At 33.5% G+C, this 57671-nt stretch carries 48 protein-coding genes, 1 tRNA gene and 1 pseudogene (2 of these 50 cut by a window edge); 12 read left to right on the top strand and 38 right to left on the bottom strand.

The annotated features are described in order from the left end of the window. The 13 genes from ACIQ2L_RS10075 to ACIQ2L_RS10015 form a co-directional block, all read right to left on the bottom strand. Positions 1-579, bottom strand: the 5' portion of a protein-coding gene (locus tag ACIQ2L_RS10075) for a BamA/TamA family outer membrane protein (RefSeq protein WP_396158357.1). Its footprint begins 540 nt before the window's first position; 579 of the gene's 1119 nt are visible here — the first part of the coding sequence; the start codon lies at positions 577-579; its stop codon lies off the left edge, out of view. Between the two features lie 229 nt (positions 580-808). Next, on the bottom strand, positions 809-2806 hold the full coding sequence (locus ACIQ2L_RS10070; protein ID WP_396158355.1) for a hypothetical protein: 1998 nt from the start codon (positions 2804-2806) through the stop codon (positions 809-811). A 52-nt stretch (positions 2807-2858) separates the two neighbouring features. Further along, positions 2859-3887 (bottom strand): HAD family hydrolase, encoded by a 1029-nt coding sequence (locus ACIQ2L_RS10065; RefSeq protein ID WP_396158353.1) that lies wholly within the window; start codon positions 3885-3887, stop codon positions 2859-2861. A 95-nt stretch (positions 3888-3982) separates the two neighbouring features. Further along, entirely contained in the window at positions 3983-5542 is a 1560-nt protein-coding gene (locus ACIQ2L_RS10060; RefSeq protein WP_396158351.1) for an arylsulfatase, read from the bottom strand. Positions 5543-5747: 205 nt separating this feature from the next. Continuing rightward, positions 5748-6326 carry a Crp/Fnr family transcriptional regulator gene (locus ACIQ2L_RS10055; protein WP_396158349.1) on the bottom strand — a complete coding sequence of 193 codons (579 nt, stop codon included), beginning with the start codon at positions 6324-6326 and terminating at the stop codon, positions 5748-5750. A gap of 188 nt (positions 6327-6514) precedes the next feature. Further along, positions 6515-7042 (bottom strand): hypothetical protein, encoded by a 528-nt coding sequence (locus tag ACIQ2L_RS10050; protein ID WP_396158347.1) that lies wholly within the window; start codon positions 7040-7042, stop codon positions 6515-6517. Between the two features lie 26 nt (positions 7043-7068). After that, positions 7069-8232 (bottom strand): formylglycine-generating enzyme family protein, encoded by a 1164-nt coding sequence (locus ACIQ2L_RS10045; protein WP_396158345.1) that lies wholly within the window; start codon positions 8230-8232, stop codon positions 7069-7071. A gap of 110 nt (positions 8233-8342) precedes the next feature. After that, complete coding sequence (locus ACIQ2L_RS10040; RefSeq protein WP_396158343.1) at positions 8343-8507, bottom strand: hypothetical protein; 165 nt, start codon at positions 8505-8507, stop codon at positions 8343-8345. 12 nt (positions 8508-8519) lie between these two features. After that, positions 8520-9188, bottom strand: coding sequence for a hypothetical protein (locus ACIQ2L_RS10035; RefSeq protein WP_396158341.1), 669 nt, complete (start codon positions 9186-9188; stop codon positions 8520-8522). A 422-nt stretch (positions 9189-9610) separates the two neighbouring features. Beyond that, entirely contained in the window at positions 9611-10360 is a 750-nt protein-coding gene (locus ACIQ2L_RS10030) for a hypothetical protein (RefSeq protein WP_396158339.1), read from the bottom strand. A gap of 131 nt (positions 10361-10491) precedes the next feature. Further along, positions 10492-11217, bottom strand: coding sequence for a DUF3575 domain-containing protein (locus ACIQ2L_RS10025; protein WP_396158337.1), 726 nt, complete (start codon positions 11215-11217; stop codon positions 10492-10494). Positions 11218-12212: 995 nt separating this feature from the next. Then, positions 12213-12638: a hypothetical protein gene (locus tag ACIQ2L_RS10020; protein WP_396158335.1), complete on the bottom strand. Its 426-nt coding sequence runs from the start codon at positions 12636-12638 to the stop codon at positions 12213-12215. 11 nt (positions 12639-12649) lie between these two features. Continuing rightward, positions 12650-14605 carry an endonuclease gene (locus tag ACIQ2L_RS10015; protein WP_396158333.1) on the bottom strand — a complete coding sequence of 652 codons (1956 nt, stop codon included), beginning with the start codon at positions 14603-14605 and terminating at the stop codon, positions 12650-12652. A 190-nt stretch (positions 14606-14795) separates the two neighbouring features. Here ACIQ2L_RS10015 and ACIQ2L_RS10010 point away from each other — a divergent pair, with 190 nt between their 5' ends. From ACIQ2L_RS10010 to ACIQ2L_RS09990, 5 genes are all read left to right on the top strand, one after another. Continuing rightward, positions 14796-15587 (top strand): sulfite exporter TauE/SafE family protein, encoded by a 792-nt coding sequence (locus ACIQ2L_RS10010; protein ID WP_396158331.1) that lies wholly within the window; start codon positions 14796-14798, stop codon positions 15585-15587. A gap of 97 nt (positions 15588-15684) precedes the next feature. After that, the gene (locus ACIQ2L_RS10005) at positions 15685-17097 is read left to right on the top strand and encodes a rhodanese-like domain-containing protein (protein ID WP_396158329.1); all 1413 of its coding nucleotides are present in this window, start codon (positions 15685-15687) and stop codon (positions 17095-17097) included. 81 nt (positions 17098-17178) lie between these two features. Further along, positions 17179-17907, top strand: a complete 729-nt coding sequence (locus ACIQ2L_RS10000) for a DUF4369 domain-containing protein (protein WP_396158327.1) — start codon at positions 17179-17181, stop codon at positions 17905-17907. Further along, positions 17904-18332 (top strand): TlpA family protein disulfide reductase, encoded by a 429-nt coding sequence (locus ACIQ2L_RS09995; protein ID WP_396158396.1) that lies wholly within the window; start codon positions 17904-17906, stop codon positions 18330-18332. The genes ACIQ2L_RS10000 and ACIQ2L_RS09995 overlap by 4 nt, the downstream gene beginning before the upstream one ends. Before the next feature lie 150 nt (positions 18333-18482). After that, positions 18483-18563: transfer RNA gene (locus tag ACIQ2L_RS09990), tRNA-Tyr, on the top strand. A 280-nt stretch (positions 18564-18843) separates the two neighbouring features. Here the strand turns inward: ACIQ2L_RS09990 and ACIQ2L_RS09985 are convergent. Together ACIQ2L_RS09985 and ACIQ2L_RS09980 are read right to left on the bottom strand one after the other, a co-directional pair. Next, complete coding sequence (locus ACIQ2L_RS09985) at positions 18844-19536, bottom strand: SIMPL domain-containing protein (RefSeq protein ID WP_396158325.1); 693 nt, start codon at positions 19534-19536, stop codon at positions 18844-18846. A 51-nt stretch (positions 19537-19587) separates the two neighbouring features. Continuing rightward, entirely contained in the window at positions 19588-20217 is a 630-nt protein-coding gene (locus ACIQ2L_RS09980) for a rhomboid family intramembrane serine protease (RefSeq protein WP_396158323.1), read from the bottom strand. Positions 20218-20319: 102 nt separating this feature from the next. Here ACIQ2L_RS09980 and ACIQ2L_RS09975 point away from each other — a divergent pair, with 102 nt between their 5' ends. After that, positions 20320-21192, top strand: coding sequence for a lysophospholipid acyltransferase family protein (locus ACIQ2L_RS09975; protein WP_396158321.1), 873 nt, complete (start codon positions 20320-20322; stop codon positions 21190-21192). A gap of 32 nt (positions 21193-21224) precedes the next feature. Here ACIQ2L_RS09975 and ACIQ2L_RS09970 read toward each other — a convergent pair whose 3' ends face one another. Both ACIQ2L_RS09970 and secDF read right to left on the bottom strand, forming a co-directional pair. Further along, positions 21225-22709 carry an aminotransferase class V-fold PLP-dependent enzyme gene (locus tag ACIQ2L_RS09970; RefSeq protein WP_396158319.1) on the bottom strand — a complete coding sequence of 495 codons (1485 nt, stop codon included), beginning with the start codon at positions 22707-22709 and terminating at the stop codon, positions 21225-21227. Positions 22710-22844: 135 nt separating this feature from the next. Continuing rightward, complete coding sequence (gene secDF, locus ACIQ2L_RS09965) at positions 22845-25805, bottom strand: protein translocase subunit SecDF (RefSeq protein ID WP_396158317.1); 2961 nt, start codon at positions 25803-25805, stop codon at positions 22845-22847. Positions 25806-26116: 311 nt separating this feature from the next. Here secDF and ACIQ2L_RS09960 point away from each other — a divergent pair, with 311 nt between their 5' ends. After that, positions 26117-27532 carry a T9SS type A sorting domain-containing protein gene (locus ACIQ2L_RS09960; RefSeq protein WP_396158315.1) on the top strand — a complete coding sequence of 472 codons (1416 nt, stop codon included), beginning with the start codon at positions 26117-26119 and terminating at the stop codon, positions 27530-27532. 454 nt (positions 27533-27986) lie between these two features. Here the strand turns inward: ACIQ2L_RS09960 and ACIQ2L_RS09955 are convergent, their stop codons facing one another. From ACIQ2L_RS09955 to ACIQ2L_RS09910, 10 genes and pseudogenes are all read right to left on the bottom strand, one after another. Beyond that, positions 27987-28922 (bottom strand): malate dehydrogenase, encoded by a 936-nt coding sequence (locus ACIQ2L_RS09955; protein WP_396158313.1) that lies wholly within the window; start codon positions 28920-28922, stop codon positions 27987-27989. An 81-nt stretch (positions 28923-29003) separates the two neighbouring features. Then, positions 29004-29126: pseudogene (locus tag ACIQ2L_RS09950) on the bottom strand (hypothetical protein); the annotation flags it as partial. Between the two features lie 5 nt (positions 29127-29131). Further along, entirely contained in the window at positions 29132-29299 is a 168-nt protein-coding gene (locus tag ACIQ2L_RS09945; RefSeq protein ID WP_396158311.1) for a hypothetical protein, read from the bottom strand. A gap of 4 nt (positions 29300-29303) precedes the next feature. Further along, entirely contained in the window at positions 29304-29828 is a 525-nt protein-coding gene (locus ACIQ2L_RS09940; RefSeq protein WP_396158309.1) for a hypothetical protein, read from the bottom strand. 98 nt (positions 29829-29926) lie between these two features. Further along, a complete protein-coding gene (gene gyrB, locus ACIQ2L_RS09935) occupies positions 29927-31867 on the bottom strand; it encodes a DNA topoisomerase (ATP-hydrolyzing) subunit B (RefSeq protein WP_396158307.1) in 1941 nt (646 codons plus the stop codon). A gap of 364 nt (positions 31868-32231) precedes the next feature. Further along, a complete protein-coding gene (asnB, locus tag ACIQ2L_RS09930; RefSeq protein ID WP_396158305.1) occupies positions 32232-33905 on the bottom strand; it encodes an asparagine synthase B in 1674 nt (557 codons plus the stop codon). A gap of 223 nt (positions 33906-34128) precedes the next feature. Beyond that, complete coding sequence (locus ACIQ2L_RS09925; RefSeq protein WP_396158303.1) at positions 34129-35700, bottom strand: hypothetical protein; 1572 nt, start codon at positions 35698-35700, stop codon at positions 34129-34131. 23 nt (positions 35701-35723) lie between these two features. Next, complete coding sequence (locus tag ACIQ2L_RS09920) at positions 35724-36173, bottom strand: hypothetical protein (RefSeq protein WP_396158301.1); 450 nt, start codon at positions 36171-36173, stop codon at positions 35724-35726. 324 nt (positions 36174-36497) lie between these two features. Further along, complete coding sequence (locus ACIQ2L_RS09915; RefSeq protein ID WP_396158299.1) at positions 36498-38219, bottom strand: TonB-dependent receptor; 1722 nt, start codon at positions 38217-38219, stop codon at positions 36498-36500. A gap of 55 nt (positions 38220-38274) precedes the next feature. After that, on the bottom strand, positions 38275-41289 hold the full coding sequence (locus ACIQ2L_RS09910) for a tetratricopeptide repeat protein (RefSeq protein ID WP_396158297.1): 3015 nt from the start codon (positions 41287-41289) through the stop codon (positions 38275-38277). A gap of 210 nt (positions 41290-41499) precedes the next feature. Here ACIQ2L_RS09910 and ACIQ2L_RS09905 point away from each other — a divergent pair, with 210 nt between their 5' ends. Next, a complete protein-coding gene (locus ACIQ2L_RS09905; RefSeq protein ID WP_396158295.1) occupies positions 41500-42183 on the top strand; it encodes a cell division ATP-binding protein FtsE in 684 nt (227 codons plus the stop codon). Here the strand turns inward: ACIQ2L_RS09905 and ACIQ2L_RS09900 are convergent. Then, complete coding sequence (locus ACIQ2L_RS09900; RefSeq protein WP_396158293.1) at positions 42152-43402, bottom strand: hypothetical protein; 1251 nt, start codon at positions 43400-43402, stop codon at positions 42152-42154. The two genes, ACIQ2L_RS09905 and ACIQ2L_RS09900, sit on opposite strands and share 32 nt — an antisense overlap. Further along, positions 43395-44213 carry a 2OG-Fe(II) oxygenase gene (locus ACIQ2L_RS09895; RefSeq protein ID WP_396158291.1) on the bottom strand — a complete coding sequence of 273 codons (819 nt, stop codon included), beginning with the start codon at positions 44211-44213 and terminating at the stop codon, positions 43395-43397. Before ACIQ2L_RS09895 ends, ACIQ2L_RS09900 begins: the two co-directional genes overlap by 8 nt. A 62-nt stretch (positions 44214-44275) precedes the next feature. Between ACIQ2L_RS09895 and ACIQ2L_RS09890 the strand changes: the two genes are divergently transcribed. After that, positions 44276-45172 (top strand): glycosyltransferase family 2 protein, encoded by an 897-nt coding sequence (locus ACIQ2L_RS09890; RefSeq protein ID WP_396158289.1) that lies wholly within the window; start codon positions 44276-44278, stop codon positions 45170-45172. Then, the gene (locus ACIQ2L_RS09885) at positions 45172-46098 is read left to right on the top strand and encodes a glycosyltransferase family 2 protein (protein ID WP_396158287.1); all 927 of its coding nucleotides are present in this window, start codon (positions 45172-45174) and stop codon (positions 46096-46098) included. The genes ACIQ2L_RS09890 and ACIQ2L_RS09885 overlap by 1 nt, the downstream gene beginning before the upstream one ends. On the opposite strand, the gene ACIQ2L_RS09880 is transcribed toward ACIQ2L_RS09885, so the two are convergent. Together ACIQ2L_RS09880 and ACIQ2L_RS09875 are read right to left on the bottom strand one after the other, a co-directional pair. Further along, positions 46075-46488, bottom strand: a complete 414-nt coding sequence (locus tag ACIQ2L_RS09880) for a sugar 3,4-ketoisomerase (protein ID WP_396158285.1) — start codon at positions 46486-46488, stop codon at positions 46075-46077. The genes ACIQ2L_RS09885 and ACIQ2L_RS09880 overlap by 24 nt on opposite strands. Next, positions 46485-47570: a glycosyltransferase gene (locus ACIQ2L_RS09875; protein WP_396158283.1), complete on the bottom strand. Its 1086-nt coding sequence runs from the start codon at positions 47568-47570 to the stop codon at positions 46485-46487. The genes ACIQ2L_RS09880 and ACIQ2L_RS09875 overlap by 4 nt, the downstream gene beginning before the upstream one ends. Positions 47571-47734: 164 nt before the next feature. On the opposite strand from ACIQ2L_RS09875, the gene ACIQ2L_RS09870 reads away from it, so the two are divergent. Beyond that, positions 47735-48883: a glycosyltransferase gene (locus tag ACIQ2L_RS09870; RefSeq protein WP_396158281.1), complete on the top strand. Its 1149-nt coding sequence runs from the start codon at positions 47735-47737 to the stop codon at positions 48881-48883. A gap of 32 nt (positions 48884-48915) precedes the next feature. Here the strand turns inward: ACIQ2L_RS09870 and ACIQ2L_RS09865 are convergent, their stop codons facing one another. From ACIQ2L_RS09865 to ACIQ2L_RS09835, 7 genes are all read right to left on the bottom strand, one after another. Then, on the bottom strand, positions 48916-50985 hold the full coding sequence (locus ACIQ2L_RS09865; RefSeq protein WP_396158279.1) for a S8 family serine peptidase: 2070 nt from the start codon (positions 50983-50985) through the stop codon (positions 48916-48918). A gap of 5 nt (positions 50986-50990) precedes the next feature. Further along, positions 50991-51194 carry a hypothetical protein gene (locus ACIQ2L_RS09860; protein WP_396158277.1) on the bottom strand — a complete coding sequence of 68 codons (204 nt, stop codon included), beginning with the start codon at positions 51192-51194 and terminating at the stop codon, positions 50991-50993. A gap of 72 nt (positions 51195-51266) precedes the next feature. Continuing rightward, positions 51267-52145, bottom strand: coding sequence for a hypothetical protein (locus ACIQ2L_RS09855; protein ID WP_396158275.1), 879 nt, complete (start codon positions 52143-52145; stop codon positions 51267-51269). A gap of 159 nt (positions 52146-52304) precedes the next feature. Next, positions 52305-53798 (bottom strand): oligosaccharide flippase family protein, encoded by a 1494-nt coding sequence (locus tag ACIQ2L_RS09850; RefSeq protein ID WP_396158273.1) that lies wholly within the window; start codon positions 53796-53798, stop codon positions 52305-52307. Positions 53799-53805: 7 nt separating this feature from the next. After that, positions 53806-54825: a hypothetical protein gene (locus tag ACIQ2L_RS09845; protein ID WP_396158271.1), complete on the bottom strand. Its 1020-nt coding sequence runs from the start codon at positions 54823-54825 to the stop codon at positions 53806-53808. A 6-nt stretch (positions 54826-54831) separates the two neighbouring features. Then, positions 54832-55392: an acyltransferase gene (locus tag ACIQ2L_RS09840; protein ID WP_396158269.1), complete on the bottom strand. Its 561-nt coding sequence runs from the start codon at positions 55390-55392 to the stop codon at positions 54832-54834. 5 nt (positions 55393-55397) lie between these two features. Next, entirely contained in the window at positions 55398-56375 is a 978-nt protein-coding gene (locus ACIQ2L_RS09835) for a GNAT family N-acetyltransferase (protein ID WP_396158267.1), read from the bottom strand. 113 nt (positions 56376-56488) lie between these two features. Here ACIQ2L_RS09835 and ACIQ2L_RS09830 point away from each other — a divergent pair, with 113 nt between their 5' ends. After that, positions 56489-57671, top strand: the 5' portion of a protein-coding gene (locus ACIQ2L_RS09830) for a gliding motility-associated C-terminal domain-containing protein (protein ID WP_396158265.1). 635 nt of this gene lie beyond the right edge of the window; only the first 1183 of its 1818 coding nucleotides appear in the window; the start codon lies at positions 56489-56491; its stop codon lies off the right edge, out of view.

Raw genomic sequence — 57671 nt, 5'->3', positions numbered from 1 at the left:
CCCCCCATTAAATCCTATCACTTCCTCATTATTCAAGTATTCATTCTCTTGTGCATCTAAGATATCCGTTTTATTATACTCTAGAATAAATCCGGTCCTGTCTGCAAAAAAAAGTAAAGGAGGTACTTGTAACTCAATCTGTGCTTTAAAATCCTCTCTGAAATATGTTTCCGTACCGGTATCGCTCGTTCGATTTCCGACTCCCCAAAACTTATCTTCTGTATATCCAAAACTTAATGGCGCTTGTATAACAATTTTATTTTCTTTGAAATAAATACTATTATTCAATGTAAATTTATACTGTTTATTGGTTGTATAATGTGCTCCAAAACCCACTTTTGATGGTCGCAATTTTTCATTTTTCTTTGTGTAAAATAATAAGATTCCACCACCACCAAATGCAGCTTGCGTCTCTGGAGTATAAAACACATACGGATAACCGTTAAAAGTGATCTTCTTTATAGCTATGGTATCCGTAGAGCTCATCAATATTGAATCTAAAGCTACACTTGTTGGCTGTCCAAAAGACTGTTGCACAAGAAGGCATCCAAAGAAAACTTTGTATAATTTATCGTTCAAAATTGCTGATTTGCGGTGAATGCTTTATTTGAAATTAATATCATAACCATTGATCTGATCCATTATAAACCTTGAAAACCACTCAAATTTGTCATGCAACGTAACACTTGAACCTGAGTTATTCGAAGTAAATATAGCAACATGAATCGAAATACTGTGCTTTTCAAACTAAGTCATTTTAATTTTATTTAATTAATCAAACTACTATTTACAAAAGTACGCCAAGCTATCATCTACCTCTACCTCCTCCGCTTAACGAAGAACCAGAAGGTCTAGCTGCAGGTCGGCTTGTCGGCCTTGGCGCTGGACTATAACTTGGTGTACTCGGACTTGTTGCCGGGCGTGTATTAGGCGAATAGTTTGGCCTCGTTGCAGGCCTAGTAACACCAGTTTCAGGGCGTGTTGCAGGCACATTTGTTGCAGGCCTGGTGACACCAATTTCAGGACGTGTTGAAGGTCTGCTTCCATTTGAAGGTCTTGTTGCTGGCCTAGTTGTTGGCCTAGTTGATGGCCTATCAAAATGACTTACACCTGGTCTTCCGTTATAACTAGGTCGCGAGGGTCTGCCGTAATACCCACCGTGATAATAAGGCGGTCTGTAATACGGAGGTCCCCAATAATGGTAGCCATGACCCCAATAAGAATGCCCATACCAATAATAAGGAGATCCATAACCAAAACCAAAACTCCAACCATAATAAGGATTATAAATTACTGCATAACCATAGGAATAGTGGTGGTGATAATAAAACCCGCCATACCATGGATTATAATAAAATCCGGTTCCATAAACGATTGTCGGCCCGTAAACATAGGTACCGTAATAACCAGGCGTGTAGCCCACATAAACAACTGTTGGCGAGGTTTCATAAATATAAACGTACTTCGTATTATATTGGGGATTAGTGGCCGGAATTTTATCAACGTCATTTGGACGCACATCGGCTACTTGCCAAGGACCATTTGGCGTATTTGATTTGAACCAAATGGCATTATCACACAAAAAATAAGTACTATTGTCTTTAAATACAGCGCTTTCTGTATTGACTGCATATTGTAATTTTAAACCTTCAACGTCCTTAAATTCAGGATTTCCATTGTACACTACTTCAGTTGCCTTAGTATCCCTTTTAACGGCTGCCGTTTGTGGAATTTGAGCATCATAAACGGCATCTTTAGCTTCTTTTGTTCCAGAAACATTACTTAATACATTTGCCTTTTTACTGTCGCTTGGGATGTTTTTAAAATCCTCCGGAAGTGCTGCAGAAGCTACATAAGTCCAGTCGCCTTTTATGTCTTTTGTTGTGAACCAACGACCCGAAAGTAACACATAATAGGTCTGAGATAGCACATCCATAAAAATATTGCTTTCTGTATTTTCAACAAAAAGCAGGTTGGTTTTTTGAATCGGGCTGTACTTAGGCTCCCCATCAAAAACAATTAATTCTGATGGTTCTTTAACCATTATTATTTTTGGTGCAGCTCCAGTATAATCTTCGGTTTCGCCTTCATCGTCTTGCTTTTCTGGTGCTGCTTTTTTTGAAATACTTTTAACTTTAGAGGGTACTTTTTTTACTGTTTCCCAAGGTCCGACTGCGGTTTGTGATTGGTACCAAAATTCACCACCTTTTAAATAAAAATTATTCTTTTTAACATCCTTAATAATAAAAGCACCGGTATTTTCAACTAATTCATATCCCTTTTCTGCCGATTTCAATTTAGGTTCACCATCAATTAAAATAAGCGCTGTTGGCTCATTCGCATAAATAATTTTTGGGGGAGTATTATTCAATTCAGATGTGGTTACGCTCACTTCTTTCAAACTTGCTATTAAATCATCTAAGGAAAACTCAATATTCCATTTAGGAATTTCGGTATTAATTAAATTTTGAAATTGGGATCTCTGCTCGTCTTTAACTTCATCAGGAAACCGTATTTCATCAATGTTCACCGAAGCCAAAGAAGCCTGCCTACTTGTTCTGTCAACATCAAGAATAGCCGTAGTCCACAACATGCCGAAAACGGGTTCCTCTCCTTGCTTTTTAACACCAAGCGCTAAACTTGAGGTTAATTTGTTATCTATATATGAGGTGTTTTCAGGTTGATATAATGTGATGGTATATTCACCTGCAATAATATCTTTTGGCCAATCTTGCGCCTGTTGCTCTTGTGCTACTAATCCCATTGGGATCAAAACAAAAGTTAATAAAAAAATAATACGTTTCATTCTTAAAGTATTTCAATATTAGTAGTTCCTTTTTTTTCTACATATTCCCTTGTTAATTTTTTAATTCGAATGGGTAAATTAGTTTCCAATCATTTTTCATATCAATTACGGTCCAACCTTTTTTGGTTGCTTCATCTAAGCCCTTGTCCAATTTGCCGATATGAGAATTTCTGTCATAAGCCCATTCCCTGATGGAATCGGTATGATGTAAATACAATTGAAAAGAAATGTAATTGTTTGAATCGGTCCATTGTAACATTTGCAAATCGCCATCAGAATTACCCGAAGCGAACACTGGTTTTTTACCAATAATTTTTTCAATATTCAATGGCTTTCCTTCTTTATCATCAATAAAATCAATGGATGGCAATCTTTTTATCACCGGATTTCCATTGTTATAATCGAATTCGGTTTTGATGCGACTTCCTATAATTTGTTCTTTTGGAATGCCATAAATTTCGGGAATAAAAGCACGCATAAAATCGACTCCGCCACCCGAAACGACATAGGTTTTAAATTCGTTTGCTCGCAAATACTGGAGTAATTCAAGCATAGGTTGGTACACCAATTGATCGTACCTTACTTTTTTTGTAGGATGCAATGCTGTTTTTACCCAAGATTGAACATCTGCTTCAAATTCTTCAGTTGTGTTGCCTGAATGTGTTGCCATTACTAATTGAAGCAAACCAAGTTCGCCCTGTTTTCCCAATTCATTCATGTCATTTTCCAAAACCGCCTTAAATGGCTGCTTGCTTTTCCATTCTGGATGCTTTGATGCCATCGCTTTAACTCTGTCTATTGCGAAAAATAATTGAAAATAAGCTGGCTGTTCCGACCATAAGTTCCCATCATTGTCAAAAGTAGCAATACGATCTCCTACTGGGATGAAATTAGCACTTTCGGAATTGGTTACGTCTTGCACGTAGGCCGTGATATTTTTTTTACTTTCTACATCATTCCAAGATGGTAACGGGTCAACGTCGCTTTGAGTAGCTGCTGCAACTGCTTTTTTAGTATCACTATTGTCTTTACAAGCAACCAATGAAAATAAAACGAATAAAATAAATACTGATTTTTTCATAATTTTTGTTTTAAAAAAAGAATGGCAACCTTTGGCTGCCATTCTTCAAATATTTAATAAATAGCTACTATTTAATAGTTATTTAATTTTACAATTTAATGGTTTTTAGATGTCATTTGTTCAATTTGCTTTTCTACTTTACTCAAACTCCAATCACCAGCGGTTTGACTCGGTGGATAATCTTTAAAAGTGGAAAGGAAATTAAATGCATAACCTTGAATAGCAATTAAAATATAAGCTCTGTCTATATACCAATCATAATAGGTATTAGAACCTTCATATGCTTTCTCAAAAGGATCACGACGAAGATTTGTTAATAGCGGTGCTCTCAATTCAACAAAAGGTTCCAACCATATTTGCAATTGTTTTGCTCTATTTTCTAAAAAAGTAGCTTTCCAATCACCATAACGCAATGCGGCAATTGACCCAGCATCATTGACATAAATAAATCCTTCTCTTGGAGATTCTTTTGCTTTACCCGTAAGGTAATCTAATTGATTATAACCATCTATATGATTTTTATAAGTTCTTCCATTGATTGTTGTTCCTTTAAGTAACCGTTCTTTTACCGTAGTGTCGCCAGCAATAGCCGCAAACGTTGGCAACCAATCTTCATGAGAAACAATCCCATTTAACGTTACATTTTTTGGAAAATGACCTGGCCATTTTATAAAAGCAGGTACTCGGTAAGCCCCTTCCCAGTTCGAATTTTTTTCACCGTGAAATGGAGTCGTACCAGCATCTGGCCAAGTATTATAATGAGGTCCGTTATCTGTAGAATACATTACAACTGTATTATCAGCAATGCCTAACTCGTCTAAAAGGTCCAATAACTGACCTACATGCATATCGTGCTCAATCATACCATCAGTATATTCATCATTACCAGGATGACGTCTATCTGCTTTGACATGGGTTCTAAAATGCATCCGTGTACCGTTCCACCAAGTAAAAAATGGTTTTCCATCTGCTACTTGCTTTTTAATAAACGCTTTAGTTGCGGCAATACTTTCGTCATCAATAGTTTCCATTCGTTTTTTTGTCAATAGTCCTGTATCTTCAATACGTTGCCCACCTTTACCGTCAGCATAACTGTGAATTACACCTCGTGGCCCATACTTTTCAGCGAAAGTTTTACCATCTTTTAATTTCAAGTTTGTAGGATAGTCAAAATTTTCAGGTTCTTCTTCCGCGTTTAAATGGTATAAATTTCCAAAAAACTCGTCAAAACCGTGCATTGTCGGAAGATGGACATCACGATCTCCTTGATGATTTTTACCAAATTGTCCAGTCATATACCCTTGTCCTTTTAGCACCGTTGCCATAGTAACATCTGATTGTTGCCAACCTTCCGAAGCACCTGGCATTCCAACTTTGGTCATCCCTGAACGCACAGGAACGGAGCCACCAATAAAAGCAGCGCGACCCGCGGTACACGATTGTTGTGCATAATAATCAGTGAAACCTACTCCTTCATCAGCAATCCTATCAATATTTGGTGTTTTATACCCCATCATACCACGGTTGTTATGGCTGATATTCCAAGTACCAATATCGTCACCCCAAATCACTAAAATGTTTGGTTTTTTTGTTTTTTGTGCATGAGAGGACACAAAACATGCAACTAAAAGTAATGTGAAAACTGTTTTTTTCATAGTTTAATTATTTATAATGGATTAATTGATAAAAGCTAGTGAAGAGATTATAGTAAAGTATCTTTAAATTTAAATTCTAAAAAATTATCCAATAGTCTACAACATTAATTCTTTTTTGAGTAATTTTAAATGAATTTCATTAATCAAGAACTTATTACAAATTACGCACATACTTAAATAAAAAAAAATATCATTTGATAGGTCTTTACTTAGATTTCTTTATTCTATGTATTGTAAGCGGAGTAACTCCTAAAAAACCTGCAATGTGTTTGTCGAATGTAGATTCTAAGTATTTGGGATTCCATTTAATCAAATCTAAATAGCGTTCCTTTGGGGTCATTGCAACAAACGAATTGATGCGATGCGAAAATACTAAAATGGTATCTTTCAGAAAACCAAGGTAGAACTTCATAAGTTCATCATTTTTATAACAAAGTTGTTCCAATTCACCAACGTCGAACTTAAGATAATGAACCTCGCCAATCGCTTCAATATCTAACATTTGTAATTGGTCACTAAAGACTAAAGCTTCACCAAAAATATGCCCTTCGGATCTGATGTGGTTTGTTATTTCCTTTCCTTCTTTGCTAATTTGATAGGCTCTAGCAGATCCTATTAAAATTAATAACAAAGTTTTATCAGACCTTCCACTTTTAAAAATAATTTCTTTGTTTTTTGCTTTACCATAAGTGCTTATAGCTAAAAAAACATCAATTCCTTTAGGTTCAAAATTAGGAAAATATAATGTTACTAATTCTTTGATATGTACTTCCGAGAGCCTCATCAATTATTTTTTTAATGTTTATAAATTAAGCGTTATGAGAAAAGCAATTGCATACTACTTTAAAAATTGTAATTCATTGCAATTTTGAGAGCTACAACCGCTCAAAAAGGTAATTGACTATAACTTCATTTAAATTGACAACATAGATATAAAAAAAAACTACAAATATCAAATTTTAAATGTTATTGTTATATTCGTTTGCATAAACCGATATTAATAGACCAAGTGTTGTATTCTTGCTTAAAATCATAATTTATTGAAGGAAAAAGACCCCAATTTTGTCCGAGATCAAATTCGTATTCTACACCAGAACGAATAATGAACAAATTCTTATTTTTTTCAAATTCTATACCTGGTCCTAAAAGAACTCCCCATCGAGGTGCAATTTCATACCCAACCAAAGCAGCCGTTACAAGTGCATTTTCTCTATCTAAATCTTGACGATTATACCTAACCAAATAATTTCCTAATTCTAAATCTAAGGCAAAACCAAAGCTCCATTTTTCGTTTAATTGATACATATAATCAAGGCCAATGGTCGGAACATAAATATCTTTTTTTGATTGCCCTTCTTCAAAAGCGGATGGAATATGAGTGTATCCGAAAACAAAGGCTATCTTATGCTTCTTACCCTCCGCTTCTGCTTCTGTTTCTTGAGCATAAATGGCATTTGAGAGAAAAAAAACAATTAAAATTGCACCAATAATTTTTTTCATGAGACTTGATTTTTAATAAAAAAATATTACTTAATTGCATCTCTTACACATCTAAAACCAAGATGCTCCATGGATGTGTCGGGTGTATTTCGCATTCTTCTGGCATTCCTATATCCGGAGCACCAATTGTCATGGCATAAAAAAGAACCTCCTCTTATAGATTTATTTTTTACGAAATTATTATATACTTCAAAACCTTCACTTGGACCTTTTGGATTTATGGTGATTTTTCCAGTTTGATCTAATTCATAATAATATTTTGCGCTGTACCAATCGTTAGTCCACTCCCATACATTTCCTGCAATATCATATAGTCCATAACCATTAGGAGGAAACGATTTTATTGGTGCTAAATATTCAAACCCGTCCTCTTTTGTATTGCGATAGGGAAAATCACCTTGTAGAAAATTGGCATAAAAAACACCTGTATTTATTTTTTTATTACCCCATGGATACATTTTGTTAGCCGATTTACCACGCATAGCATATTCATATTCAGCTTCGGTTGGCAAACGTTTTCCAGCCCATTTTGCATAAGCAACGGCATCAAACCAACTTACATGTACAACAGGATAATTGTCTAAGCCCTTAATAGAACTTCCTGGCCCTTTTGGATGCCGCCAGTTAGCTCCTTTTACAAAGGACCACCAATTTTCTATGTTATCTTTTGTTGCATTTTTATCTGCATAATGAAATACTAATGACCCTGGCAAAAGATCTTCCGCAGCAGGTTTTGGTGTTCCGTCTGGCACTTGCTTTTTTAGCTCTTCCCAATTTATGGGCTGTTCTGCAACTGTAATATAACCAGTAGCATCGACAAACTTTTTAAACTGGGCGTTGGTCACTTCGTGTTCGTCCATCCAAAAATCACTTATTTTAACTTTGTGTTTTGGTAGTTCATCTCCTTGCGGCAATGCTGTTTTAGGCATCCCTTCAAAACCAGAAGGCAAGTCTCCTCCCATGTCAAAAATACCACCGGAAATTCTTATCATACCTTCATAATCTTTTGCTAATTCAATGTTTGTGGCAAGAGATTTATTTGAAACAATTGCTGAGACTCTGCTAACTGAACTACAACAGGGAACATCTTTACTTTTTAATGACTGTTTGGTGTCTTTTTCGTTATTTTTACAAGCAATGGCAATACATAATGCAAAGGCATAAATAATAATTAGTTTTGTTTTTTTCATATTTAATTTTAGTTTTTCAAAAAACTATTTATTTGGGGAAAAGAAAAACGCTACGAACTCTTATTCCCAGATCTGCTTTTGCACTATTTGGTCCTATACTAAAATCGGTATTATTTTGAAAAGTGACATTCATTAAGTTGGAAATAGGGTTTGCCAATTTTGGTCAATGCTTCAGTGCTTTCTTGTGGCTTTTCTTTGGTCAAATCTTGCACTGTAACAAGTTGAGAAAAGCAAATGACACTCAAAAGGAATATTTTTAAAAGACCCTTTTTCATACTATTTGTTATTTAATTGTCAAAACTTTTTGAAATTGCTCTGACATATTGTTTGGCTGCTTTCGCAGCATTTTCTGGTTCTTCTATTTTTGAAGTAACCACAGCTACTAACTGTTTTTCTTCGGGTTCATCAAGATTATAAACTACAGTTTCTAAAATGTAATTTTTTGATGTGTACGTTGTAGAAGTTTGCTCAACGTAATTACCCAAAGTAGAATAAGACATAGGATTGTAATAATAACCATAAAAACCACCATAATATCTAGGATAATATCCGTAATAAGTACCTCCAGCATAGCCACCACCTTCGGTAACTGTTTTCGAAAGCTCTTGAGTTTCTTTTATTACTGTTAAAACAACACCGTTAAATCCGGCATCCTTTAACATTGATTTTATCATATCTGCTTTCTCGTCAGTAATTTTTTTATCTGGATTTAATTTTGGATATTTTGTAAAACTAGCGGTTGCTTTTATTCCTTTAGCGGTTAACTGATTAACAATTTCATTTTCAAAAGCGATTCGTGCAGTGTTGTTATCGGTTCTTGCAATTACAAGAAGATTTTTTTCTTTTACAGTACTCGCGTTATCTGCTTTCCAAGAATTTAAGACTGTTACACTTGAGCAAGCATTTAACAAAATAATGACTGATACAATTGCTATTAAGCTGATAGACTTTTTCATTTTTTTAATTATTTATAGATGGATTAAAGTTATTTGATAGGAAAATTTCATAATCAGGTTTTAAATTTCGGTTTAAAGTGCTTGTTCAAATTGAAAAAAAAGCATTGTAAATTGAAGCGCTTTTACTTTTCTATATAATTTATTATAGTTCTTTTTTAACATAAGTCTACTTACCTTTCGATCTCATGCGTTTAATAAATACGCCGAAAAGCTTCGCTTTCTTTTGGAAAAAAAAATCATAAACTCCACTACTACATCCATTTTTTCTTTATTAAACTGACCTTTAAAATATTCTATTTCTATGCGGTTATACACTTGAAGCAAAACTAAAAAAAAATAGTTTAAAATGTAATAATCGTTTTCATGTGTTTACATTTACTATTTTAAATGTTTATTGTTATTAAAAATGGTTTAACAAGGATTTAAAAATTAAAATTTAAACCCGTGGCAAATCCTGAACTAATAAGATTTAACCCAAAACTATCTTTTTCATAATCTATACCATAGGCTTGATAGCCGGCGGAAACAGATAATAATTCGGAAAATTGGTAACCAACAAGAAGATTTGCTTTCCAACTAATTTTAGAGCCAATACCAAAGCCTCCTACATCTATTCGAGCGCCATTAATCCATTGATCAGAAACGGTTCTAAAACGTATACCAACAAAAGGGTCTGTAACATTAATAGTTTTATCCAGATTGAGTTGCTGCCCATCGTTTACAAAATTATCAATTTCAAAGTAACGAAGACCTGCTAGGGCATCAATAAGTAACCAATTGTCCAAAGTGGCAAAAAGGTTATAACCGCTTCCAATTTCTGCAAGAGTTTGCTTTAATTCAATCGTAGTATTGGTATTGGTTGATTCTATTTTTCCCGTTTTCTCTGCTGCGATATAAACTAGATCCCCAAAAACAATCCATTTTCCTTTTTTAGCTTCTCCGTGCATAAACATTCCAAATTTTAAGTTGCTTAATACATCTTTAAACTTGGCATCTACATTGGCACTTTCGTCTAAAAACGAAATTGTACCTCTTGAACCAGCTAACCACGCGTATGGTGTAACTTCAAATTTCCATGCCGAAATGGTTTTTTCAACTTTAACAGAGTCGTTTTGGGAATAGGTTACTGCGGAGATACAATACACTACTATTAAAACAATTATCTTTTTCATGTATAAAATCTATAATTTTAAAAAAACGTAACCAATTACTATTTTGCTGTTTTTTGACTAAATTTCTAAAGCTAAATGACTGTCAACTTTTTAGAATGAATATCATTTATGGCTGAATAAACTCGATTCGATTAAAATGAATACGCCAATGTGATGCCCCACCTAAATGATGGCATAATAAAATCTGAACTTTTATTTGTGGAGTTGAATCTAAAATCTCCACTTAACAAATCGAATATGCTATAATTATCTAACGCCGCATTAAAATCCTCATAGAATTCTTCTGGCAAATCCTCCTTATTTACAAAAGAAAATTTATAAAAACCTGCTCCTGGACCTGCAATTAAAAAATCTAAAAAGAATTTTTTGGATAAAGGCAATTTATAACCAACCATGAATCCAGTAGATATCACTTGAAAATCAGAGTCAAACTCTAGAGTAAAAGTCTCTTGAGCATCATTAATATATGTACCATTAAGATCGGATTGAAACTTAGTATATTTTAAATAAGCACCAAAATAAAATCCATCCAGTTTATTTGTTTGCGTTTTATTGATATAATAGCGCACTTCTGGAATTATTTTAAAGCCCGAATAGGTAATGTCATTGGTCTTTAATTGTTCCGTATCCAATCCGGATAAACGAACTAAACCTTCTTGCCCTTTAAAACCAATTCCTAAGTTTACAGAAATATGCTTTCCCAGCAAGCGTTCGTAATTTAATTGAAGTGTCCCGTTAGCTACATCGGTTACTTTTAAACCTATTTGGTTTTTTGACCCCATCAAATCACTTTGGTTTTGACTTTGTGTTATGAGGACATTAAATACGATAATTGTTGCAAAAAATAGTTTTTTCATGTGATTAGTCCGTTTAGTTTTGGAGAATAACAAATAGATTATAGTACTTAAGGTGTTAAAATGTTTTTTCCGCTATTATAACAAATCTAAAAAAAAATAATCAAACTGATACAAAATTTTCAATTATTACTATTGGGTTCCAAAATTGATTTTTTGACATTTCTTTTCTTTTGTTCGTCTGTTAATAGACCATTCCTTAATTATTTAGGTGAACTTTGTTTATCAGTTTTATAAAAAAGTTGCTTTACAGCCACCTAAGCCCAATACAACAATGAATTCGAAATCATTTCGACAAATAAACCTTCTCTTTGACACTCTTTTTACTTTACTTGTAAGATAATCTAATTGATTATTACGCATCTATACGGTTCTTAAAAGTCTTTCATTACGTGATATTTGCTAACTAAGTAATACAATATTGTATCTTTAGATTATCATTAATAAAATACCTCGGTAATAAAAAGAATCATTAATGCGTCTTATGATAAGCTGCAATAAATTTGAAGATCCAGTAACACACGTACAAATCTAACAGATAACTATTCCCAAAAAAATATCATTTGATGTTTTTTTGTTTAGTGTTCTTTATTCTTTTTATGGAGAGAAGTGTGACACGTAAAAAATCTGCAATATGTTTGTCTAATGTATATTGTAAGTATTTTGAAGACCAATTAACTAAATCTAAATTGCATTACGTTGCGACATTGCAATAAAAGTATTACTGCAATGTTTTGATACAATAAATATAATTTATTGAACTACTCTCTACTAAAACAAAATACTTTCTATTTTTTGACACCAATTTTAAAGTTTATGTTGCTTATTTGTTGTTCAACCTACATAGCTAAAAAATTAATCCATTTAAGTTATGCTTTGTACCAGCAAATAAATGTGTCGAAAAGAATAATGCTTACACGTCTTGATCCTGATCATCCAAATCCAGATCTTCAAAAAAATCTTTTAGATTGATTGGAATATCATCTTCGGGATCTTTATCATGTGCAGAGACTCCAGGCGGATTGAATAAACCCCAATGAATCAATTATGTAGTTCCATGCATCGAATCCGGCTACCCAATCAATAAATAGTAATCGAAACTCATCAATTTCATTGCGAAGTAACTCAATGTATTCTTTGTTCTCTACTTTTTCTTCAAACCGCAAACTTCCAACGTTAACATATAATTCTCTTGCAGCTTTACGAATAATTGCCGCATTTTCCATTTTTAAATCGTACAATTCTACAGCTTCTGCATTTGAAATTTTAGCTAGAATAATCATGGCGTCTTCCAACAGGAATTTTATCGTAGTTTCTTGTAGAAACTCATCAACTGCAGGGAATGTTTTTATAAGTGCATCGGTAAGTTGAAAAATCTCTTCAGCTTTGGTATATACAGGAAGATTTTTTAAACTGTCTCTCACCGTTTGAATAATTAATGTATTATTAGCTTTTTGACTTCAGATTTACCATTCGAAGTTATTTTCGCCATATAAATTCCAGAGGCAAGATTTAGATTAATATTGGTTTCTCCCGTAAAATTTTGCTCAAAAACTTTTTGTCCCAGAGTAGAAAACACTTCGATTGTTGCATCAGTAGTAGAACCAAAAATAGTAATAGTTCCTTGGGTTGGATTAGGATACAAAACAACATTAGAAACTTCATAATCAGTATTTGATAAAGAGGCAAACCAAGGTTGACCAAAATTGGCTCCAAAAACATAATTTGCTAAAAGCGGATAATCTATAAATGGATTTCGGTTCACCTGCCAAGTATAGATATAATTGTTTCTATTCATTTCAAAATCATCAGCACGATCTTGAGTATTCCATTGCAATAAAGAAGCTAAATCACCCATTTGTCCAACGGTAGTATCGGATGGATTTCCATTTACAACACTCAAGGCATTGTAGCGTACAGCCATATAAAACAATGCTCTGGCAACATCTCCTTTCCAAGAACCCAAATTTCCAACGGGTCCGTTATAGTCAAGACCATAATCACGATTACTTCTTGTAGTGTTTTGAGGTCCATCTTCAGCTCTAACATGATGGGCATCGGCGTGACCTGCAAGAATATCATCAGCGTTAGTAGGTAACCAAATATTTAATCCATCAGGCGTGTCTTCAGTGCCATCGGCAAAACCACCACGCGATTGCGGATAAATATGTTCTCTATTCCATTTTCCGGTGCTTATGCTTCCTGTTTGATAATCTAATTTTGCTCTTGGTTGCTCAACATACATCAACCATACCTGATTACTATTTAAAGGATTTTGGTCTGCTATTTTTAAAATATCGATGATATCTCCATAATTGTGTGCACGAACTACAGCTGGATTTGCAATTATATTTTGAAGCGCTTGTTTTAATACAGTTCCAGACAATCCCTCGATACTGTCATAATATCCGATTGGAGCCGTACTTTGCACGGTGCTATAAGTTGGGTTTAACGGTGTTCCAAATGAGGCAACAGTAAAATCATTATCTACAATTCTACATTCGACAGCATCATTAATTCTGTTGTAATTAGAAGGTAATGACCCAAATTTAACAATAGCTATTTCATCACCTTCGTTTAAAGAGTCATCTGTAAAAGTAACAACTGTAGTAAAAGTTGAACTTCCTACTGGAATCAAAACAGAAGTTGAACCCGAAAAGTCTGAATTATTTATAGAACCTGAATTCAAAGTAAATGTAAAATTCAAATTTGATATAACTGGAGTTTGCGTAGTAAATGTTATACTTAAATTCTGGCTTTCTGAAATTTGAGTAGCTGAAATGGATATAGTAATTCCATTAAAAATAAATCCGCTCCCATCATTATTGGCAGAAATAGTAGGCAATTTTGTTTCATAGGTTCCATCATAATTACGCTGAATAGATTGTATAGTTTGAGCACCATTTGCATTTTCATCTATCTGAGTAGTTACTCCTAAAGAAGTCATTAAAGTAGTAGCATCAGCATCGTTAGTATCATATACCAAAGCATCAATTAAATTTATGGTAGTTGCCATTGACAAATTAGGAAAATCAGAAGCTGATCCGAGATACAAGCCAACGCCGTCAGGACCATTCTGAAAAATACTATCGGTAATTATTTTATTAGGAACAGGTGAAACCAATTGATTACCTATTACTACATTTCCATTTGTATCCGTTGTTAATCCATCTAAATCAATAACATAGTAACTTAAATTAGCTTGACTTCCTGATCCATTAAAAAATACAAGAACATATCCATCTAGAGGGAAATTAGGGGTAACCGATTTTAACTCTATGAATTCTTTGTCATCTGAACCGGGTGTATCAGAATCAAATTCATTAATAACAACTTGGGCTTGTACTGAAAAAGAAATCAGTACTATAAGCCATAGTATTTTTTTTAGCATTATTCATTAAATTGTGGACTGCAAATATATTCAGAAGAAATAGGAAAATGATAATTAGCAAGAGGAATTAACTATTTATGTAGTACTTGAAACAATTAGTAAGGAAAAAACTTAATATTAATACGAACGAATAAATTAAACGCCTATTTTATCACACAATTAGATTATTTTTACAATTTAATAAATAGTAGTGTTAGAATTTTTAGGATATCTCGGAGCGTTATTAATCGGAATAGTATTGGGAATTACCGGCGGCGGTGGTTCTATTCTTACGGTTCCTATTTTGGTTTATATTCTTAATTATAATCCAATCATTGCAACAGCCTATTCTTTATTTATTGTTGGAACAACTTCCGGATTCGGAACCATACAGAATTTTAGAAAAGGACTTGTAGTTCCAAAAACAGCACTATTATTTGCTATTCCTTCTGTTATTGGAGTCTACGTAACTCGTAAATTTATTGTTCCAAAAATACCGGAAACTGTTTTTTATTTTGGCTCGTTCCAATTGTCTAAAACGACTTTTTTAATGATTCTTTTTGCAGTTGTGATGTTTATGGCAGCTTATTCGATGTTAAAAACAAAAAAAGAAACGGAAGCAATTGTTGTTAAAACAAAACCCTTAGTTTTTGTTAGTATTCAACTTTTATTTGTTGGGGTTTTAATTGGATTGATTGGCGCTGGTGGTGGATTTTTAATTATTCCTGCCTTATTGAAATTTGCAAATTTACCAATGAAAAAAGCCATAGGAACATCATTATTAATTATCACGATCAACTCCTTAATAGGATTTCTTGGCGATGTTCAAAATACGGTAATTGATTGGTGGTTTCTGTGCACTTTCACGACTATTTCTGTAATTGGAATTTTTATTGGTCTCTACATTCAACACTTTATCAACGAAAAACTTTTGAAAAAAATATTTGGTATTTTTGTTTTATTAATGTCACTATTCATTTTTTATAAAGAGATTTTTTCATAAACTATTCTAAATTCTTCACTCATTTTGTTTACTAATCTCTAATTTTGCAACCTCAAACATTTTGGTTGATTGGTTATAAATTAAAACTTTTTTTATCATGAAAATAGAACAAATATATACTGGATGTATTGCCCAAGCTGCTTATTATCTTGAAAATAACGGAGAAGCTGCCATTTTTGACCCACTACGTGAAGTACAACCCTATCTAGATAGAGCTCAAAAAGATAATGCCAAAATAAACTATATTTTTGAAACACATTTTCATGCCGATTTTGTTTCGGGACATATCGATTTAGCAAAGAAAAGTGGTGGTGAAATTGTCTTTGGACCAACTGCAAATCCCGAATTTAAGGCTATAATTGCAACCGACAATCAAGAATTTAAAGTTGGAAATTATACCATAAAAGCAATACACACTCCAGGTCATACACTAGAAAGTACCTGCTATCTTCTGATTGATGAAAACGGAAAACATTACGGAATCATCACAGGTGATACGCTGTTTATTGGAGATGTTGGCAGACCCGATTTGGCTCAAGCCTTAGTTGAAGATTTAACTCAAGAAAAATTAGCCGGGTACTTATTTGATTCCTTGCGTAATAAAATCATGCCATTAGCTGACGATTTAATCGTTTTTCCAAGTCATGGTGCCGGCAGTGCCTGCGGTAAAAATATGAGTAAAGAAACTACCGATACGTTGGGCAATCAAAAAAGAACTAATTATGCCTTACGAGCTGACATGACCAAAGAAGAGTTTACCAAAGAATTATTAGATGGTTTGGGACTTCCGCCCGCCTATTTTCCTCAAAATGTACTATTGAACATCAAAGGATACGATAGTTTAGACAGTATAATCAACAAGAGTTACATTGGTCTTTTTCCAAGAGAGTTTGAAGCGGTAGCGAATCAAGGTGATGCTATTGTTTTGGATGTTCGACATGAAAATGATTTTGTAAAAGCCCACATTCCAAATTCGATATTTATCGGAATACAAGGAAATTTTGCTCCTTGGGTTGGCTCATTATTAAGAGATGTAAATCAAAAATTACTTTTGGTTACTCCCGAAGGAAAAGAAGAAGAAACCATTACAAGATTGTCACGCGTTGGATTTGATCATGTTTTAGGATATCTTAAAGGTGGAATTGACGCATGGAAAGCAGCAGGATTTGAAACCGACAGTATCCATTCTATTACACCCGAAGATTTTGCAAATCAATTAGACGCAAAGAGTATAATTATTGATGCACGAAAACCAGGGGAATATGATGCCGAACATGTTACTAATGCCATAAACATTCCGTTAGATACTCTAAATGAAAACTTTCAAAGTGTCCCAAAAGACAACGATTTCTTTTTGCATTGTTTAGGTGGTTATCGTTCGGTTATCATGGCATCGATTTTAAAATCGAGAGGAATTCACAATATCATAAATGTTGAAAAAGGAATGAGTGGCATTAAACAAACAAACGCGAGTTGCACTCAATTTCAATGTCCATCAAGTAAAAAATAAATTGTAAAAAAAGTAAAATTAGTACGTATAAAATACCCAAATTAAATACATTTGCATTCATTAAAAATTTAAAACAAAAAAATGAAAAAAATAATTCTTTTAGTAGCCGTTGCTGTAGCACTTTATTCCTGTAAAAACTTAGCAGAAGGTGAATATGAAATTACTGGAACTGTAAAGGGAATGAAAACTGGATTGGTTTATCTAGAAAAACAAAGTCCAATGGGTATGGGTTCACAGGCAATTGATACAGTAAAAATTGTTGATGGAAAATTTGAAATTAAAGGAAAAACTACGGAACCAGAAATTCACTTCTTACAAATTGAAAAAGTAAGTGGCAAAGTTCCTTTCATCCTTGAAGGTGGAGAAATTCGAATCACCGTTGACAAAGACAGTCTTTTCAAATCAAAATTAGCGGGTACGTACAGTAATGAAGAATTCAGCAAATTCAATGAAGAGTCAAATAAACTTCAAAAGAAAATTCAAAAGCCTGCTATGGCTTTTCAAATGAAAAACATGGCGGTAATGAATGAGGCACAACAAAAGAATGATACGGCAACTATGAATAGAATCAGAAAGGAATATGATGAAATTCAAAAACCAATCTCTGATTATACTTTTGGGTATCCAAAATCTCATCCAAAATCATACATCAGTGTTTTGATTACACAAATGATGCTTAACAACCCAAAATATTCAAAAGATATCGAAGGTATATATAATTCATTTGATCCGTCTTTGAAAAAAACAAAACCTGGAAAAGCGGTTAAAGAAAGTATCGACGCTTCAAAAAAAAAGCCAGCAGTAAAATAATAACTGTTGGTCAAGTAGCTCCAGATTTTAAAGCACCAACTCCAGATGGAAAATTGGTTTCTTTACAACAAAGTCTTGGAAAAGTTACTTTAATCGATTTTTGGGCATCGTGGTGCGCGCCTTGCAGAGAAGAAAATCCTAATGTTGTAGCGATTTATAACGAGTTGCATAACAAAGGATTAAACATCATTAGCGTTTCATTAGATGAAGATGCTGCCAAATGGAAAGAAGCCATAGCGAAAGATAAGTTAACTTGGACGCAGGTTTCTAATTTAAAAGAAATGAAAGACCCCATTGCTTTGCAATACAATGTCACCCAAATTCCGACAACCTATTTGTTGGATGCTAGCGGAAAAATTGTTGCTATTGATTTGTACGGCGATCGCTTGAAAAGTAAAATCAAAGAACTTTTGGGAATAAAATAAGTAGCGTGAACAATAATAAATAAAGTCTCTTTCGGGAGATTTTTTTATTTCACTAAAAACCAATTGATTAAAAAAAGGAGTGTGAAATACTTATTTATTTATTTGCCAAGCTAAAAAGTGTTTTTATATTTGCAACTGTGTTAAAGCAATGGGGAGATACTCAAGCGGCCAACGAGGGCAGACTGTAAATCTGCTGTGAGAACTTCGCAGGTTCGAATCCTGCTCTCCCCACGAATAAATACATCAATAAGGAAAAACGCCAAGTTCACTTGAGCGTTTTTTTGTTTGATGTATTTTCAGAGCGTAGCTCTGAAGGATGGCGAAGCAATCCTGCTCTCCCCACGAATAAATACATCAATAAGGAAAAACGCCAAGTTCACTTGAGCGTTTTTTTGTTTGATATATTTTCAAAGCGTAGCTTTCAGGATGGCGAAGCAATCCTGCTCTCCCCATAAAATTAAAAACTCCTCAATTTCTTATAGAGTTTTTTTATTTATTATAGTTACAATTTTTATTCCAATGCAAAAGTAACACTTACATTTGTAATCACTTCCAACTCACCAACCGCTAAAGTTTCTTTAGTTTCGGCGCTATCAGCAGCCATCGCCATCATTCCGCCTTTGTACATGGGTTGCGGAAAATAGGTTTGAGAATTATCAGTGATAAGCAATGCTTTACCTACTTTTTGTCCCAAAACAGAAACATAATCCTGTGCTTTTTGTTTGGCATGTAGCATGGCTTTTTTTCGTGCATCTCTTTCGTAATCCTCCATTTTAGATGATTTGAATTCAACTCCATTAATGGTATTTACACCTGCATCATTAAGTCCCATCATTATGTCATCGTATTTTGACAAATCTTTTAGAGTAATACTTAAGGTTTGACTGGCTTGAAAATTTTGTTTCTTTTTTTCATAATCATAACTTTTATATAAGGTTACATTATTTGTCTTATAATCAGTAGCAGGTATACCCGATTTTTTTAAATACTTAATTACCTTATCTACCACTTCGTCATTAAGAGTTTTTACTTCTTTAGAATCTTTACCCGAGTTTTGAAATCCAACATTTATTACTGCTTGGTCAGGAATTACTTTTACCTTTCCTTCGCCAGTAACAGCGATTTGAGGAACTTGAGGTTTTTGGTCTTGTGCCTTAATTGTAATAGCTAAAAATAATGCTACTACTAAAATTACATTTTTCATAATTTTTTATTATTTATTGTTTTGATTCTTCCTTTTTCAAAAGTTATGCCACTATAGTTTCCCCATTCTTGCCATTACAAAAAGAATGATAATGGGAATTGCTAATAAGATCACTTCAAAAGTATTCTCTTGAATTAATGCAGGATCTTTTATCAAAGTAATCGCATATCCTCCAATGGCCCCTCCGAAGTGAGCGGTATGCCCAATATTATCTGTTCTTGATTTCATTCCATAGATAGAATAAAGCAAATAAAGAATCCCAAAAAGATAACCTGGTATAAATCTGTAAATCATTATTCTTGGCTCTAAAAGTATAGCTGAATATACGATTCCTGTAACCGCTCCCGAAGCTCCAACAGCTCTGTAACTGTATTCGTTTCCGTGAAAAACCATTGTCAGAAGGCTTCCGAAAATCAAACTTGCAAAATATACCAACAGAAACGAAAAATTGTTTAAATACTCATAAACATAGGGTGCAAAGAAAAATAACGTAATCATATTGAAAGCCAAATGCAACTCGTCTGCATGAAGAAAACCCGAACTAACCATTCTTAATTGTTCTCCGGCACGAATACTGCCTACATGAAATTGGTATTTTCTAAAAAATAATTGATCTTTAAAACCTTTAAAACTTATAAGAACATTGGCTATAATGATACCTAATAGAAATATGTTGAACATAATTAAAATATTTCCGTAAAAATAACAATACTTCGTTAGCAATTGTTAAATAGAATACGTTAAAATAACTATAAACTTTATATTTGCATAAAATATCTATTGATGCAATTTATTCTTTTCATTTTTATCTATCCAATAATTTGGTTGATTTCTATACTTCCATTTCGATTGCTTTATCTATTTTCTGATTGCGTTTGTTTTTTGGTTTACAATATTATTGGCTACCGCAAAAAAGTGGTTCGACAAAATATTGCTATGGCATTACCGCATTTATCTGAAAAAGAACGATTCATTATCGAAAAAAAATTCTACCATCATTTGTGTGATATGTTTTTAGAAATGATAAAAACAATGAGTATCACAAGAAAAGAAATGGAAAAGCGTTACGTATTTACCAATTTAGACGTTTATTTAGATTTGGAAAAAAAAGGAAAAAGCATTGCATTACTTTGCGCGCATTATGCATCCTATGAATGGACAGTTTCAATGAACTATTATATTACTTTTGAAGGGTATGGTATCTATAAAAAAATCAACAATAGGTATTTTGATAAATTAGTCAAAGACATTCGTTCCAAGTTTAAAGCTACTTTAATTACTACACGGGAAACTATTCCAATTATAGAAAAAAATAGTAAAACTAATCATTTAGGGGTTTATGGTTTTGCAAGTGATCAATCTCCTCAAGCCTCCAAAACTTTTCATTGGGGACCATTTATGGGAATTGAAACTCCCGTTCATACCGGGGCAGAAATGATTGCTAAACGATTTGATCTCAATGTTCTTTTTTTGAGAACTAAAAAAGTAAAACGGGGTTATTATGAAGCAACTTTTGAGCTTATGGCTGATAATCCGAAAGAAGTGCCTAACTATGAAATCTCAGATGACTTTTTGAGAAGAGTAGAAAAACAAATACTGGAAGCACCCGAATTTTATTTATGGACGCACAAACGCTGGAAACACAAGAAAAAATAGTGTTCAGTTTTCAGAAAGCAGTATTCAGCATTTTAAATTGAGAACCAATCTTTAACCATTGCTTTTTCCGAATGGTTGTCGTTTTTATGAACAAACTCATTGGTTTTTATGTTATAATCATAATCCTTTGACCAATCTTTATGATTTGTTGCTAAATCTTTTATACTATCACAAACCATTGTTATTTCTTCATTTGTAGTAGTTGGATGTACGGACATTCTAATCCATCCTGGTTTTTTGATTAAATCACCAGAAGTAATTTGACATATCAAATCATGTGAAGTCTGTTGGTCAACGTGCAAAAGATAATGTCCATATGTTCCGGCACAACTGCAACCTCCACGCGTTTGAATACCAAATTTATCATTCAATAATTTCACTCCTAGATTAAAATGTAAATCATCAATATAAAACGAAATCACTCCTAACCTATCTTGATGTTGGTTAGCTAAAATGTGGATATTGTCGATTGCATCTAATTCCGAAAAAACATACTCAACGATTTCGTGTTCTCTATCCAAAATGTTTTTAACACCCATTTGCTCTTTCAACTGAATGGCCAGCGCGGTTTTTATAACTTGTAAAAAGCCGGGAGTTCCGCCATCTTCACGGTCTTCTATATTGTCGATGTATTTGTGTTCACCCCATGGATTTGTCCACGAAACCGTTCCGCCACCTGGACAATCAGGCACATTATTATTGTATAAATTCTCATTAAAAATCAAAACACCCGAAGTTCCTGGTCCACCAAGAAACTTATGAGGTGAAAAGAAAATAGCATCTAAATAATGTTCATCATCAGGATGCATATCAATCGAAACATAAGGACCCGAACAAGCAAAATCTACAAAACAAACGCCATTATTTTGGTGCATCAGCTTTGCCACTTCATGATAGGGCGTTCGAATTCCTGTCACATTAGAGCAGGAGGTTATTGATGCAATCTTAAAACTTCTGTCTTTGTGTTTTTCAAGTAAAATTTTTAATTCATCTAAACAAAATAATCCCTCTTCATTGGCCGGAATAACCACAACATCCGCAATCGTTTCTAACCAAGAAGTTTGATTCGAGTGATGCTCCATGTGTGAAATAAAAACTATGGGTTTCAACTCTTTAGGAATAGAAACAAAATCTTTAAGGTTTTCTGGAATTTTCAAACCCAAAATACGTTGAAATTTATTCACGACGCCTGTCATTCCTGTTCCTGTATTTATAAGAACATCATTGTCATTAGCATTTACATGCCGCTTAATTATATGTTTTGCTTCATGATACGCCATGGTCATAGCGGTTCCAGAAATCGTAGTTTCAGTATGCGTATTGGCTACAAAAGGACCAAAATCATTCATCAGTTTTTCTTCAATCGGGCGGTACAATCTTCCACTTGCTGTCCAATCAGTATACACTATTTTCTTTTTCCCAAAAGGTGTTTCAAACTCTTGGTCAATCCCAATAATATTCTTTCGAAATTGCTGAAAATAATGTTCTAATTTGGTTTCCGTCGCTATGGTAATCATTCTGTAATAATTTGTTTTGCTTCGCCTATTAAGCAACAGCTTCGCGTCAAAGATACATTTTTTTTAATTTTAGATAAATAAAAAAGGGTTGCCAAATTTTTGTACAACCCTTTTTTATTATAGTAACTCTATTCCTTAGTTCCCATGTCTTTTTTCGATATCCTCAATCGCTTTTTTATTCATTGTATCCACTAAAACTGGTGTTGCAATGAATAACGAAGAATAAGTTCCGATAATAATACCAATCAACATAGCGAAGATAAATCCTCTGATTGATTCTCCACCAAAGATGAACATGATTAATAATACCATAATCATCGTTAACGAGGTATTCAACGTTCTAGATAAAGTAGTATTGATAGAGGCATTAACCACATCTTTAAAATTACCTTTTCTATTACCTGCTAAGAACTCTCTAATTCTGTCAAATACAATTACGGTATCATTCATAGAATATCCAATTACCGTCAGAATTGCTGCAATAAAGTGCTGATCCATTTCCATGTGGAACGGCATGTATTTGTATAAAAGAGAATATACTCCTAATACAAAAATTACGTCGTGCACAACCGCAGCTAAAGCTCCAAGTGAATATTGCCATTTACGGAACGATATCACAAGATACAACCCAACTACTAACATAGCCCCAATTACAGCCCAGAAAGAGTTTGTCTTAATATCTGCAGATATTGCTGCTCCAACTTTAGAGGATTGTAAAACTCCAACTTTTTTACCATCATAAGAATTGATAAACTTTTCATAAGTTACATCCGCTCCATAATATTTTTTTAAGCTACTGTATAACTTTTCATTTACTTCTTTATCAACATCAACACCTTCTTCTTTAATTTTGTATTTTGTAGTCAATTTTAATTGATCGTCACTTCCAAATACTTTGGCTTCAACGGTTGTGCCGAAAGCAGCCGATAATTCTTCTGAAACTTTAGTAGACTCTACTGGTTTTTCAAATTTTACTTGGAATGTTCTTCCTCCCACAAAATCAACACCTTCATCCAATCCATTAAAATAGAAAGAAATACAACTCACGATTACCACTAAAGAAGAAAATAAATAAGACCATTTTTTAATTCCGATGAAATCAAAATGGAAACCTGTAAACCAGTTCTTTGTCAAGTTGGTACTAAACGTCAATTTTCTGTTGTGCGCGATGTCTTTATCGATGAAAATTCTAGCAATAAATATAGAAGTAAACAACGAAGTGAAAATACCAATCAATAAGGTTAAAGCAAAACCTTGAATTAATCCTGTTCCGAATACAAATAATATGGTTCCCGTTAATACGTGAGTAACGTTAGCATCAATAATAGAACGCATCGCACCTTTCCATCCGTATGAAGTTACAACAGCATCCGCCAAAGTTTTACCATCACGTAACTCCTCTTTTGCCCTTTCATAAATAATGATGTTTGCATCTACCGCAGTTCCTAATGTTAACACGATTCCGGCAATACCTGGTAATGTTAGTACAAAACCAAAACTTGCCATTATTCCAAATAAGAAAAGTAAATTTAAAATCAAAGCAGCATTAGCATACCAACCTGCTCTTCCGTAATAGAAAACCATCCAGAAACAAACCAATAAGAAACCTACGATAGAAGATATTAAACCTGCGTGAATTGCAATTTCTCCCAATGATGGTCCAACTACTTCTGATTGAATAATTTCAGCACTAGCCGGCAATTTACCCGCTCTTAAAACGTTCGCTAAATCTTTAGTTTCAGCTACATCAAAGCTTCCTGTAATTTCAGAACGTCCACCAGAAATGGGTCCCGAAGAAACACCTGGAGCCGAATACACCACATCATCTAACGCAATAGCGATACACGTTTTTTGAGTGAATGCTCTTCCGGTCATTTCTTCCCAAACTCTTGATCCTTGACCATTCATTTGCATAGAAACTGCTGGTTTACCCATTTGGTCAAACGTATCTCTGGCATCTACAATAACGCCGCCGCTCATCGGAGCGATATCATCTCTGTTCCCTTTTAATACATATAAATCAACTGTTTCCGATTCTTTTTTAGTTTTTTCGTCTACATTTACCACGGGTTTACCCCATACAAATTTTGCAAAACGTTTGTCAGCTGGTAATAAGTTACGAATTTCTGGCCTTTTTAAATAACCATTAATTGTAGCTGTATCCTTTGGCTCAGCTGCAGCTATAATTGGCCCAGCATTACGAATCATTAACTTGTCTATCAAAGGATTATTTCCTTTTTTAGTAGCCGTTTCTTCTTTGTCTTTATCCGTCAATAACTTAGTGATGGAATCGGTAGGTTTTTCAGCTTCAACTTTTACATCTGGTTTGATTGAAGCTTTTAACGAATTATTAGCAGCTTCTAAAAAAGGCAAGAATTCTTGCGAATTGTAGGCTTCCCAAAATTCCAATTCCGCTTTGCTCGATACTAATTTTTTAATACGATCTACATCTTTCGCGCCTGGCAATTCGATTAAGATTCTGCCGGTTTGCCCTAGTTTAGCAATATTAGGTTGTGTTACACCAAACTTATCAATACGACTTCTTAGTACTTCAAATGCCGATTCTACTGATTCATCAATTTTTTTAATCAAGACTTTTTTCACTTGATCATCAGTCATATTAAAGTCGATTTGACCTTGTAAATTTCGGTTCGCAAAAATATCTGGAGAAGCTAACTTTGTAGTTCCTTTATTCGCTTCAAAGGCTTCAAAAAACGCATCCAAATACGATTGATTTCCTCTCTGATTTCTCGTTGCATCTTCTAGAGACTTATTGAAAGCTGGGTTTTTAGAAAAATTAGATAATTGTTTCAATACATCTTTTACCGATATTTGAAGAATTACGTTGATACCCCCTTCAAGATCAAGCCCTTTGTTAATTTGCTTGTCTTTTACTTCATTGTAGGTAAAAAAGTCAAGGAAGACTTTTTGTTTCCCAATAGAGTCAAGATATTTAACTTCCTTTTGAGGATTTCCTTTTGCGAAAGCTTTAGCATCATCTTTTATCTGGTTCGCTTTAAATGTGAATGAAAGCTGGTAGATACTTACCAAGGCAAATAGTATTGCGAAAAATTTAACGAGTCCTTTATTCTGCATTATTACTAAAAATTAATTAATTCTTTGTTTTACTATTATAGGTTTTAAAAAGCAAAAAACTCTTAAAATACAAGGGTTTAGAATACAATCCTTTGTATTTACAAGGTTTCTTCTTTTTTTGAAACGTGCAAATATAGAAATAAATATCTTTGTTAGATATTTAATAATTAACAAAAAAGATAATTATCGTTTATTACGTCTTTTTTAGGTATTTTTGTAATGTTCGTTCAAAATTAAAATCAATGAGTGTAGCCGATAGTTACACAAGGAAATACTAAAGAAGTATTAAAAATAATTAAGCGATAAATACGATGAAACTCGATAAGAAAAACTTCAGAACTAACTATTTGTATTACTTATTTACACTTATTTTATTCAATTGTAGTACTCTTTTCGCTCAGTGCTGGTTGCAAATAGCTTCTGCTTCCTATAACCAAGGTTTTTATAGTGCTGGCATTCAAGTAGATGGTACCCTATGGTGCTGGGGACAAAATAATTTTGGACAACTAGGCGATGGCACCACTACCGATAAACTGGTGCCAACCCAAGTAGGAACTGATACCGATTGGGCTACGGTAGCGCTGGGTATTAACTCTACCTATGCTATTAAACAAAACGGAACACTTTGGGCTTGGGGTAGTAATAGCGATGGTCAACTGGGTGATGGCACAAACACAGGGCGTTTACTACCAGCACAAGTATTGCCAGGCACAACTTGGCTACGAATTTCTGCAGGCGAACAATTTATGATTGCTCAAAAAAGCGATGGTACCCTTTGGTCGTGTGGTAATGATGATTTAGATCAATTAGGAAGAGGTACTTTACCGGGAGATACAAGAATATTACTCCAAATCAGCTCAGCTACTGATTGGTCAGCAATAAAATGCCAGTTAGCCCACACCCTTTTAGAAAAACCCAATCAAACGGTTTGGGGTTTTGGACATGGAGATCTAGGTAAACTAGCTACAGGTACTAACGGGGGATATTCTGTTCCTAGCCAACTACTCCCTGGCACTGGCTGGGTGCAAGCCACACCTGGTTCACAAAGTTCTTTTTTTAAAAATTCTAACGGCACCATTTGGGGCTGTGGTCAAAATGGCAATGGCAATCTCGGTATTGGTAACAATACACTGGGTATTTATACACTAACTCAAATAGGCACTGCTACCGACTGGCGCAGTGTAGAACCCAGCTCAGTGCATACCATGGCATTAAGAAACAATGGCTCGTTGTGGGCTGCAGGATTTAATACTACAGGGCAACTGGGTATCGGCACGCTTACCAACACCAATGTTTTTGTGCAAGTGGGTACTGCCACCAACTGGGCAAAAGTGCGGTGTGGCCGCCAGCATACCCTAGCCCTAGACAGCAATGGTACGTTGTGGGCATGGGGTTTAAATAGTTCTGGGCAACTGGGTGATGGCACCACGGTAAACAAGAGCGTACCCACCCAAATAGGAACGGTGTGCACTTTGAGTGTGAACGAGGTTGAGAAAAAAGTGATGCAGTTGTTAACTAATCCTGTTGAAAACCAAGTGCAACTGTCGTTTGCCTATGATGGTGTAAAACAAGTTACAATCTATAACACTCAAGGTCAGGCAGTACGCACCCAAACCGTGAGCCAAGATTTTACAAGTTTTGACGTATCGGGGTTTGCGGCTGGGGTATATTTTATACAATGTATTTCGGATATGGGCAATCAAACGGTGAAGATGGTGAAAAAATAAACTATTAAAAATAGTATTTTTTATTGGTTTTGTCTGGTCCTGAAATAGGTTTACACTAAAGTATAAAAATATGAAAAGATACTCAAAAACATCTTCATCATAGTGACAATCTAGATATTCAGAATAATTGAAACATTTTTTGTTTCTAATATTAGTGGACAAATTGTTTTCCAATACTGGTGGAGAAACTTTCTACCAATATTGGCGGAGAAAAAAAAGATGCACGGTTTTGGTTTTGATTACCGTGCATCTTTATCTTGATCATGCACGATGATTGTTTTGTTCACAGTGTATGATTTTTTTTTTACCAAACATAGCAAGATATTCTAGTTGAAGTATATCCAGTAGTATTGTCAATTGCAACATTTGCAGCAACAATAGTAAAAGTATAAGCAAAAAAAAAGATTACACGCAGTAGCACAATCTTTTTTATAAAAATCAATAAAAATAGTTCTTATCCCAAATGAGATTTCAAATCATTATTCATATTACGAACGGCATCCGCACTTTTGGCAAAAGCCGCTTTTTCAGTATCGTTTAATGAAATGGTAACAATTTCTTCAAGACCTTTTTTACCTATGATACAAGGAACGCCAATACAAATATCGGTTTGTCCATATTCGCCTTCTAAAAATACCGAACACGCAATCATTTTCTTTTGGTCATTCAAAATACTATCTACTAAATACGCCACCGATGCACCTGGAGCATACCAAGCTGATGTTCCTAAAAGTCCGGTTAAAGTAGCTCCACCAACCATAGTATCGGCAGCCACTTTATCTAATTGTTCTTGAGATAAAAACTCAGAAACTGGAATTCCGTTATAAGAAGCCAAACGTGTCAAAGGAATCATAGTAGTATCACCATGACCACCAATAACCATAGCCGAAACATCATTGGCAGGTTTGCCTAAAGCTTTAGACAAATAATACCTAAAACGAGAACTGTCCAAAGCACCACCCATTCCGATGATTCTATTCTTTGGCAATCCCAAAGACTTAAATGCTAAATACGTCATCGTATCCATAGGATTAGACACAATCACAAACGTTGCCTTGGGCGAATGTTGCAATAAGTTTTCTGCCACCGATTTTACAATTCCAGCATTAATCCCAATCAATTCCTCACGAGTCATTCCTGGTTTTCTTGGAATACCCGAAGTAATTACGACAACTTCGCTATTAGCCGTTTTTGAATAATCATTGGTCACTCCAGTGATTTGGGTATTAAATCCAGTATTGGTCGCACATTGCATCAAATCCATGGCTTTACCTTCGGCAAAACCTTCTTTAATGTCTAATATCACTACTTCACTCGCAATTCCTCTATAAGAGATAACATCTGCGCAAGAAGCTCCAACGTTTCCTGCTCCTACTATTGTAACTTTCATTTTTATACTATTTTTTGTTTATGGTTTATGGTTTGTCGTTTGTGGTTACTAAAAACTATTAACCACAAGCTAAAAACTTTTTTACGCGTCAATTTTAGCATAGACAGCATTCTTCTCGATAAATTCTCTACGTGGTGGCACTTCATCGCCCATCAGCATTGAGAACACTCTATCGGCTTCAGCAAGACTATTAAACATAACTTTTATTTTTATGTCTTTCTGACTTTTTGTTTTGTCACTATATTACTTAATTTCTTACTTTTGGTTTTTGATCTAATTTCTTCCATTAGCTTTCTAAAATCAGCAAGTTCATTTTCATTCCAAGGTTCTGACTTTGTAGATAAGTCGATGTTTTTAGGTTCTTTAATTATTGCCATAATTTTATGTTTTAAAATAGTTTGCTATTAGTTTCATTGCCGCTTTAGTATCTATAAACATTCTTTGACCTCTAAAATAAGTGGCGCCCAATGTTACCTGATAATGCTTTATTAAAGATGTTTTTGCGTCGAATGCAACAAAACCATCATAACCATTTTCGACTGAAACTTTACAAGCATAAGCAACTAAATTGGCAGGAACGCCCAAATATACTTTCCCTTTTCCTTTGTTAAACTTTGAACTTTCAATCAAATGCATAAAAATGTGATCCTTTTTATCTTCTATACTAACTAGACCTTGAATAATTGTGTCATTATTTACAGTAGTAAGTTTATAAACTGCTTTAGATTTATCCTTTAGCTCATTAATCCACTCAAATTGCCAATCCTCTTTCACTATTTGATTTCTGTCAGTTTCATGCAAAAGTACAATTTCAGTATCAAAAACTTCACCTGTTGCAATGTTTTCAATTGAGTTAGTCAATTTATCTACTTCAAAATCAAGACCTTTTTCTTTATCCTTTTTCACCTTCTACATCTATAACATATTAATAAATCTTACAAACGTCGATTGCTATAATCTACTCGGTTTATTTAACTATTGCATATAAAAGCTACAACTTAAGTTTACGCATCAATATTGGCATACACCGCATTCTTCTCGATGAATTCTCTACGTGGTGGCACTTCATCGCCCATCAACATAGAGAACACTCTATCCGCTTCGGCAAGACTATCAATGGTAACTTGACGCAATGTTCTGAAATTTGGATCCATTGTAGTTTCCCACAATTGCTCCGCGTTCATCTCTCCAAGACCTTTATAACGTTGAATCGCTGCGCTTCCGCCCATCTTTTCGTTAGCGATATCGCGTTGATCATCGTTCCATGCGTATTCTTTTTTGTTTCCTTTTTTCACTAAATACAAAGGTGGTGCTGCAATATAAACGTGTCCACCTTCGATTAATTCTTTCATAAAACGGAAGAAGAAGGTTAATATTAAGGTAGAAATATGACTCCCATCAACATCGGCATCACACATAATGATTACTTTATGATAACGCAGTTTTTCTAAGTTTAACGCTTTAGAATCTTCTTCAGTTCCAATCGTAACACCAAGAGCCGTGAAAATATTTCGAATCTCTTCGTTTTCAAAAACTTTGTGATGCATCGCTTTTTCCACATTCAAAATTTTACCTCTTAAAGGCAAAATCGCTTGAAAATTTCGATCACGACCTTGTTTTGCGGTTCCACCCGCCGAATCTCCCTCAACTAAGTAAACCTCGCATTTTGCTGGATCTTGTTCCGAACAGTCAGACAGTTTTCCTGGTAAACCACCACCACCTAAGACGGTTTTACGTTGCACCATTTCACGTGCTTTCTTAGCAGCATGACGAGCTTGAGCAGCCAGAATTACTTTTTGTACAATAATCTTAGCATCATTTGGATTTTCTTCCAGATAATTCTCTAACATTTCAGCTACCGCTTGGGATACTGGTGAAACTACTTCTCTATTTCCTAATTTGGTTTTGGTTTGCCCTTCAAACTGTGGCTCTTGAACTTTTACCGAAATAATAGCGGTTAATCCCTCACGGAAATCGTCTCCTGTGATTTCAAATTTTAATTTATCCAATAAACCCGAAGAGTCAGCATACTTTTTCAACGTACGCGTTAATCCCATACGGAAACCTTGCAAATGCGTTCCACCTTCGTGTGTATTGATATTGTTTACATAGGAAAAAATATTTTCTGAGTAACTCGTGTTATAAACCAAAGCCACCTCAACAGGAACTTCTCCTTTTTCGTGCTCCATGCTAATTACATGCGAAATAATGGATTCACGACCTTTATCCAAAAAGCGAACGAATTCTTTTAATCCTTCTTTTGAATGGAAAACTTCTGAAGCAAATTCGCCTTTATCATCTACATCTCTTCTATCCGTAAGTGTAATGGTAATTCCTTTATTCAAAAAAGACAATTCACGCATACGACCCGCAATGGTATCATAAGAATATTCAATTGTCTGAGTAAATATGGTTCTGTCGGGATGAAAAGTAACCATGGTGCCACGTTTGGTAGTTTCACCAATTTGTTTCACAGGATACATTGCCTTTCCTTTTTCGTATTCTTGCTCGTAAACTTTTCCGTCTCTATAAACAGTAGCTCTTAAATTATCCGACAAGGCATTTACACAAGATACTCCAACACCATGCAAACCTCCAGAAACTTTATACGAATCTTTATCAAATTTACCTCCAGCACCAATTTTGGTCATTACAACCTCAAGTGCCGAAACACCTTCTTTTTTATGCATATCAACTGGAATACCTCTACCGTTATCTTCAACGGTAATTGAATTGTCTTCATTAATTATTACACCAATAGTGTCGCAATGTCCAGCTAATGCCTCATCGATAGAGTTGTCAACTACTTCATAAACCAAGTGGTGCAAACCTCTAACTCCGGTATCTCCAATGTACATGGAAGGACGCATCCTTACATGCTCCATTCCCTCTAATGCCTGAATACTATCGGCTGAATAACTGTTCTTTTTAATCTCGTCGCTCATATTATTTTAGGGTAAAAAATCTATTTTTTGTCTAACACGCAAATATAACAAAACACATAGGATTTCCTATTCCAAATCGAGTTTAAAACCTTTAAGTTATTAACAAAAAAGTGTCGATTACAATGTCAAAAATCAATGTCAAAAATCAATGTCAATGACAATTTCAACTAAGAACAATTAAAAAGGATAGAAAAAACAAATTTTCAAAACAAACAATTTCATGTAGTCCTGAAAATTTGATAAGGAATAACTTTAGCTAAAAAATTTATTGATTAACTATTGACATTGATTTTTGAAATTGAATTTGATTTTTGAAATTGAATTTGATTTTTGAAATTGATATTGATTTTTGAAATTGATATTGTTATTTCACATAAGCATCATCATGCACATTGGCTACTGCTCTACCTGATGGATCGTTCATGTTTTTAAACGCTTCATCCCACTCTAAAGCAATTTTAGTACTACATGCTACACTTGCTTCCTGAGGAACGCTCAAAGCAGCTGCATCACTTGGAAAGTGCTCGTGAAAAATAGAGCGATAATAGTACTCTTCTTTAGATATTGGCGTTTGTATTGGAAACTTGTATTTAGCATTGGCTAATTGTTCATCCGAAACCGCTTCGGCTACCACTTCTTTCAACGTATCAATCCAACTATACCCTACACCATCACTAAACTGTTCTTTTTGTCTCCAGGCCACACTTTCGGGAAGCATGTCCTCAAATGCTTTACGAAGCACCCATTTTTCCATAGGATGCTCGGCATTAATCATCTTGTCTTGTGGATTAATTCGCATAGCAACATCCATAAATTCTTTATCTAAAAACGGCACACGTCCTTCAATTCCCCATGCGGCTAAACTTTTATTAGCACGCAAGCAATCGTACATGTGTAATTTGCTTAATTTACGAACCGTTTCTTCATGAAATTCTCGAGCATTTGGCGCTTTATGGAAATACAAATAACCACCAAATAACTCATCCGAACCTTCGCCAGATAACACCATTTTGATACCCATTGATTTGATAACACGTGCCATCAAATACATTGGAGTCGACGCTCTAATAGTGGTGACATCATAGGTTTCTATATTGTAAATCACATCGCGAACGGCGTCTAATCCTTCCTGAATTGTGAATTTGATTTCGTGGTGAATGGTTCCCAAATGATTAGCTACCTTTTGGGCTGCAGCCAAATCGGGCGATCCTTCAAGACCCACAGCAAAAGAGTGTAATTGCGGATACCAGGCATCTACAGTATCACCAGATTCAATTCGTTTTTGCGCATATTTTTTTGCAATTGCTGAAGTAATCGAAGAATCTAATCCACCTGAAAGCAACACACCATAAGGCACGTCACTCATCAATTGACGGTGAACAGCAGCTTCTAAAGCAGTTTTTATTTCTTGAATGCTTGTGGCATTCTCTTTCACGGCATCAAATTCGGTCCATTCTCTTTTGTACCATTGCACAAATTCGCCGTCTTTGCTTGACATATAATGTCCAGGAGGAAACAATTGTATTTTGGTACAATAGCCTTCCAACGCTTTTAATTCGGATGCCACGTAAAAAGTCCCGTTTTGATCCCAACCAATGTAAAGCGGAATAATTCCCATGTGATCTCGAGCAATGAAATATTCGTCTTTGGCAACATCATAAATCGCAAATCCAAAAATACCGTTCATTTCATCTAAAAAATGAACGCCTTTTTCTTTGTATAAGGCCAAAATAACTTCGCAGTCGCTTTCGGTTTGAAATTGGTATTTCCCTTCAAATTGTTTGCGTAATGATCTATGATTGTAGATTTCGCCGTTGGCAGCCAAGACTAGTTTCCCGTCCTGACTGAACAAGGGTTGTTTACCAGAAGCTGGGTCAACAATAGCCAAGCGTTCGTGAGCCATAATGGCTTTATCATTACTGAAAATTCCACTCCAATCGGGTCCGCGATGACGAATGATTTTGGCCATTTCCAAAACTTTTGGTCTTAACGTTTCTGCTTTTTGTTTTAAATCAAAAGCGCATACAATTCCGCACATATTTTTTTAGTATATTTTCCCTTCGACTGCGCTCAGGGTGACATTAATTTAATAGGGCAAAGATGGAATAATAGTTATAAATTAAAAATATAATCACTAAATTAATTATAATTTATAACTAAAAAATAAAATAATATTAATTTATGAAATTTAAAAAATAGGAAAACAAAGTTTTGAGTTAGAAAGTGTAAAAAAGGCTATCCGAAGACAGCCCTTTACTATTTTAATTTAAAACTATTTTAGAAGCAACATAATCGGGTAATTTGGAAATTGAAATTTTGAGTCTTTCTATATTTTGTTTTTGCTGAAATTCATTTGGCAGGTAATTGTTGTAATTCCTGAATAAGAAGTAAATCAGTAATCTATTGTAGATATCCAAGTCGTTATCTTCAATCATTGCCAAAGATTTATTTTCAAAGTCAATTTGATTCTTGCTTTCTGACAAAGCTCTTCCCAAACGACTTATGCTTCCGTAATAATGATTTTCAGCTGCGTTATTTACCCTTAAAGAAATTCCAAAAAGCAAATCGAGCACATTGATATTCAAATCTTCTATTTCTCTAATGTAAGTGCTTCTTCCTTGTTGCGCCCAACCACCGTCACTAACCCTGTCAAAGCGATCATTCATAATGTTAAGATGAGATTGCAAAAAGATTTCCCATTTCGTAGTTTCAGCAGAAAGCAAAGCAATATTCAAGGCATGTATTCGCGGGCTATCGTCCATACTGCAACCACCAACAACCCTTCTATTTCTTTTCAACTCGAGCTCGGCATCCTTTGAAATATATAATCCAACATATTCTTCAAACTGATCATCAGAAGACTTATTTTCTTTAGATTCAGTATAAGCTTCCATTAGTTTGGTCATAAAACTTGAATCATTATTCTTTAGTGAGTCTATACGGCTAAGTCGTTTCTCTTGCCAAGCATTCATTTTATCCTGAAAAACTTCGAATTCTTTTTCAATAATAACCCTTTTTCTGTTACTTTCTTCTCTTTTCTTTTTACTCAATTTTTTATTGGGTTTATCAAAATCGATAGTATCCATACCTATCAAAACATCAAACTTCTCGGGCTCAAATTCTGGTCGCTTCAATACCTGATCAACATATTGAATAAATACTCTGGCTTTTGTTAATGTATCACTATAATAACGAACACCAGAATTTTTAGCTTTATTAGTAAATACTGTAGCAGTTGTATCAATTAAACAATCAGAATATTGAATTAAACGGGAATATTTCTTAGGCAATTCAAGCGATTCGAAAGGTTTTAAAATATAGTAAGCTTGAATATCTTCATCAGAATATTTAGTTTTTTCATTATAATTATAAATCCAATTGCCATGAATTACCTCAGATTCGTTTTTATTTTCAAATGAAAGACTGAAGTTACTGTTTTCAGATAATTCCATATTGAAAAATTCCAGTTCGTTTTCATCGCGGTAATTTTTATAAGTAGTGGCGATTAGAACTAATTTTTCAACAACTTTGGCCTTAGGATATTTTTTAACGAATTCATCAAAACTGATATTCATATCAATATCTGCTTTAGCTTCCTTTACTTGCTTTACTTCTAATGAAATGTGATGCGCAATTGTCTGTCGATTTGAATAAAATTTTTTATTCACATCACAAACCTTAAACTTCAAATTGAGGGAATCTACAATGTGCTTTAACTTGCCCATCGCAACATCGGAATAAATTAATCCGTTATCATACTGTTTAAACTCAGGATTCTGTGCTTTTATCTGGCCAACAACCAGCATAAAAACGAGGATTAGATTGGTTTTCATAATATACTATTTTAGGGTTAGACTTACTCAACAAAGGCAATCTTATAGTTCTTACCCTGGAGTTCAAATTCAAACCCAACTTCTTTCCCCATCAGCTTGCTTCCCAAAGGCGATTGTGGTGAAACAGCAAAAATGGTTTTGTCGTTAAGATTGATTTTTGGTAATGCTGTTGAAATAAAAAGCATCATTTCATTTACAGTAACCAAACTTCCTAAGGCAATAACTTTGTGAGTAATAGTTTCATCAATAGTATTTAGTATTTTTTTTTGTTCTAATACTTCTTTAAGCTTATAATTCAATTTTTCTTGCTCGATATGCATCATCGATAAAGCCGTTTCGTGCTTATCACCTGCGGAACCTTTGGCATCGTTTTGTGCATCTTCTGTCAATCCTGAAATCATGTCTTGAAAAACATCAATTCGGTCTTGAAGCATTTCTTTGTAACGAAGAAGGATTTGTTGTTTTATAGTCATATTGTAGTTTAACCACTAAGTTCACTAAGAAGGCACAAGGTTCACAAAGAAATAGTGCGCTTGGTGCAAAACTTCGTGTGCTTCGTGGTTAGAAAATTAAAAATCAAATTCATGTTGTAGTTTAACCACTAAGCGCACTAAGAAGCCACAAGGTTCACTAAGAAATAGTGAGCTTAGTGCAAAAACTTTTTGACCTTAGTGGTTTTACAATTAAAAATCAAATTCATGTTATAGTTTAACCACTAAGTGCACTAAGAAGCCACAAGGTTTACTAAGAAATAGTGAGCTTAGTGCAAAAACTTTGTGACCTTAGTGGTTTTAAAATTAAAAATCAAATTTATAACTCGCGCCACCTAAAACCTGTATTCCTTGCACTGGATAACTCAACCAACGCTGGTACTCTTGATTGGCTAAATTGTTTCCCTTTAAGAAAAAAGTCATACGCTCGCTGAATTTATATCCGACATGCGCATTCAAATCGAAATAACTTTTTAAGGTGATATTCTCTATTGGAAAAGGGGTAACTAACGAACTGGTAATAAACTGGTCTTTTCTTTCTCCAACAAAATACAAACTAGTTCCCGCATACCATTTTGGGGTTATCGATACATCTAAAGTGGTAGCCAATTGTATCGCGGGCAAATTCCATGCTTCTTTCTCAGCATCAGTAGAAAAACTACTAAAGGTTCCGTTAATCCCAAAAGAAATGTTTTTAGAAAAATCGGCTTTCAATTCCCCAAAGAAGCTAACCGTTTTCACATTATCATAGACTACATCAAATGAGTTTCCAAAAGCAAATCCATCGGTATTCGCATTACTATCGTCGTAACCGTTACTTTTAAAAAGTGCTTTACCTTCTTCGTTTTTATATGACCCGCGAATGTTATAACTTATGTTACTCGCTAATTTTCCTTTCAAACCAGCATATACATCATATTTTTGATCTGTTGGTGCCACTCCAAGTGTTGGCGACACAAAGAAGTTTTGTTGCACAAAATCATGATAGGAATTCTGTTGTAACGTTCCTTCTAAACCCGCATAAAAAATCATTAAATCTCCGACAACTTTATATGATCCTGTGACTTGTGGATAGATAAAAAATTTACTTTCTCCAGCCTCTTGGGCTGCGCTATAAAAAAATGCTGCACCAACAGTCATCGACAAGTCGCCTTTATTGATTTTGATGCTTGGTTGAAATCCAACATTGGTAAATCCATATTTATAAGAGCTCCCGCCACTATAGGTTTGGTCGAAAGAACCACTAATGTAATCGAGGACAAAATCGGTTCTTATTTTTTGCTCAACAATGTCAAACTCTAACGATGGTTTGGCTACAAAACGATTTTCTGCTGATCCAAAAGCATCCCAAAAACGGCTGAATCTAACCGAGCTTTCTTTTAAAATAGTATCCAAACCCAATCTGCCGCCAAGATACAAGGTGTGGTAGGTTTGTTGCTCGTCTATAGTGTTAATTGTAGCATCATCAAAAAATGATGGATGAAGTCCGTACCAATTATAAACTTGATTTTGATACCCTAAATCGGCATTCCATGTCATTCCTCTTTTTCTACTTCCATAAGTCAGATCCAAAGCAGTATTAAACATTTTATCATCTAAAACTACATCACTAATTCCACCTTGAGTAGAATTATGACGTAACATACCTCCAAAATAATCGGTGTTACTAATGTTTTCCGTAATAAAAAGTTCCGCGTTTATGGTACCGAAATTTCCAGCTCCTAAAGTCAGATAGTTACTGAATATTTTTTCTTCAGCACTTTTGTCAACATTGGCTGCTTTCCCTTTGGAAGGTGCAAAAGTCGACGCTACTGGAAATGAAAAAATAGTGTACTGGATGTTTTCTTTTTTAGATGTGTTTTCATCATCTAAGGTTGGCGTTTCTTTGACTTTAAATGCATCCGAAATTGAAGGTGAATATGGCTTCACAACATTTACTACTTCTGTGCCAATGTTTTCGTCTTTTTTTTGGGCAAGAGAAAGTTGGGTGAAACAAAGGATTGCAATTATATATTTTAATTTTTTCATATCTATTTAAAATTACACAGAGTTTCACAAAGAAACTCGGAGATTCACAGAGATTTTAGTTTGTTATTGACGAATTTGTTTTAGAAATTTCTCCTTTGATGATGTCTAATTCTGTTTGAGCTTCAGTAATAACATCTTCGAATTCTTTGAAATTTTTAATCACGCTTTCTAAAATGGATGTTGCACTGAAATTGTCTTTCAATTGATAATAATTTTTAGCCATAACAATCAAACCTTTGGCTCCAAAATATTGATACCCTGAATAGTCTTTGGCCAATTTTTGAACGGTTTTATTAGAATCTTCATACTTGCCCTCTTTGTTTTTGAAATAGGCATCATAATACAGCGCTTCGGCTGCTAATTCTCCTTTTGCAATAGTTAGTAGTTTAGCGTAAGCGGTTCGAGCTTTTGGTTCATCATTCACTTTTATTGCAGCACGTGCCACAATAATCTGTGCATCACTTTTTATTTTATTGTCTGTTTTTGGGTTTGCCAAAACTTTATCAGCATAAACTACTGCATTGGCATAGTCTTTTTGATCAAAGTAAGCGCGCATCAAATTGGCTTGCGCAAAGGTTACATTTTGAGGAAAATCAGCTTCTGTTTCTATACGTTGTAATACCGGAAGTGCTTTAGTATAATCATCTTTTTTCAAATGAATTTCTGCTAATCGTGCTAAAGATTGCTCTGTAAATTCGTTTCTCGATTTACTAATTACAAATTCATAATTCGGAACTGCGTTGGTTTCTTTTCCATCTGCATAAAGTGATTGCGCCAAATAGAAATTGGCTTTCAAGTTGTGTATTCCGTTTGGAAACTGAGAAACATACCCACTCAAACTAGTTATTGCTTGCTTCGTATTATTTTGCAAAAATTGCTTTTCTGCCGCTTCATAGGTATCGTTATCCAAATCGGCATCAGAAACTTCAACAAAATCTAATGTTCGAACCCAAGCGGCATATTCATTCACTTTACCCATATCCATATAAACTAATCGAGCAGTAGAAACGGCTTCGGATGCTTCGGGTGTTCTTGGATATTTGGCGGCCACTTCTTTGAATTTCCCAATTGCCTGCTCATTTCTTTGACTATTATAGTAGACCAATCCTTGACGTAAAATTGCTTTAGAGGTAAATGAACCGTTCTTAAATTCACTCAACAATTGGTCATAGGTTTTGATTGCTAAATCGCCTTTATTTTCGGTTACATACGTATTTCCCAACTCGAACAAAGCATCATCGCGATATTGTGAGGTTTTGAATTTGGTTAGGAAAGAATTAAAGTCATCAATCTTCTTTTCGTTTTTACCCACAAATCCGTAGCTCAATGCTTTTTGAAACGCTGCATAATCCGCATCAATTCCTTTCATATCGATGGCTTTGTTGTAAGCATCCATAGCAGGCCAATATTTTGAAGTCACAAATCGGCTGTCGCCCAATCTAAGGTAGGAATCATTCAATCGCACTCGGTCATCCTTAGCACCTTCAACATACTTTTGAAAATAGCTAGCAGCTTGATCGTATTCTTTTTGCTTGAAATAGGCATAAGCAATATTGTAATTAATATTCTTGAACTCGGGTGTGTTTTTCGCTTCAGCAGAACCTTCAAACTGCTTGAAACTCGATGTTGCCTCAATAAAATTATCCAAAACATATTCGGTTTCTCCTTTCCAAAAAGTAGCGCGAGTGGTTATTTTCTCATTTTTGGCATTGGCTATCGATTTGGTAAACATACCCAACGCTTCTTGGTAATTTCCGTCGGTAAACAATTCAATTCCTCTGTAGAATAACACTTTTTGATAGGCTACTTTATTTTCAGGCGTATTGTTTTTCTCTAGTAAAGTTAGAGCGGCTTTATAGTTTTTTGAAGTGATATAGGAATTAATCAACAAGTTCTCAATCTCGTTCTTGGCTGGTGAAGTTGGATATTTATCAATAAAAGCCGACAAAACATCAGGCACGCTTTGATACGAGTTTCCAATTTCATAACTTAATTTAGCATAATTTAAATTGGCATCTTCTTGAATTTTTTTATCAAAATCCATTTCAGAGGCGCTTTTAAAGGCATTTAAAGCTTGTTGTTTTTTATCGGTTTTGAAGTAACATTCTCCCAAATGATAATAACCATTCTGCGCAACAGCATCTTTTCCATCAATGATTTTGTTAAACTGCAAAATGGCATTCTCATAGTCTTTTTGTTTATAATACGTATACCCTAATTGGTAAAAATCGGTATTGCTCCATTTTCCTTTTTTGCCTTTGTATTCTTTAAGATACGGCAATGCTTTGTCGTATTGTTGGAGATTGAAATAACTTTCACCAATTATTTTGTTCAGTTCGGATTTTTCAGAAGCATTTGATTTTGGCATCGCTACCAAACCTGCATCAATTGCTTTTTGAAAATCGCCCGATTTAAAATTCATATCCGCTTTGAAATAGGATAATTTTTCTGAATATTTTTCTTCTTTCTCAACTTGTTGAAAATACGTATTGGCTTCCTTATAATTGTTGCCCTCATATTGCATAAAACCAAGATAATATTTTGCTTGTGTACCGTATTCTTTTGACTTTTCGGCTTGAGTTAAATAGGTCTGTGCTTCTTTTTTATTTCCTGAAGTGAAGTGAGCATATCCTTTTTGAAACGTAAATTTTTCGGTTTGTTCGTAGGATAAAGAGTTTTCATCAACTTTTTCAAAATAGTGTAATGCTTGAGGAAATTTTCCTTGATCAAAATAATATTGCGCCACTTCAACATACGCTTGGTTTTGTTTAGAACTTGTTGGATAATCAGAAATGAATTTTTCGATTAATTCATCTGCATTGTTTTGATTTAAGTGAATAGCGCAAATACCAATATAATAAGCACATTCTGCCTGCACATCAAGTGAAATAGTATCTTGCTTCACTTTTTCAAATAGTATTTGAGCCGATTGGTATTGTTTGTCTTTAAACAAGAATATTGCATTATCAAATTGAGACAACTTGTTAGTATAAATGGCTGATTGTTGTCCAGAAACTTGCGGAATTCCAGCCATGAAAAGCATAAATAGTACTATTAAAATGTTGCGCATGATTTTTACTTTAATTTATCCAAAAATAGTATCCTATAACCTATAACGTAAATACTATTTGATTTATTATAAACATTCTTGTAAACAATTTGAAAAATTAAATTCCAATATTTAAAATTCCAAATCCCAATACTGTTATCTTTTTTTTGGAATTTGTATTTTGTATTTTGGAATTTTTATTTATTACATTTACCCAATAAACTAATTACCATGTCAGCAACAGTTCTATCGTTAAAAAATGTAACTATTTACCAAGAAAATAGAGTGATTTTATCACAAATAAATCTTGAGGTAAAAGAAGGTGAATTCCTTTATATCATTGGGAAAACCGGAACTGGAAAAAGTAGTTTTATGAAAACACTTTACGGTGATTTACCATTAACTGTTGGTTCAGGAAAAATTGTTGGTTATGACTTGGGTAGTTTAAAAGAAGATGACATACCATTTTTGAGAAGAAAATTAGGCATTGTTTTTCAGGATTTTCAATTATTACCCGACCGAAGTGTTAATGAAAACATGTTGTTTGTTTTAAAAGCAACAGGTTGGACCAATACTACTGAGATGCAAGTAAAAATTGATGATGTTTTACAACGTGTCGGGATGATTGGTTTTTCAAATAAAATGCCACATCAACTTTCTGGTGGTGAGCAACAAAGAGTGGCTATTGCCAGAGCTTTGTTAAATGATCCCGAATTAATCTTGGCCGATGAACCAACCGGAAATCTCGATCCTCAAACGAGTGCCGAAATTTTGGGTGTTTTGAAAAAAATTAACGATAACGGAAAAACGGTTATCATGGCAACTCATGACTATGCTGTTATCATGAAATTCCCAGCAAAAACTTTGAAATGTGAAGACAACACTATTTTTGAAGTGGTTCAAAGAACGGTTTAAATCGATTTGTTTCGGATAAAAATTTAGCTAAAAGCAAGATTGCAAAAGGGAAAGTCACTAAGTGAAATCGATCTCCTTGTCCGCACGAAATTCCGGATAAAACTATAATGTAAAGTATAAAAAAGCTAACAAAAGTAAAAGTGTTGGGTTTCTTATATGTTTTTATCAAAAAGAAAATAGACAACACTATTCCTATTATTGTCACTATTCTATTTTGCCATTTGGTTACATCAAAAACAATTGTTTTCCAAAAATTGAAATAGCTTTTATTCTCCTTATTTATAAGATCTTCTATACAGGCATTACCGGTTTTGGAATTCTCGGCAACATCTGAAAAATAAGCTTTTACCAAATTTGAAAAATTGGTTTTTATTTGAAGTGTTAAATCAACGAAAGCGACTCTTTTTTGGTCCGTAAAATCCAAACCAAATAAATATTCGGCTCTTGAATTATGTAGTTGCTCGAATTCTTTTCCGTTTTTAAAACAGTCTGCTTTACTACAAATGTAATTGTGATAGGTTACGCCATCAATATAACTAATCGTATAATCGCCGTATTGCGCTTTCATCCCAACAACCTGAATAGTTATCATCAGCAAACTTCCATAAAGGATAATCATGCTTTTTTGCTTGTAGTTTTTTAGAATTTCTTTTACAAAAAACAACACTATGATAATCGCAAAAAACTTGGCTCCTGGTTTTATCAGCATGCTCGACAATAGCAATGACAATGACAATGACAAGTACCAGAATTTCCCGGTTTTGTAATATTGGAACAATAAATAGAAAGCAAGAATGGCAAAAAAAACAAAGATGTTTTCAGTCAGTAAATGATAATTTAAAATACAGTTTCCAAAAATAAAGAAAGGCAAAATCGCAAAACAAAAAGCTACTTTTTCTCTGGCAAAATTCTTTATTATTTCAAATATAATAATTGAAGTTCCTAACCAGCAAAACAAATTTACCACAAAACTCCACTTAAAAATTCCGGCATCAGAACTGCCAAATAAATAAGGAATTCCCGTGATAAAAGCCATCAGCATCGGGCGATAGTAATGACCCGTAAACTTAAAATACATTTTTTGAGCCGACTCTAAATAGTTGGAACAATCCGGATAAATTAGTGTTTGTTTATCCAATTGCAATACCAAATTTAGTGTTTGCAAAAGAACAAAACCAACTAAAATAATACCCAAATGATATCGGTATTTTTTAATCATTCTTTTTATAAACATGCGGATTTTCTTTGAGTCCTTTTTTGAAAACTTTACGTAACGCCATTCTTAAAAATGTATCCGTTCTTAGCACGAAATCGGACAATTTATTTTCTGGACGGCCACGAAATGAAGTTACGTGAAATCGATCCGTTTCTAACAAAGGTTCATTTGCAAAATAATAATTAGACACACAACGTCTAAAACCTTCATGAACCACGGGAGAAACCGAATGCAGTGAACTGTTATGTGTCGCCATCACTACTAATCTATTAAACTTGCTGTGAATGGTGATTTGCTGCTCTTTTAAACCCTTTGGCCAAAGTTCTAAATTGCCACCGTATGCTTCTTTCCAATCGGGTGTGACATAGTACAACAAATTTAATACACGCCACAAATTGCGGTCTTTATCATGAGAATTGTCTAAATGTGGATTTAAAAACTGATTATTTCCCATCATCGAGATGCCACCAGCATATAAATATTCATCGGGTAATGGATTTAAAATAATACAGATCTCTCCAATAATAGCTACTATTCTCTTATCTTGAAAAGCATAGATAATTTCTTCTAATACTGGATTGTATAAGTTCATTTGAGCTGCAATATACTTATCTTCTCGAATGCTTTTCTTTAAAACCATTTGTTCTGGTTTAGGAAAAACATTATGAATTTGCATCGCAATGTCATTGGGTAACAAATCATCAATAAAAAAATACCCAATACTAGAATTCGAATTTTGGAATTGGTTTTTTAATGATTCTTTACTAGAAGAAATCTTTTCGAAAATAAGATTTGCTAAATCAATTCTATTCATAGTGTTAATATTGCCAAAAAATATATTTCTTTGTAAAGGTATTATTTAATTCCATTCAGTAAATGATTTCAATTCTAATTCCATCCTATAACTATAATACATTATCACTAGTTGAGGAATTAAACCATCAAGCTATTTTGGAAAATATTGTGTTTGAAATCATAGTCCAAGATGATGCTTCACCAGTTAACGAAATCACAGCAATAAATTTAAAAATTAATCAACTACCAAACTGCAAATTCGAAAGAAATGAAAGGAACCTCGGACGAGGCCAAAATCGAAATTCTTTAGTGTCTAAAGCAACATATGATTGGATTTTATTACTAGATTGCGATACATTTCCCAAATCAAAAAATTTTATAAAGAAATATATTGAAAGTACTAAAGACAACCTTAAAAAAGCCGTTTTTGGTGGCATTATTTATCATGATGAAAAACCAAAAGAAGATGAAATGTTACGTTGGGTTTTTGGTAAAAACAGAGAAGAAATTCCGCTACAAAAAAGACGCGCCCATCCTTTTCATTATGCCTTAATTTCGAATATTTTAATTCGAAAAGAAGTGCTCGTTTCTTATCCTTTTAATAGCCAAATTTTCAATTATGGTTATGAAGATATTGTTTTTGTTTTGCGATTAAAAAAAGTGCAAATTTCAATCGATCATATAGAAAATCCAGCGTATCATGTAAACCTAGAAAAATCTGCGATTTTTTTGAATAAATTTCACAGCTCGTTGCAGAATCTAAAACTAGTTTTAGACAATAAAATTATAAGTCCGAACGACACTTCTTTGACCAGAATTTATGAAAAATTAGAACGATTTCATTTGGTAACACTAGCTGCTTTTCAATTCAATATGTTTAATAAATATTTGACGAAAAATTTACTCTCAAAAAACCCATCCTTATTTATTTTTGATATCTATCGTTTGGGTTATTTTTGTAAATTAAACAAACGCTGATGCCCTATTTTTCAATAATAGTTCCTGTCTTTAACAAACAAAAATTTGTTGCAAAAACATTGAAAAGTGTTTTAGTTCAAACGTTTCTTGACTATGAAATTATTATTGTAAATGATGGCTCGACAGACAATAGCGAAGCTGAAATACTTGCTCTACACGATACTAGAATTCGATACTACTCCAAAAAGAATGAAGGTGTTGCTGTAGCACGAAACTTTGGGATAGAAAAAGCCACTTCAGATCTTATTTGTTTTCTAGATGCTGACGATTATTGGTATCCTAATTTTTTAGAAACGATGCATCGCTTTTCAGCCGAATTACCGGATCAAAAAGTATTTGCGACAGCTATCGAAATTGAAACGAGTAAAAAATACCTCAAAGCACAATATTCCGTTCCAAAAAAATCTGATTTTGAAATCGTAAACTTCTTTGATGGCAGTCAGAAAGAATGTGTACTTTGGACATCTAGTGTTTGCATTCATAAAAGTGTTTTTGAAAAAGTTGGAACATTTGATGTCAAAATAAAACACGGCGAAGACACCGAAATGTGGATTCGGATTGGCTTAGAATTACCAGTTGTTTTTATTCGAAAAGTCTTAGCGCGATATGTATATGATGCTGAAAGTGTTTCCCGAAATTCGAATTACTATTTTGAACACTATACTTTCGATAAATATGCTTTAGAAGAAAAGAAAAATCCGGCGGTGAAAAAATACATGGATTTAAATCGGTTTTCAGCAGTGATAAAATGCCATCTCAATGGTGATTGGAAAACGGCACATGAAATTTATGCTGAAATTAATTTGAAAAATCTAAGTGTAAAAAAAAGATTGCTACTTCAATTACCTACATTCCTATTGAAAGTACTCATTCGAATGCAGCAAATATTGGTCACTATTGGATTAGGAACTTCGGTTTTTAGATAATCTATACTCTTCAAAATTTCTAATATAATCTTCTTCTTCAAAAATGGCTGATGCCAAAACCAAACAAACCGAACCTGAAGAAAAATTCTCCAATTCGCGCCAAATTCCATTTGGAATCAGTAATCCAACATTTGGTTTATTTAAGGTAACTGTTTTTTGTTCATGACCATCACTCAAAATCACATCAAAACTACCACTCAACGCCACTAATAGTTCTTGACAATTTTTGTGTGAATGTCCACCACGTCTTCCTCCACTTGGAATGTCGTAAAGATAATATACCCGTTTCATTTCAAACGGGATAGCTTCGCCTTGTATCACAGAAAGATTGCCACGCGTATCGTGAACTTTAGTAATGTCAATAATCTGAACGTCGATTATGGTTGTCATTTTTCGGATAGTAATTGTTTCCATTGTAATGCAATGGTTTTCAAAGATAAATGTTCTACGCTTTTTTGCGCATTTTTTTTACAATTTTGATATAATTTTTCATCAGAAATCAGATCGATAATAGCTTGAGACAATGCTTCTTCTTCATTATTTGGAACCAATATTCCGTTATACCTATTTTGAATAATTTCTTTTGGACCTGTTTCACAATCTACTGAAATTACTGGAGTTCCAGCAGCTAATGATTCTAAAATCGACATTGGAAAACCTTCAAAATGACTGGTTAAAATAGTGCATTTTGCATGCTGAATATAGGGTAAAATATTTTTTTGGAAAGGTATAATTTGGATGTGATTTTCTAACTGTAACTCGATGACTTTAGCTAAAATAAATTCCTTGCTTGAACCATCACCAATGATGAGCAATTTAATGTCATTTTCATAAACTTTTGATTTGGAGAATGCATGTAATAGTAAGCTGAAATTTTTAATTCCTTCTTCCAATCTACCAAAAAACAAAATGTAATTTTCAGGAATAGCTGCTGGCTTTTCAAGAATAGTTGCAGGGAAAACAATTGGATTATAGATGGTTTTTGTATTGGTAAATTGATAGTTGTTCTTTAGTTTTTCTTCTATTTCGTGAGACACACAAACCAATTTAGTGGCGTTTCCGAAAATATATTTTGCCCAAAAAACAGAATTCGTCAAATACATTTCTAGATTGGAACTATGAAAGAAATAATAAATTTTTCGATTACCGTAAATCCATTTTGTGAATAATTCTCTTGGTATTGTTGGTCTGGAGCGATTGTCAATAACCATCTCGATATCATTTTCAGCAAGGTATCTTGCAATATATTTCCCTTTTTTTACAGCTCTGAAAATACCTTTTTCATTGGCAAACAACTTCCCTAAATTGACTAAAGTTCCTTTGTAATCATAATCAACATAATCAAGTATAATAATATGATGCACTTCATAACCCAAGTCGTGCAGCATGAAACTCAACAAACCTGCAAAACGCTCAGCACCACCAACACCAAGTGATGCGGAAACTATAGCAATTTTGTTGTTGTTTTTCATTTCTTACTTATATTGCATCAAATATAGAAATATTTAAGTTTACTATTCTCGATACATTTTGTTTCCTTCGGCCGTTGCTTTCGCATAAGCCGTCACTTCGAGTGTCCGCCTTGCCGGATGTATCGAGAAGCGAAACAAAACACTCAAACTGACGAAAAAATAAAATGAAGATTTTACTCATTGGAGAATACAGCCGATTGCACAATTCCTTAAAAGAAGGATTACAAAAACTTGGACATGAGGTTACTATTCTCGGATTTAGTGATGGTTTCAAAAATTATCCTGTTGATTTTAAGTTAGCCAAAAAGTGGGACGCTGGATTACTCAAAAAAATTAAGTTGTTTGTTCTTGTTCTATTTGGTTTTGATATTACTTCCTACTTGATTTATCGTCAATTTTGGAGAAAAAGAAATCATTTTACCAATTTTGATGTGGTACAACTCATAAATGAAAACAGTTTTTTTTGTAATTATAGCAATGAAAAAAAGATTTTAGATTTCATTTTTGCCAACAATAAAAAAGTGTTTCTGCTTTCTAGTGGTGATGATTATCCTTATGTCGAATACAATTTCAAACATCCTGAAAATCCGTCCATAATTCAACCTTATTTGGCTGGAAAAATTGCAGATAAGAATTTTTCGAATGTTTTAAAATTTAGAACCAAATCGTTTGAAAAACTGCATCAGTATATTTATACAACTATTCAAGGTGTGATTGCAACCGATATCGATTATCATATTCCGCTTCAAAATCATTCGAAGTATTTAGGAATGATTCCAAGTCCGATAAACCTGGATAAATTTGCGAAAAGCGAATTGAAAATAGATGATAAAATTGTCATTTTTCATGGTATCAATCGAGAAAGTTATTTTAAAAAAGGAAATGATTTTTATGAGAAAGCGCTTGAAATTATTAAACAGAAATATGGAGAGAATGTAGAAATTCTAACCGTCGAAAATGTACCTTACATCAAATACATAAATCTGTATAATCAAGCGCATATAGTACTTGACCAATTGTATGGCCACGATCAAGGCAGTAATGGTTTAGAAGGAATGGCAAAAGGGAAAGTAGTTTTTACTAATGCAAGTGAAGTCTTTGAAAAGCATTATAATCTGACTGAAAAAGTAGCGATAAACGGGTTACCCGATGTGGATTATTTAGTTAAGGAATTATCATTTTTAATTGAAAATCCAAACGAAATTCAAGCCATCGGTAAACGAGCAAGAGCGATTATAGAAAAGGAGCATGATTATTTGAAAATTGCAGAGAAATATATTGAGGTTTGGAATAAAAAAAGGGATGGCCAATAACCATCCCTTTCTCAAAATAAAATTTTAAAAACCTATTCTTTTATAAATTTAAGAGTCTCATTAATTGAGTTTGAATTTAACTTCACTAAATAGATTCCGGTTGGAAGATTAGGAATATTCAACTCAAATTCATTTTGATTTACTTTTGTTTCATAAACAAGTTTTCCAAACACATCAAAAACATTTACCGACAAATCCTTAACTTCTTTTTCTCTCAAAAATATTGAAAATGAACCGTTGTTAGGATTTGGAAACAATACAGCATCCTTAACATTTTTGATAACACTTTCATCCTTAATTACACCACCCCCACCTTTCGAAGTCAAACCACAAACAGTCAAATTCCCTCTAACTTTCAAATCCATATTGCCTGTTGAATTTGGCCTAAAATCAGCATTTGTAATTTCAATATTGTTTTTTGCGGTAAACGAAGAAGTGTTAACATCCATAAAAACAACATTGTTCATTGTCAACTTATTGTTTATTCTTGAAAGGTCAAAATTAAATCTAGTAAAAGTGTGATTCTCAATAACTGAGTTCCCATTTGTTTTCGTCATTTCATCAACAAAAATAACACTTTTACCAATTTCAAGTTTTCCTGACCCAACTTTATCGGTGTAGTTTTGATTTAGTGTTGAATAATGCTCAATATCTTTTGACGTTAATTGCAGAACACTTCTTGCTTCAGTAGAGTTAAGGCAAGGATTTACCGTAAACATCAAACCGAGTGTCCCAGAAACAATTGGGGCGGAAAATGAGGTTCCATTATTATACAATGGCATGCCTGAGGATGGGTTTAAATATGCTGAATAATCAAACACATCATATCCAGTAGACATTAAATCAACAAGACCATTAACTGTATGTCCCCATTGAAAACCATCAGGATTATAGACGTTTTGATAATACCCATTTCTTAATACTCCTACTGGGTTATTTGGGTCCAAAGAACTTGCAGATGCAGATACCGAATCTTGCAATCGAACATGAATTGGAAACCAAGGCGAAGTACAACAATAACTTGGATTAATTAATGGGTCAGCAATATTTGATAATGGCAAAGTGTAAGGATTCTTATGATTTACCGTTGAAACTGAAATAACGTTGTCATATGAGGCTGGGTAAATGAATAGTTCTCCAAAAGGAGTAATTGGATTTCCGTTTGGCACTCCGCCTGACGACTCTTGACTTATATAGGATTGAGCTGTAGAATAAGATGGGAGATTTCCAGCAGCTCCAACAAAAACAACATCGTAAGTTGTAACTAAAAAATTAATGATGTCTTGTTCAATTTGCCTATATCCAACCATATAATTTTGATGACCCCAGCCGTTATGCCAACTCATATTTATCACTCTTGCACCTCCTGCTGCTAATTTTCTTAAATTATTAAACGCAGTTACACTTGAAATGTCACCAAAACCTATAGGGGATGCTAAAATATTACAATCCATACATACGCCAACACTACCCGAATTGTTTCCTCTACCTGCGGCTAATTCGGCTACAGCGGTACCATGCTCCCAACTTGAAGAGAACCCATTCCATCCTGGAACAAAGGATAATTTATTGCTTAAATCTGGGGAGGTATTATCAAATGCTGTATCAGAAATACCGACGATAGTTGAGGGATTACCTCTTGTAATATCCCAAGCAACTGGTGCAGAAAGATAATCTAGTTCACTTCTTGAAACATTTGCACCTGTGTTAGGTAAATGTGTAGTTCCATAATCGGTAGGATAATAATTTAATGTACCAACTGTTTTATCGGTCAAATCATCCGAATTTAAAAAGTTAGATTGAAAACCATTCTTCAATTCATTAATCAAAGTACTACTGTCAGTTACAACTAAAAAAACATTTAAGATTTTTGTACTTTCAACAAAATCTGGAAATGCTTGCTTAAAATCGTAGATTTTATATTTATCAAAAACTACCTTCATTCCTTGATTTGTACCTGAATATATCAGCAATCCATTCTGTATTGTGAAAGTTGGTGCCTGAGTGTAGTCATTCAAATATAGGTAATAGGTATATATTTTTGATTGCGCATTTAATGAAAGGCAAAAAAAACAAAGTATAAACAAATAAATATTTTTCATATTTACTATTTTTTAAGTTCAGCTTTCAAACTGTTTATTTCCTTGTTCATCTCTATCATATAGAGAGTTAATTCTTCCACTTTTTGAAGTAGTAACTTGTTCATTTCTCCTACTTCAATACCGTTTTGTTCCACCTCTTTCGCAGATGGAATATCTTTTAAATGTCCATTATCCTTGATATGCTGCTCTACTTCCTCTAAAGTTGGCAAATTATAGTCTTTATTGAAAACATAATCAGCCCAAGTTGTATATACTCTAACCCTTTCCGCTCTAATTGCCCCTTAAACTGATAATCTATAGGTATCAAGACCATCAACAAAATTTGTTGTTCCAATACCTAAATAAGAATCTGATTTTGGTAAAGAAAGAACAGTTTTATTATTTCCGTCATCATAAACTTTAAAAACTTCTGTTTGAGTTTTATCTAACATAATCAGATTAGTCGTTCCACCAGTCTCACCTGTCATTCTATATCTTCCAAAATCATTTCTGTCTTCTATACTAAATAGAAAAGAAGATTTAGCATCTAAATTAGAAACGGGAAAATCAAAGAAATTTATCATTCTTGTATTTAAATAACCAACTCCTGAACCAATCGATTTTCCAATACCAGCAACTACACATTTATCATTTCTATCAAGAAATGAAGAAAATGTTTGACCATCAGCTAAACTGCTTGTAAAAACGGATTGATTTGCTTTCAGGATTCCTGAAACATCTAGTTTAGCAGTTGGAGCAGCATTCCCAATTCCAACATTCCCATTACTTCCATTTACAAATAAGTTGCCTCCTGCAGTAGCTGAATTAAAATTTAAATTATTATTGTTAAGTGTTACAGTTCTGTTTGATAACAAAGTTCCATTACTGTTATAAATATTCGTTACTGTCGGAGCAGTATTCACAACAGGGGTTAAAATAATGTTACCCGAAGCGTCAACACTAAGAGCCTTACTATTTCCTGTAGTTGTAGCTGTAGCACTTGTCATGTTAGTTAATCTAATCCCAGATGTACCTGCTGTTGCACTTGTAACTTGCAATCTAGTAGATGGCGATGTTGTTCCAATACCAACATTGGTATTTGCACCAGTAGGAAAAGTGTTTTGCGCATATCCAAAGATAGCTGTAAAAAACAAACTGCTTAATAAAATACTTTTTCTCATAATAAAATGTTCTAGTTGTTTAACATCTCAAATATAATAAAAAAATACTTATAAAATTTTTGTTAAATTAATAATTAAACTTAAAGTAACATTAAACTTAGAAAAAACGAATTAAGTTATATTTGAAATAAAAAGATGAAACTAAAACAACCAAATTCATTATTTGTAATTCCTACGGATTTTTTTTATTATGTAATCTTTAAAGTCAATTCTTTGATTAAGCTCAGTATAAGAATAAACAACTGAAATCAGGAACAATATCGAAATTAGAATATATGTATATAATTGCTCAAAACTGTATATAATTATAATTGCCAAAATTCCAATAATTAGGCTCACCATTATTAATTTTCTACAAGATTGTACAAATAAAAAATCATAATGCTTGTTAACCAATTTATAAACATAAACTGCGTATATAGCATAGTTTAAAAAATAAGCAATTCCCAAACCTAATAAACCATAATATTTATATAATACTATTGATAAAAAAAAGTTAAGAAAATCGCTAAACAATGCCTGTTTAAAGAATAATTTTTTGTTGCCTTTTACCAAAACGATGTAACCCAAAGGAAAGATAACCGCTTTTAGAATCACAGAAAATAAAGCTACTTTCAAAATTAAAAAAGTACTTGAAAATTCTTTAGTATATAATAATTCTATTAAAAATGGAGCCGCCAAATACAAAAAGACTATCGCTGGCGTGACCAAAATTAAGGCAATTTCTATTTGATTATTTACCAGTTGTTTTACTTTTTCATTATCTGCACTTACAAAGGTTAATTTGGGATAAAAATCATATGACATTGCGTTAAAAATCATTCCTAAGTAGTTTATCAAAATTACAGTACTTACTTCATAAAATCCCAAAACTTGTGATGATGCTCCATTGTCATTCAGATAAAGTTTAATGCTGAAATTGCAAATCTGTCCCAGAATTAAATTTATCGACATAAAAAATCCAAACTTAAAAATTGGTGATGCATTATTATAAAACTCTTTAAACCCAAAAAGATTAATTGTAAATTTATGTTGTCTAGTGAAATAATAAGTAACCAAAAACATCACGATACTAGAATATATCATTGCCCAAATTATCCCTTCAATCCTTAAAAAATAATAAATTACAATAGTTCCAATAGCAGTAATTAAAGCTGCAATACTATTGCATATTGCCAAAGTTTTAATGTTATTTACTCCTTGAAGCACCGCCATTCGAGCATTGGATATACTTGTTATGAGAAGATAGAAAGATAATATCATAAACCAATGCTGCTTTTCGGTATCGCCAAAAGTTAAAACACTTAGTCCTTTACTAAACACCAAGCAAACTATTGCACCCGAAACACCAATAAATACTGACATTCTTTGTAATAAAGCAATTGTCTTAGATAGTTGAGAATCATCATCTAAATTACTTACCAAAGCTACTTCTCTTGTGGCAACCGTGAGAAATTCAAAATTGGTAATCGCTACTATAATATTGACTGCATTCGTTAAAAGTGACAACAATCCAAAACCAATTGGCCCAAGATAAACCGCAACAAATTTAGAACTTACAATACCCACTAAAGTTCTGAAAATCTGCATGGATCCAAAAACTCCTGTGGCTTTTACAATAGAACGATATGATTTACTATTCTCATTACTCATAACAAAATCAATCTATTTTGCAACCCATTTTTATATAAAAATCTTTGAAACTTCCAACCCAATCTATCCAATTTTTTGATAAAATCTTTTTTTGAGAATTTTCATCAAGTATTTTAATTATTGGTTGAACTTGAATATCATTGGGCAAGGAACTTATAACATCTAATTGATTATGTAACCATGCTTCATTCATAAGTTTATTAAATACAAACATATCAACATTTTCAGCATATACTTCCTTATCCTGATTGGTTGCTGATGAAATAAATCCAGTTCTCAATATTTCATGTTTGTATCTTGCAAATTGCAGATTCTTATTTTGATTTCTGAAGACCTTAACAGCATTAAAAATTTGTAGTCCTTCATCAATACTGTTCTGATGGTTATCCCATAATTTGGTAAAATAGTTTTTATTGAAAATCATTCCTGCAACTGCATAAATTGTTCGGTAGGCAAGCTCTCTTTCGTCGGTATTTATTTTAAAAAAACGAAGTGCTTTTCTGATTTTAAAACAATCAAACTTGTAAAAAACAAAATAATATATAGCTGGAATTGTGGTAAATAATTTAGGAATAAGAAGTATAATATTCTTTAGGGGAATTTCTTTTTTGCTTTGATTGATTCTTGCATTTCCAATCCAATACAGTTTGGTCAATGCAACATTATTAATAGCTATTTCCTTATTTACCTCATCAAGATTAATATCATTAATAAACCAAGTATCATCTTCAATCAGAATAAAATTTTCGGAGGCTTTTTGGGCTGCGTCAACCCAAAGATTTATGGGTATATTATATTTTTCAGGTCTTTTACCTTCAATTGTATACCGAACTTTTTCTTCATAGAACACGGACTTGTTTATTATAACATTGGGATATTTATCAATAATCTTATCTAAATAAATTTGTGGTGTTCCATCGTCTAAAATCTTTATTTTTCCATTACCAATGTTCACATGCTTATTGATTGAAAATAAACATCTATCCAAATAATATGGTCTGTTAAACGATTTTATTAAAATATCCATAATAGGTTATAAATCTCTAATCACCTTTGCCGGATTTCCTGCGGCTATTACATTTTCGGGTATGTTTTTAGTTACAATCGAACTATTACCAATTACTGAATTTTTGCCAATAGTTACGCCTTTTAGGATAGTCACATTATCGCCTAAGAAAACATTTTCACTAATTGTAACTGCTACTGATTTAATATCATCTCTTACTCTTTTATCAACATCTAGATTATGACCGTCATTATCAATAATCGAACAATTAACCCCAATTAAAACATTGTTTTGAATCGTTATTTTTGAAAAAGCTACTGCAGAAAACGCATTATTTATCGAAACATTATCTCCAAAAATAATTTCACTTTCGCTATTTCGGGCTTCTAAAAAAGTATAATGTGAATAATAGTTTGGAGATGCAATTACCCCAATTTGAACGTTTTTACCAAAATTAATTTTTCCTTTTCCTTTAAGTAAAAGCGGTAAGTATAAATTTGGTTTTCCTGTTACTCGTTGGCAATCCGAAAGCAATTTATACTTCCAAATCCTTAAAAAAACGAAAAAAAAATATTTTATTCTATTCATATACTTTAAATTAAAACACCATCTAACAATAGATAAGTTTCTGTATTTACTTCATAATAATCTTGTACTGTCGTTTTGGCTCCAAAAGTTTCTTTCCAAAACAAAATACCTTCGTTTATTTTTTTGCCGTTTTCTTCATGTGAAGGTCCAAAATCAAAATAATTTTTGTTTTTAAAAACAGTTGTAATCAAATGATGGTAAAGATAGTCCAAACTTCCTAATTCATTCTTCTGCTCATTTCCCGAAATATATTGTGGATGTGCTACTTTATCTGTAACAAAAATAGTTGTGCCTGCCACAATTTTATCTTCGTGATATACATTAAAATGTCGAATGTTATCAGGAAACTTTTGTTGCAAGTTTATAATTTCTGCTACAATGTGAACTGGTTTGGCGTTATGTTTTTTATCCAAATTAGGAATTAAAATTTCATTCCAAAATAAATCAAATTCAAGCTCCTCCTTTATGACTAAATTGTTCTTTTCACCACGTCTAATGCTTTCTTTTCGGGTTTTAGAAAACGAAAAAGGTTTGGTTAAATCAATAACTGAAAGACAATCTCTACGAACTAATTTAGCATCTGCCAAAAACAAAGCATATTCAATTTCTTCAGCAAAAAAAGTATTATAAATTGATGGAATTAATTTCACTTGAAAAGTTTTAATGCTATTTTGATTCAAAAACTGCAAAACAGATTTTGTTAGAGCAATAACTTCTCCCAATTTGATTTTACTGTCAAAAACAAATCCACCATAGGTTAATCCCTGATGGGAAAAAAGTGTGTTATCTAATCTATTTGCCGGAATAACACAAACCAATTTTTCGCCTTCAAAAACCAAAATCGAAAAATCCTGAAATCGATCAGCATGGTATTCCATAAAGTCACGATGAAAAAGAAAAGTGGCATTTTTGGCAGTACTAATAAAAGCATTCCAAACTGCAAAATCTTCTATGGTATATTGTCTGACAGTATAGTTTTTCACGTTTAGTTTTTAAACATCGGAAAATTAAACATTTATTTTAAAAAAAGTCTCTTTAATCAAAAAATCCGTTTTCAAAAATAATTACTTAACTTTAGCTCGTTAAACCGATTGCTGTGAGATTAAAACGATTTTATTTCCTTTTTATTGTACTTTTTGGTGTCATTTTTAAAACAAATGGGCAAAATCTATCCTTATACAATCAGTTCAACGGTCGTTTTGACTTCACTTTTATAGGCAATACCTTGAATGTTCAGCCCAATGGTGCTTTTGATCCTTGCCTCATATTGCCAAGCTCGGACGCCACTTTGAATTTAAGTCCAACTGATGTCATCGAAAACGCCTATTTGTATTGGGCTGGTTCGGGAACTGGTGATTTTAATGTTAAATTAAATGGAATTGACATTACATCTCAACGAAATTTTTCGGCGATTCAAAGTTCTAATGGAAATCCGTTTTTTAGTGCTTTTGCCGATGTTACAACACAATTACAAAATACTGGAAATGGCCTCTATAGTTTTTCTGACCTTGATGTATCTCCCTTTTTAAATCCGGATACCTATTGCAACAACGGAACCAACTTTTCTGGCTGGGCAATCGTAATTGTGTTTGGCAATCCAACATTACCACTAAATCAGATTAATGTTTATGACGGGTTAGAAGCATTGTCAACTGCCGTAGTTGACGTTCAAGATCAGTTGATCATCAATTTAGGAAACTTAAATGTTTTGAATAATTCTGGGGCCAAACTAGGATTTGTAGCTTGGGAAGGGGACGCAACAATTTCAAATCAGGAATCTTTGTTGATTAATGGAAATAGTATTGATAATCCACCTTTGAATCCCGGAAATAATGCATTTAATGGCACCAATAGCATTACCGGAAGCAGCAGTTTATACAATATGGATTTGGATATTTATGACATCCAAAATTATATAAGCATTGGCAACTCTTCTGTTGAAGTAAAAATGACAACAGCACAAGATTTTGTTTTAATAAATACCATAGTCACTAAACTGAACAGTCAATTGGCCGACGCCACTGTTGCAATAAACAATATTGAACAAGAATGTGATTCAAGGACAATTATTGTGAATTATACCGTTTCGAACATAAATGCAACTGAAGTGCTGCCGCCGGGAACGCCAATCGCGATTTACGTTGACGGCGTTTTTACTGCTTATGATGAAACAACACTTCCCATACCAATTGGTGGAAGTATGAGCTATCAAACTACAATCACCATTCCTATTAATGTGCCTTTAGATTTTAATTTAGTAATTATTGTAGATGATCGTG

It is taken from the genome of Flavobacterium sp., from assembly GCF_044369455.1.
In the GTDB taxonomy this organism is placed as follows: Bacteria; Bacteroidota; Bacteroidia; order Flavobacteriales; family Flavobacteriaceae; genus Flavobacterium.
The sequence above is the reverse complement of the archived record's forward strand: the minus strand, read 5'-3'. Positions and strand labels throughout refer to the sequence as shown.

What these genes read in the sequence shown, in the direction of transcription:
- ACIQ2L_RS10050 (WP_396158347.1), bottom strand. Translation starts at nt 7,042, where the DNA reads ATGAAAAAAATTATTGGTGCAATTTTAATTGTTTTTTTTCTCTCAAAT.
- ACIQ2L_RS09880 (WP_396158285.1), bottom strand. Translation starts at nt 46,488, where the DNA reads ATGACAACCATAATCGACGTTCAGATTATTGACATTACTAAAGTTCAC.
- ACIQ2L_RS09840 (WP_396158269.1), bottom strand. Translation starts at nt 55,392, where the DNA reads ATGAATAGAATAAAATATTTTTTTTTCGTTTTTTTAAGGATTTGGAAG.
- asnB (WP_396158305.1), bottom strand. Translation starts at nt 33,905, where the DNA reads ATGTGCGGAATTGTATGCGCTTTTGATTTAAAACAAAAAGCAGAAACG.
- ACIQ2L_RS10030 (WP_396158339.1), bottom strand. Translation starts at nt 10,360, where the DNA reads ATGAAAAAGATAATTGTTTTAATAGTAGTGTATTGTATCTCCGCAGTA.
- ACIQ2L_RS10040 (WP_396158343.1), bottom strand. Translation starts at nt 8,507, where the DNA reads ATGAAAAAGGGTCTTTTAAAAATATTCCTTTTGAGTGTCATTTGCTTT.
- ACIQ2L_RS09925 (WP_396158303.1), bottom strand. Translation starts at nt 35,700, where the DNA reads ATGAAAACCAATCTAATCCTCGTTTTTATGCTGGTTGTTGGCCAGATA.
- ACIQ2L_RS09855 (WP_396158275.1), bottom strand. Translation starts at nt 52,145, where the DNA reads ATGAGAAAAAGTATTTTATTAAGCAGTTTGTTTTTTACAGCTATCTTT.
- ACIQ2L_RS10015 (WP_396158333.1), bottom strand. Translation starts at nt 14,605, where the DNA reads ATGCTAAAAAAAATACTATGGCTTATAGTACTGATTTCTTTTTCAGTA.
- ACIQ2L_RS10070 (WP_396158355.1), bottom strand. Translation starts at nt 2,806, where the DNA reads ATGAAACGTATTATTTTTTTATTAACTTTTGTTTTGATCCCAATGGGA.
- ACIQ2L_RS09870 (WP_396158281.1), top strand. Translation starts at nt 47,735, where the DNA reads ATGAAGATTTTACTCATTGGAGAATACAGCCGATTGCACAATTCCTTA.
- ACIQ2L_RS09905 (WP_396158295.1), top strand. Translation starts at nt 41,500, where the DNA reads ATGTCAGCAACAGTTCTATCGTTAAAAAATGTAACTATTTACCAAGAA.
- ACIQ2L_RS10000 (WP_396158327.1), top strand. Translation starts at nt 17,179, where the DNA reads ATGAAAAAAATAATTCTTTTAGTAGCCGTTGCTGTAGCACTTTATTCC.
- ACIQ2L_RS10005 (WP_396158329.1), top strand. Translation starts at nt 15,685, where the DNA reads ATGAAAATAGAACAAATATATACTGGATGTATTGCCCAAGCTGCTTAT.
- ACIQ2L_RS10035 (WP_396158341.1), bottom strand. Translation starts at nt 9,188, where the DNA reads ATGAAAAAGTCTATCAGCTTAATAGCAATTGTATCAGTCATTATTTTG.
- ACIQ2L_RS09875 (WP_396158283.1), bottom strand. Translation starts at nt 47,570, where the DNA reads ATGAAAAACAACAACAAAATTGCTATAGTTTCCGCATCACTTGGTGTT.
- ACIQ2L_RS09975 (WP_396158321.1), top strand. Translation starts at nt 20,320, where the DNA reads ATGCAATTTATTCTTTTCATTTTTATCTATCCAATAATTTGGTTGATT.
- ACIQ2L_RS09955 (WP_396158313.1), bottom strand. Translation starts at nt 28,922, where the DNA reads ATGAAAGTTACAATAGTAGGAGCAGGAAACGTTGGAGCTTCTTGCGCA.
- ACIQ2L_RS09960 (WP_396158315.1), top strand. Translation starts at nt 26,117, where the DNA reads ATGAAACTCGATAAGAAAAACTTCAGAACTAACTATTTGTATTACTTA.
- ACIQ2L_RS10065 (WP_396158353.1), bottom strand. Translation starts at nt 3,887, where the DNA reads ATGAAAAAATCAGTATTTATTTTATTCGTTTTATTTTCATTGGTTGCT.
- ACIQ2L_RS09985 (WP_396158325.1), bottom strand. Translation starts at nt 19,536, where the DNA reads ATGAAAAATGTAATTTTAGTAGTAGCATTATTTTTAGCTATTACAATT.
- ACIQ2L_RS10060 (WP_396158351.1), bottom strand. Translation starts at nt 5,542, where the DNA reads ATGAAAAAAACAGTTTTCACATTACTTTTAGTTGCATGTTTTGTGTCC.
- ACIQ2L_RS10055 (WP_396158349.1), bottom strand. Translation starts at nt 6,326, where the DNA reads ATGAGGCTCTCGGAAGTACATATCAAAGAATTAGTAACATTATATTTT.
- ACIQ2L_RS09915 (WP_396158299.1), bottom strand. Translation starts at nt 38,219, where the DNA reads ATGAAAAAATTAAAATATATAATTGCAATCCTTTGTTTCACCCAACTT.
- ACIQ2L_RS09885 (WP_396158287.1), top strand. Translation starts at nt 45,172, where the DNA reads ATGCCCTATTTTTCAATAATAGTTCCTGTCTTTAACAAACAAAAATTT.
- ACIQ2L_RS09845 (WP_396158271.1), bottom strand. Translation starts at nt 54,825, where the DNA reads ATGGATATTTTAATAAAATCGTTTAACAGACCATATTATTTGGATAGA.
- ACIQ2L_RS09980 (WP_396158323.1), bottom strand. Translation starts at nt 20,217, where the DNA reads ATGTTCAACATATTTCTATTAGGTATCATTATAGCCAATGTTCTTATA.
- ACIQ2L_RS09945 (WP_396158311.1), bottom strand. Translation starts at nt 29,299, where the DNA reads ATGGCAATAATTAAAGAACCTAAAAACATCGACTTATCTACAAAGTCA.
- ACIQ2L_RS09895 (WP_396158291.1), bottom strand. Translation starts at nt 44,213, where the DNA reads ATGAATAGAATTGATTTAGCAAATCTTATTTTCGAAAAGATTTCTTCT.
- ACIQ2L_RS10045 (WP_396158345.1), bottom strand. Translation starts at nt 8,232, where the DNA reads ATGAAAAAAACAAAACTAATTATTATTTATGCCTTTGCATTATGTATT.
- ACIQ2L_RS09900 (WP_396158293.1), bottom strand. Translation starts at nt 43,402, where the DNA reads ATGATTAAAAAATACCGATATCATTTGGGTATTATTTTAGTTGGTTTT.
- ACIQ2L_RS09890 (WP_396158289.1), top strand. Translation starts at nt 44,276, where the DNA reads ATGATTTCAATTCTAATTCCATCCTATAACTATAATACATTATCACTA.
- ACIQ2L_RS09920 (WP_396158301.1), bottom strand. Translation starts at nt 36,173, where the DNA reads ATGACTATAAAACAACAAATCCTTCTTCGTTACAAAGAAATGCTTCAA.
- secDF (WP_396158317.1), bottom strand. Translation starts at nt 25,805, where the DNA reads ATGCAGAATAAAGGACTCGTTAAATTTTTCGCAATACTATTTGCCTTG.
- ACIQ2L_RS09970 (WP_396158319.1), bottom strand. Translation starts at nt 22,709, where the DNA reads ATGATTACCATAGCGACGGAAACCAAATTAGAACATTATTTTCAGCAA.
- ACIQ2L_RS09910 (WP_396158297.1), bottom strand. Translation starts at nt 41,289, where the DNA reads ATGCGCAACATTTTAATAGTACTATTTATGCTTTTCATGGCTGGAATT.
- gyrB (WP_396158307.1), bottom strand. Translation starts at nt 31,867, where the DNA reads ATGAGCGACGAGATTAAAAAGAACAGTTATTCAGCCGATAGTATTCAG.
- ACIQ2L_RS10025 (WP_396158337.1), bottom strand. Translation starts at nt 11,217, where the DNA reads ATGAAAAAACTATTTTTTGCAACAATTATCGTATTTAATGTCCTCATA.
- ACIQ2L_RS09865 (WP_396158279.1), bottom strand. Translation starts at nt 50,985, where the DNA reads ATGAAAAATATTTATTTGTTTATACTTTGTTTTTTTTGCCTTTCATTA.
- ACIQ2L_RS09850 (WP_396158273.1), bottom strand. Translation starts at nt 53,798, where the DNA reads ATGAGTAATGAGAATAGTAAATCATATCGTTCTATTGTAAAAGCCACA.